The following is a 45,963-nucleotide window of genomic DNA, read 5'->3' as shown; positions in this document are numbered from 1 at the left end:
ACCAGGCGGAGTGCCGGGTGATCGTCGACGACCAAGATAGTTGCCACTCGCATTCTCCCCAAAAAAAGCCAACAAGGAACTCACCTGCGCCGGGACACACCGATAATCAAAAGGTGGAGCGCGGATTATGTGGCGAATTTACGCTACAGCCGGCCAGAAATTTCCGAGCAAGTTATCGGAAATTTCCTAAAGAAGGGCTCCCGCAACCTCGAATCGCGCCTTCACAGCCAGGGCTCAGGCTGGACGTTCACTGATAAAAATGAATCGTGAATTGCGTTTAAGGAGAGAAAATCCTGCGCTGGACGCAGGCAGACCGCGATGCCAAAAAGGATCTCGCCGACTACTTCCGCGCTGAGTCCATCGTCGAAGTATGTTCTGCTTTCCTTGGTCACTCCCCCTCTTCTCCACGAGCACCCCGGAGCCCGGTCCCGCTTTTGCGTGGTCGGCACGAAACCCGGGTCTTGCCCGGACCGCCGAATGCTCCGAATCAAGCTGCTGAAAATTCCGCAAAAGACACAATATCCCCACTATCCCCTTGACCGTCGCCCGAGGCCGACCGCCACGGCATATTCCGCAGCGGCACGCCTGAAAGCGACCAATGACATGGATCACTGACATGGCGGGACGCAAAATGCGGAAATTTCGCAAACCAGCACCGTGCCGTCGGCGATACAGTCTGCAGTCACAAAACAGTACTTTCGCCGGCGCCCCGCGCCGCCATTGACCACCGTCAGCCGCACTGCCATTGGCGTAACGCGGCCTGGGCGGGAGAACACGGAAGCAAGCCATGAGCGATATCACCCCAATTTGCGCAACCGGGGCGCCGGAGCCACCCGCGCAGCTGGAACGGCTCGCGCGGCGCAAGCCATCCCGTCCGACGTACTCATGGATATGAGCCCATGCTGGCCGACGTCTCGCTCTCCAAATCCCGCATCGTCATCGCCGACGATCATCCCGTCATGCTGGTGGGCCTGCGCGGCTTGCTCGCGCAGTTTGAAAGCGTCGAAATCGCCGGCATTGCCCGGAACTCCACCGAGATCCTCGCGTTGCTCAGCCGGCAGCCCTGCGAGATCCTGCTGACCGACTATGCGATGCCAGGCGGCGCCCATGGCGATGGCCTGCACATGATCGAGTTCGTGCGCCGCCGCTACCCGGAACTGGCGATCCTGGTATTCACCATGCTGCACAACCCCGAGCAGATCAGCGAGCTGGTCGGCTTCGACCACTTGTCCGTGGTCAGCAAGCTCGACGACGCATCCCATATCCCGAAGGCGCTGGCACACCTGCTCGCCGGCGTGCGCTACCTGTCGCCGGCGATACAGCGGCTGCTGGACAGCATCGGCCCGCCCGCTGACCTGCGAGCCCGGTTCGGGCCGCTCAGCCCGCGCGAGGTCGAGGTGATCCGGCTTTACCTGTCCGGCATGTCCGTCAGCCAGATCGCGGTCAGCCTCGGGCGCAGCATCAAGACCATCAGTACGCAAAAAATGTCGGCCATGCGCCGGCTCGGGCTACGTGGCGACCTGGAACTCTATAACTACGCCGCTTCCATCGGCCTGCTCGGGCAGCACCACGCGCGCCGCCTGAACGCCACAACCCGGGAATAACGGCGCGCAATGATGCAGGCGAGCGCCCTGCCCCGCCGATACCCCGCCTCCAAACGCGCGCGAACGCCTCGAAGCCCTGCCCGGTGGCGAACGCGACGCCCGGGCTAGTTCGCCGGGACGCGAAGCGCCGCGCCACCGTCGGCACCGTCGGCACCGTCGGCACCGCGGTTCCGGTCCAACCGGTCCTTCGGCTCCGCCGACGCGGCCGCCGCCGCATGCATCTCGAACCCCGGCTCGGGAGACGGCACCGTGATGGTGCTCAGCAAGGACAGCGGACACCACCAAAGCGCTTTCAACGGATTCACTGGACTTTCCCCTGAGTGCCGGTGACCATGGTCGGGCACGATACACCGCTTAACGGCAGGAAGTGGCGATCCGTTGAACTTGTCACAAACTATTCTTCAAGCCAAGCGCCGGTTGTGCCGCGCGGAAAGCGCGGAAAAAAAGGAGGGACATCAAATGAACCGTCTTCGATACTCGGTCGACCTGTCCTACGAAGTCCTGGATGCCGAGGCGGACTTCCTCTTCAACATCGAAGCCGCCCGTACCGCCCGCCAGACGGTCGTTTCCGAGCGCCTGACGCTACCGCCCGTGCTGCGCATGGATCACTACAACGACCCGATGCTATGCAACCGGCTGATCCGGCTGCGCGCGCCGAAGGGACATCTGGCCATTCACTATGAAGCCGTGGTCGATATCGACCATCGCCTCGACGAGCCATCGACCTTGTCGGAGGTCCCGGTCGCGCTACTGCCGTTCGAGGTGCTGCCTTACCTGGCGCCGAGCCGATACTGCGAATCCGACCGGCTGATGGAATTTGCCCTGCGGGAGTTCGGCGCCATTCCGTGGGGATACACCCGTATCGTCGCGATCCGGGAATGGGTGCGCAACCACGTGCGTTTCCTGTCAAAGTCCACCAACGAGCGCACCTCGGCCGTGGATACGATTGTCGAACGCACCGGTGTGTGCCGGGACTTTGCGCACCTGATGATTGCGATCTRCCGGGCCCTGAGCATTCCCGCGCGCATTTCCAGCAGCCTGGACTACGGCGCCGATCCCGCTCTCGGGCCGCCGGATTTCCATGCCTTTGTCGAAGTCTTCCTGTCGGGAAGATGGTACCTGGCCGATCCCTCCGGCACGTCCATTCCCACCGGCCTGCTGCGCATCGGCACGGGCCGGGACGCGGGAGAGATTCCTTTCGCGGCGATTTTCGGCAAGGTGGAATCCGAGCGGCCCTTCGTGCAGGTCCATGCGGTGACCGATGCGGCGCTCGGACTGGAGATGCCGCTTTTCACGGACTGGGGCATCTGTACCTGGTAGGACGGTTCTCCCCGGCCACGCCGCTTGCCGGGCCTGTCAGCGGAAATAGGCCTTGGTATATTCGTGCACATCGTCGCGGGCAAGCAGCTCGGCCGGCGCCATCCAGCAGTACGCGCTGTGCTGATCGGGCTGCCCTGGCGGCTTCCCGTCCGGCTCGCCACCCGGCAGGGTCCAGGCATAGGCAAGCACCACATAGTGCGTGGTAACGCCGGGTTCGCCGGCAAAGTTGTCCGCATAGTGATGTTCGAACACGCCGCGCGGGACTGCATCGCCACGCCTGGCCCCGGCGACGCCCAGTTCGTCCGCCACGATGCGGCGGAAGGCGGCGTCCAGGCCTTCGTCCTTGCGGATGCGCCCGCCCGGCACGAACCACACACCTTGCGCCGGCCGGTTACGGCGCCGGCCAAGCAGCACACGGCCGTGCGCATCGGTGACGAGCAGGTCGATCGAGACCAGCGGTGCATGGCGCACCACGAAGAAAAAATCCTTTCCGACGAGCATTGGGATCGGCTCCGAAATCGACAGGCAACATGCTGTTCCGCCGCGGAACAAGCCCGAAAGCTGTCGGCGCGACGCTGCCGGTGCAGAAAGACGCCTCGCCCACCGGGGGATAGGCGAGGCGCAAAGCGCGAACAGGTGGGTCAGACCTGCCCGCGACGTATGGAGCCTACCCGCGGCCGTGCGAATAGAACGTGGGCTAGCGCACCAGGCATTGCTGCGGCGATGTCACTGAGGATGGCAATGGCCTTGCCCGCACGGCCGGCAAGCTGGCTATCGGGGGCGGCGGCGCAAGCCGGCGGGCGCGGGCTCGTTGCCACGAAGCAACGCCAGACCCGCGTGCGCACGGCTTTGTGGCCGCTCCGGATGCATGGCCTGCGCAACGCTTATGGAAAAATCATAGGCAAAACAGACCCGGAGATGCGCCGCCACCGAACTAAAAATTTGCGTGCCGCTGCCGTTATTCCCTGAGCGGCGGGCTGCGCCACGCCGCATGTTGGCGCTGCCCGCGCCCGACAGCGCCATGGCGCCCACAGAAGTCCGAGTATCCCTATGCAAGACAATCTGCCACAGCTCGCCGCGCTATGCTGCACCTTTGCCGCCGTGCTCTGTACAGCACTCGCGATCCGGCGTGCCCGGAAACAGACCCGCGTCGATCACCGCATCTGCGACCTGGAACGGCTACTCCGCGAGCGCCTGCCAAAGCGGGACGACGCAGCGGCCGACACGCGCATCTTTGGCTAACGCCATGCATCTGCCGCGCTGCCCCGGAGGGGGCAAGGCACAAGCGAACGAGGACGAACCCGAGAACAGAGAGGAAAAATGGGGGCTATTCTCTATACGTTGTATCAACAAGAATACGTATGATCCGTCGCGTGACAAGTCGCAGTGCATAAGTTAATAGATCTGACAACTGGACCATGAGCGGTATTGCCGCCTGGAACGACTTGTTTGCCGATCTTCGCAGCGTGATCCAGCATGCCTACACAGGCCAGAGAGCCAACGGGGCAGGATCTACGAGGTGTGGATGTCGCGGGGTGTAAAAGGCCATTCTTCGGAATGGCTTTTTTTATTGCGCCAGGCGTCAGGCCGGCAGCCCTCGATGTCGGTAAAGCCGTGGAAAGGCGCCCGGCGCGCAGATTCGTCTCTTTGGACGACGCACGGGCGCACCGCGCTCGCGACACTGCTGCAGGTTCCCTGCCGGATCGCCGCAGGGAGGAACCCTGATCCTGGCTAAGGAAGCGTCGTGACCTACACAGCTTTTGACCTGACCGGAAAGGTTGCCCTCGTCACGGGCGGCAATAGTGGAATCGGACTCGGCATGGCCGATGCCATGGCGGCGGCCGGTGCCGATATCTCGATCTGGGGCACCAACGCCCGGAAAAATGCCGACGCGGCCGCGCGCCTGGCCGCGCACGGCCGCAGGGTGCACACGGCAGTTTGCGATGTGGGCGACGAGGCCGCGGTGCAAGCCGCCTTCGCCGAAACGGTCGCGACCCTGGGCCGCGTAGACGGCTGCTTTGCCAACGCGGGAATCGGCGCGCGCGGCGCCCGCTTCGAGACGCTCGGCACGGAAGACTGGCATCGCGTGCTGCGGGTCAACCTCGACGGGGCCTTCTTTACACTGCGCGCCGCCGCGCGGCACATGCTGGAACAAGGCGACGGCGGCGTGCTGGTTGGCACCGCGTCGGTGGCGGCCATCGAAGGGGCCGCGCGCAACCAGCACTATGCCGCCACCAAGGGCGGGTTGATATCGATGATGCGTGCGCTGGCCGTGGAGTACGCGCGCCACGGCATCCGCGCGCATTCCATCCTGCCGGGCTGGATCGCCACCGACATGACCGCCAGGGGGCAGGCGGATCCGGCGTTCCAGGAAATGGTAGGCAAGCGCGTGCCGATGCGCCGCTGGGGGGAGCCGGCCGACTTCGGCGGGATCGCCATCTATCTGATGAGCGCGGCATCCCGCTATCACACGGGCGATACGCTGGTCATCGATGGTGGCTATACCTTGTTCTGAGGGAAGAAGAGGTATCGGGGGACGCCGCTGCCGCACCCCCGATACGCATGGCGGCTAGAACCTTCCCGCGGCCTTCAGGATGCCAACCAGCCCTTCCGGCCATACGGTCTCGGTGGTCGAGGCCAACTCCGCCTGCGACCACCACTTGTGGTCCGCGATCACGCTCCTTTCATTGTCGGTCCAGTCGTCACGCGACAGCGCCTCGCCATTTGCCGCCACGACAAAATACCGCTCGACCGCCAGGACATGTTCTCCGTCAGGCAATTGCAGCGAGACCTCACGCGTGCTCACCGGCGCATCGACCGCGTCGACCCGGATCCCCGTCTCTTCGCGCAGTTCGCGAATCGCCGCCGCTTCGAAAGTCTCGCCGGCTTCCAGGCCTCCTCCGGGCGTAGCCCAATAGTCCTGGCCAGCCAGCGCCCCCTGCCGGTGGGTGAAACGAAACAGCAGCAGTCTTCGCGCCGGGCTGAGGACGAGAAGTCTTGCGGCAGGACGATGGCGCATTGCAGGCATCCGGTAACAGGTTCCGGCGGATTCTATGCGATTTTGCCAATCCGCCCCCATCCAGACGGCACGCCCGCTTCCTGCCGATACCTGCCAAGCCTTGCCGGCCTTAACTCGTGTCAACTCTGAAGCGCTCCCTCCAGGCAATCCTGCAAGCGCTCCGCATGGCCAGCGATCTTGTCGGCCTGATCGAGCCTGTTGATGATCCGCCGCGCATTCACGTAGTCCGTCTTGTCACCCGTGAGGTAGGCGGATAGCGTTTTCCCGGTGAATACACCTTCGCGCATCCCGATGGACATGATCCGATAGGCAGTCAGAGGATCCAGGACCCGCTCCGGGTCATCGACAAGCGAGGTGCCCAGTCCCAGACGCTTGCTCAGCTTTCCGTAGTTCCCGCGCCCGGTGATTTGCACGTAACCGCGGCCCTTGAACCGCAATCCGTCGCCGGCCTGCGTATTTCCAAGTGGTCCGGCCTTCGGCGGACGCTCGTACTGGAGAAAATACGAGTCCTTTCCGAACTCCGTGATGGGCTGCCAGCTATCCGCGCACTCGTGCTTCACGGTTGCCAGCATGTAGGCGACCCAGCGAACGTCCACGACGTCCGGATCGAGCTGCACGAAACCGAGGAGCCTGTCCAGGCCCGACAGCTTCGGCGCGGAGAGCGGCGCGAACGCCTGCTCATAGGCTGTGTAGAACGTCTGATGGTTGAACCACATACTTCGTCTATCATTTCCGCGGCGATTGCGCCAGGGGATTATAGGAGGTCGATGTATGCACGCCCCTCAGCCAAAAGAATGAACAACCCGGCAGCCGGGATATCGAACGCTGCCGCCATTTTTCCAGAACGAGGCGTCGGCCGGGGCCGTGGTTCAGCGCCGCGCAAGCGCGAGCGGGCGGCAAACGGCAGCCGGCACCTGACGTTCCGGTCCCGTAGCTGCGCCGCATGCAAATCCAGGTGCGCCAGCCGCGCGCTCCTACGCGGCCACGGACTGGTGCAAGCCGAATTTCACCCCTTGCGGATCGCGGCACATGCGGAACAGACCGAACCCGGGTTCACCGGGCCCGGCGTCATCGGCGTGACCGCCCAGGGCTTTCACCCTGGACACAGCGGCAAGCATGTCCGTCACCCGGAAAAAGACCAGCACCTGTGGCTCCGGATCATTGCCATGCAAGCCGACGCGGATCGACGGTGCCCGAAACCAGCCTTCACCGGCAAGCTCGGTGGGCTGGAAGGGCCAATCGAATAATTGGCGAAAAAAGTCCTGCGAGACGCGGGCATCCTGCCCGCCGATCTCAAGATAAGACACGCTGCCAGTCATATGGCACTCCTTGATCGCTGAAGTTGAATCCGGAGTATCTGGCCTGGCGGCGGATGCGGTCTGGAATAAAAATGACCTGCGTCCGCATGGACTATCTATGCATCCAGCAATGATGCGGGCTTCCCCGGCGCATCCGGGAACCCGGCCTGCGCATAAGCGGCTGGCGAGCATCCGGCAAACGCCTGGAATTCCCTGGTGAAATGACTCTGGTCGCTATAGCCGCATGCCGCGGCAACCTGGCTAAGCGCCATGCCCGGCGCCGAGGACATCAGGCCGTGGGCGCTGCCAAAACGAATGCACCGCGCCGCGGCCTTCGGACCCACGCCCAGGTGCCACTTGAAGCATGCCGCGAAGTGTCGTCCGCTCCATCCGATCCTGTCGCACAGTTGCCGGACCGGGACGCTCCCTTGCTCGCGCTCGAGTTCTTCCCATGCCCAGCGAAGCGCCGCGGGCACGGCCCTGCGGGGCGCCCCCAGGCGCCGCGCCAGGACCTGCTCGACGATCTCGAAACGCCGTTCCCATGCGGGCGCCCCATGCAGCGCCTCGGCCAGCAGGCCCGCCTCGCTGCCCCAGATGTCCGCGAGATCGACAACTCCGCCGGCAAGGACATCCGACGCGCCGTCAAACAGGCTGTAAGCCGCCCACGGCGGCAACTCGACTTCGACGCAGGACTGCGCGTCATCGTGCTCCACCGTGGTGGGCCCGGCTGGGTTGCCGACAACGAACGCCTGGTGGCGGCGCTGGTTCTTTCCCGCGCCAAGCAGGTAACCGGCGCCAAAGCCGATCACCACTTTGATGCGCGGACTGACCACTTCCACGCGCCGCACGGTTCGCCCCAGGTCTTCGCTGAAACCGGACAGCGTGCAGCCCCAGGAGCGCAAGCGCGCAAGGGGCGGGCCCGGCATGTACTGCCAGGACGACAAGGGCTGATCGCTCACAACCTCTCCCTCGGAATTCCAGCCGCGCATCGGACATCGCTCGCCGCGATGCGCGATGCGCGGGAAATAATGGTCCGGATAGCGCAGCCGGGCGAAAGCCGCAGTATGTTCCACTTTCCTCCCGCGCCCGCGCCGCCGTTCTAATCCACCTTGTTGAACAAGCTGCTCCCATGGTCATGCAGCAAGCCGATCAGGCGATCCGCCACCGGCGATAGCGGCACGTCCTTGCGATACGTCACACCAAAATTGCGCACCAGCGTGGCCGCCGCCAGGGGCACCTCTTGCAGTTGTCCGCCGCTTGCGCGCAAGGTGCGCCGCGAGACGAAGGTCAGCAATTCTGTGTCCGCCACCACGCGGGGAATCAGCGGGATCGAATTGGTCTCGATCTGCACCACGGGCCGGGGCAGGTCGCGCGACTCGAAGGCATGGTCCAGCCAGGTCCGGCTTGCCACCGCGCGGTTGGGCAGGGCCCATTGGCAAGCCGCGAGCGACTCCAGCGTGGCGCGCCGCGTCTTGAGGATCGGATGGCCCTTCGCTGCCGCGACGACCACGGTGTCCTTGAGCAGCGTCTCGCAGCGGAATTCCTCCTCCTCTTCCGGCACGAAGCCCAGCACAACGTCCAGACGCCCCTCGCGCAATTCGTCGCGTAGTTCGTAGTTGTTGCGGATCGTGAGCTGCAGCATCACGTCGGCGGCCTGCCGCAGCAGCATGCTGCAGATGCGGGGCAGCAGGTATTCCGCCCCAAGCGGGCCGCTGCCCAGCCGTACCGTGCCGGCTACCCCGCGCGCTATCGCGCTTACCTCGTCGCGCAACAGGTCGGCTTCCTGCAGCAGCAAGGTTGCGCGCGCCCGCAGCGCGATACCGGCCGCGCTGAGCTTCTGTCCCCTGCCATCGCGCTCGAACAACCCGGCGCCGAGCGACGCCTCCAGCCGGTCGATGGCCTTGGTGAGCGTCGGCTGGCTGCGGTGCACCAGTTCTGCCGCGCGCCGGAAGTTACCCGCGCTGGCYACGGCAAGGAAGTACTTGAGATCGCGGAGGTCCATGGAGTGCCTGGAGTCTGTGGGGTCTGTGGAGTGCGCTGCCGGGGGCAGCCTTGATTGATTACTAATATTTAACGAATTCCAAAAATTATAAGCTGGACGGAATCTGTCGTGAGGACAAGAATTCAGCACCGCATCGGCCGCACGCCGATTGTCCAATCGCCAGCTGACCATCTCCATGCCATATACCGTTTTCGTCACCGCTCCTCGCCTGGCCCCGGCCGGCGCCCGCCTGCTGCAAGCGGCCGGTTCGCGGATTCTCTATCTTGCCAATGCGGATGACGCTGGCGAGGTGGCGCGCATCCTCGCCACCGAACCGGTGGACGCCGTCATCTCCCGCACCGTCGCACTGAGCGGTGCGGCCATCGCGGCATGCCCCACGCTGAAGGTGATCTCCAAGCACGGCGTAGGCGTCAGCAACATCGATGTGGAAGCCGCAACCGCGCGCGGCATTCCCGTCTACGTCACGCCCGGTGCCAATGCCCCGTCGGTGGCCGAACTCACGCTCGGCCTGATGTTCGCGGCGGCGCGGCGCGTGGCGTGGATGGACCGGGAGATCCAGGCCGGCCGGTGGTCGCGCGCGCAGGACGGCATCGAGCTGCATGGCCGCACGCTGGGCCTGGTCGGCTTCGGGCAGGTCGCGCAACGGGTCGCCGGCGTATGCCTGGCGCTCGGCATGCCGGTGCTTGCCTTCGACCCGGCCCTGGCCGGGCACGCCAGCCCCGTGGAGGGCGTGGCCCTTGTCGGCACGCTCGATGCGCTCCTCGAAGCCAGCGACGTGCTGAGCCTGCACGTACCGCTGAACAGCCACACCCGCAACATGATCGGCGCGCCGCAGTTCGCGCGCATGCGGCACGGCGCCATCCTGCTCAATACGGCGCGCGGCGAAGTGGTCGACGAGCCGGCGCTGGTGCAGGCGCTGCAAAGCGGCCAGCTCTACGCAGCCGGACTGGACACCATGGCGGTCGAGCCCCTGCCCGCCGACAGCCCGTTGCGCGGCCTGGACAACATCGTCCTCACGCCCCATGTGGGCGGCTCCACGCCGGCCGCCCTGGCCGCGATGGCAAGCGGCGCCGCGCGCAATGTGCTCGGCTTCCTGCAGGGCACGCCGCCCGCGGCCACCGCCTGCGTCAATCCGCAGGTGCTGGACGGCGCCCCGGATGCCCTCAGCGCGTGACAGCGCGCCCCCAACCGACAGCAAGACACGAAGGAGACCTGGATGAGCAACGAAGCAAGCAGCACCGAAGCCGGCAACAAGGCATGGCCCGCGGGCTACCGCATCAACCCCTGCGCCGCCGGCCCCGCGCCGGATCTCGTCGCCGCCTTCCGCGAAATGCCGGTGGCGGCGATCGGCGATGCCATGAGCCGCAATATCGGCACCATCGGCCTGCGCCCCTATCACAGCCGGCCGGACACCGTCCTGTGCGGGCCGGCCGTCACCGTGCGCGTGCGCCCCGGCGACAACCTGATGATCCACAAGGCGCTGATGATGGTCCGCCCCGGCGATGTGCTGGTGATCGACGGCGGAGGCGACGTCACACAGGCGCTGGTCGGCGGCCTGATGCGCACCACTTGCCTGGCCAGACAGCTCGGCGGGCTGGTGATCGATGGCGCGGTGCGCGACGTACTCGAATGGGCGGAAGACGGCATGCCCATCTTCGCGCGCGGCAACACCCACCGCGGCCCGAGCAAGGACGGCCCCGGCGAGATCAACGTGCCGGTCTCGTGCGCGGGCATGGCCGTGCTGCCGGGCGACCTGATCGTGGGCGACGCGGACGGCGTGATCGCCGTGCCCGCCGCGGAGGCCGCCGAGATCCTGCAGCGCACCGGCGCCCACCTGCAGAAGGAAGCGCGGATTCGCGCCGACAACGCCGCCGGCACCTCGGACCCCGAACGGTTCGACGCGGCGCTGCGCGCCAAGGGACTGCCGGTCTGAATCCGGCGCGGCACCGCCCGCGCGGGTGCCAAGAAAAACAGGAGACAAAACATGCAACGACGCCATTTCCTCCAGGCCACCGCCGCCATGGCGCTGGCCACCGCCGGCATCGCCCGTGCGCAAGGCACGTGGCCACAGAAACCCATCCGGCTGGTGGTGCCGTTCCCGCCCGGCGGCGGCACCGACACCACCTCGCGGCTGGTCGCCGAGAAGCTGACCCTGACCGACCACTGGACGCTGGTGGTGGACAACAAACCCGGCGCGGGCGGCAATATCGGCCTGGACGCGGTGGCCAGATCGGCGCCGGACGGCTACACCATTGGCATGGGCCAGGCCGCCAACCTGGCGATCAACCCCGCGCTGTACCCGAAGATGCCGTTCGATCCCCTGAAGGATTTCACGCCGGTCGCCGGCGTGGCGGAACAGCCCGTGGTGCTGGTGGTGCGCCAAGACTCGCCGCTGCGCACGCTGGCCGACTTCGTCAAGGCGGCCAGGGCGCGCAACGGCGATATGGGCATCGCCCAGGCCGGCAACGGCACCGTGGGCCACCTGGCCGGCGAGATGCTGGCGCGGCGCGCCGGCGTGCGTGTGCTGCAGGTGCCGTACAAGGGCGCCGGCCCGGCCATGACCGACCTGCTCGGCGGCCAGGTGGACACTTACTTTGGCAACACCGTTTCCGTGATGCCGCAGTTGTCGGCCGGCAAGATCCGCGCGCTGGCTGTGACCTCGGCGAAGCGCCTGCCTTCCCTGCCCGCAGTGCCGACGGTGGCCGAACAAGGATTCGCAGGCTTCGAGGCCACCACGTGGCTGGGCCTGGTCGGCCCCGCCGGCTTGCCCGCCAATGTCACCGAGCGGCTGGGCGCGGCGACCATCAGGGTGCTGGCGCGCCCGGACGTGCAACAGAAGCTGGCGCAGGAAGGCAGCGTGCCGACGCCGCAGACCGCGGCGCAGTTCGCCGCGCACATTCGTGCCGAGCACGCCAAATGGGGCGCGCTGATCCGCGAAGCGCAGATCAGGCTGACCTGAGACGCCAGACGGAAAGCAAGCCCAACCTTCTTCAACCGGAGTTTCTGCAAAATGGAAAGCGTTGACTGCGCCGTCATCGGCGCTGGCGTGGTGGGACTCGCCATCGCCCGCACCCTGTCCGCCGCCGGCCGCGAAGTGGTCATCCTGGAGGCGGAGAACGCCTTCGGCACCCACACCAGCGCGCGCAATTCGGAAGTCATTCATGCGGGCATCTCGTATGCGCCGGGCTCGCTCAAGGGCAGGCTTTGCGTGGCCGGCAAGGCGGCGCTGTACGACTACTGCGCCGAGCGCGGGATCGGTTACCAGCGCATTGGCAAGCTGATCGTCGCGGTACAGGAAGCCGACCTTCCCGAACTGCACAACTACGTGGAGCTAGGCGCGGCCCAGGGTGTCACCGACCTGCGCATCATCGGCGCCGCCGAGGCGCGCGCCCTGGAGCCGGAAGTGGCTTGCGCGGGGGCCTTGCTGTCACCGTCGACCGGCATCGTCGACAGCCACGGCCTGATGCTGGCCTACCTGGGCGACGCAGAACGCCATGGCGCTGCGCTGGCACTGAGTAGTCCGGTGCTGGCAGGACAGCCAACCCCGGATGGCATCGTTCTGAAGGTGGGCGGCGCCGAACCAACGGAATTGCTGTGCGGCACCGTCATCAACGCGGCTGGCCTTGGCGCGCAGCGAGTGGCAACGGCCATCGCGGGCATGCCGGCCGACAAGATCCCGCCGCTCTATCACGCCATCGGCCACTACTTCACGCTGGGCCGCCCATCGCCCTTCCAGCGCCTGGTCTATCCCGCCGGCCGCGCAGGCGCGCTGCGCGCGCACGTAACGCTGGACCTGGGCGGGCAGTGCAAATTCGGCCCGGACCTGGACTGGCGCGACGGCGTGGACTACCGCTTCGACGCCTCGCGCGAAGCCGCGTTCTACCACGCCGTGCGCCGCTACTACCCCGGCCTGCGCGATGGCGACCTGCAACCCGGCTATACGGGCATCCGCCCCCGCCTGGCCGGCCCGGGGTCGTCAATGCACAACAGCGCCACCGACTTCATCGTGCAAGACGAGCGCGAGCATGGCATTCCGGGCCTGCTCAACCTGTTTGGCATCGAGTCGCCGGGGCTGAGCGCATCGCTGGCCATCGGTGGTTACGTCGGGCAACGGGTGGCCGCGCTGACGCCCTGATTGCCGGCCACGCTGGCAGGTTGCCATGGCGCCGCTGGGCGAGTAAACCTGACTGACTGCGGTCAGGCCGCCGGCGGCGCCGTCGAGCCGCGAACGATCAGCTCCGGGCACAGCACCACGCTGGCCGCCTCGGCGCCTGCGCCTTTGATGCGCGCCAGCAGCAAGGTGGCAGCCTTCGCCCCCATTTCGTGCACCGCGATGCGGATCGTGGTGAGCGGCGGCGTGAGTGCATCCACGAACGGCATATCGTTGTGGCCAACCACCGAGACCCGGCCAGGGCAGGCGATCCCCGCTTCGCGGAAATAGTCGTAGCATCCCAGCGCCACCAGGTCGTTGCCGGCGGCGATCGCAGTCAGGGCGGGAAACTGCGCGAGCAGCGCCTGGCATGCCTCGCGGCCCGCTTCGCGGCCGTAGTTCGCCGCTTCCACGATCATCCATTCGCTCTTGCGCAGCTTGTGCTTGCGCACCGCTTCGATAAAGCCCAGCTTGCGCTGGTGCCCGGTGGACAACGAGTCCGGACCGGCGATATGGCCGATACGGCGATGGCCCAGCGCAAGGAGGTGATCCACCGCCAGCCGCATCCCCACCATGTTGTCGCTGACCACGCAGGGCACCCTGCCGAGATCCTCCCCGCGATTGACCATGACTACGGGGATGTTCTGCTTGACGCAGTAATCCAGGACGGGATCCTCGCGCTCGGCGGTGGCGAGGATCAGGCCATCGACCTGGCGCCCGAGCATCTGGTCGATGACGAAGCGCTGCCGCGCCTTGTCGGCGCCGACATTGACCACGATGGGCACATAGCCTTGGGAGGCCAGCACGCCTTCGAGCCCGGCGAGGATGGGCGGAAATACCGGATTGGCAATATCCGGCAGCACCACGCCGATCAGTCCGGAGCGCTTGGTGCGCAAGCCGGCGGCGATGCGGTTCGGCCGGAAGCCAAGCTCATCCGCCATGCGCAGGATGCGCTCCGCCACCTCGTCCGCGACCAGGTGCCGGGTGGACGCATTCATCACCCGGGAGACAGTGGAGTAATGGACATCCGCCTTCGCCGCCAGGTCCTTGAGGGTAATGCGCTTACGCTGGTCCATGACGGCAGGCTGGGGGGTGCGGTGAATGAGAACATGCCATTTTATGCGAAGACGGCCGAACCGCCCTCCATCCCAGGCCGCCGTGGCCACGCGCGCTTGCGCGTRGCCACCTCAGCTTGCCGGCGCCCTACTGGCCAGCCTGCACGCCCGACTGCCTGACCACCGGCGCCAGCTTGRCGATCTCCGCCTTGATGTAGCGCTCGAACTCCTGCGGCGTGGACGTACGCGGCTCCGCCCCTTGCACCAGCAGGCGCTCGCGCACCGCCGGCGTGCCTAGCGCTTTCGCGATTTCGCCATTCAGCGCCGTGACGATTTCCTTCGGCGTACCGGCAGGCGCCAGCACGCCGAACCAGGACTCGAATGCATAGCCGGGCAGGCCCGACTCCGCCACGGTCGGGATGTCCGGCAGCGAGGTTGCCCGCCGGGGCGTGGTGACCGCCAGCGCCTTGAGCTTGCCCTGGCGCACGAACGGCATCGCCGAGACCGTGGGCGCGAACATCAGGTCGACGCGGCCCGCCATGACATCGGTCAGCGCCTCGCCCGTGCCCTTGTAAGGGATGTGCGCGATGTCCACACCAGCCTCCATCTTGAACAGCTCGCCGCTCAGGTGGGTCGAACTGCCGGAGCCGGCCGAGTCGAAGTTCATGGCGCCCGGCTTCGCCTTGGCGGCCGCCACCACGTCCTTGACCGAGCCCAGCTTGCTGGCGCCGTTGACCACCAGCACGTTGGGCACCGTCGCCACCAGCGTCACCGGGGCGAAGTCCTTGACGGTGTCGTAGGGCAGCCTGGGATACAGCGTGGCGTTGATGGCATGCCCGACCGACACCAGGATCAGGGTGTAGCCATCGGGCGCCGCCTTGGCGACCAGCGCGGCGCCAAGCGTGCCGCCGGCACCGGGCCGGTTCTCCACAATCATCTGGTAACCGCCGGATTCGCCCAGCCTGGTGCTGACGATGCGGGCGAGGATATCGGTGGCGCTGCCCGATGAGAATGGCACCACCAGCCGGATGGGTTTGGTGGGGTACCTGGCCGGCTGGGCATGTGCCTGCCCGGAAGCGCCCGGCAGGGCGAACGCACCCGCCACGCCGGCCGCGGCGGCGGCGCGTATCAAGCTCTTTCGAATCACGTTTGTCTCCTCCACCGCCTCTTGGCCGGCCGGATCGCAATCCGGCCGCGGTTGGGCGGTGCGATGGTCAGGTTCGAGGGTTAGAAGTAATGGCGCATGCCAAGCGCGAAAGTTTGCGGATCGGCCCCCGCGGACACCCCTAGACCGTTGATGGCGAAATCGTAGATGGCGTTTTTCTTGTTATTGATGCGGCTGTAGTAGGTAAAGAGCGCGGTGCGTTTGGACAGCGGATAGTCGTAGCCGATCGTGATCTGTGTTGCGCCGGTATCCGCGCCGCTGCTGATGGACCCCACCGTCTCGGTGGCGTTGCCAGCACCGTTGCTTGCCAAGGTGAAGCCCAGTCTTATGCTGCCCGGCCCGAGCTTTTGCACCACCGAGGTGTAGTAGCCGTTGCGCGTCAGGTCGCCCGTGGCGGTGCGGTAGTGCAGCCGTTCGTAGACCGCCGCGATCCTGGTGGTCGGGAACTGGTACGACACCCCGACCTTGATGGCGTCGTCGTTGCGGCCGGCAGTCTGGTAATGCTGGTGCAGTTCGTAGGCCAGCGCCACATTGAGCGGCCCGCGGTCATAGGTCGCGGCGAACGAATACAGCGCCGGGTTACGCGGCGTCGTGAGCTTTTCCTCGGGCACGCCCCAGCCCACCCCTCCGCGCAAGCCGTTCCATTCGGCGCTGCGGTACTGCACGATGTTCTGCTGCCGGCGGTCGAAGGAGCTGGTGTTCTGGATGTTGTTCGTGGTCGATGCCGCGCCGTTGCTGATCAGGGCCATATACCCGGCCGTGGTCGGGTAATAGGGATCGTATTCCATGGTGGCTTCGGTGTACGGCGTGGTCCAGTGCCCCATGAAGAAGGTCCCGTAGCTGCCGGTCAGGCCAATGCGCGAGTTCCGTCCCGCAATCTGCCCGGTCCCGTTGTCAAGCGACAGGTTGCTTTCGATCTGCCAGATTGCCTTTAGTGTTCCGCCGAGTCCTTCCTCTCCCCGCAGGCCGAAGACCGACCGGTTATTGGTCAGCCGTCCCACGCCGCCCAGCGAAGTACCGTCCATAGCGGTGCTGGCACGCGAATACTCGATGCTGGTATTCAGACGCCCATAGATCGTCACCGAGGATTGCGCGTACACCGGAGCGCATGCCACCGCAACCAGCGCCAGCCACCGGTGCCCGGCAGCGCCTGTGCCACAACCCTTGCCTGCATCCTCCCACCCACGCCTCCAGGCTTCTTCCATGTTCCCTCCCCTTGGTACGGGATCGCAACGCTCGATTCACCACGTCAATTTGAAGCATGTGCAAACGTTTGCATTCAAACTAAAAAATCTGCGGGATCATGGCGGACAGGGCATGGCCAGCAGCAGCATGGCAGGACGGTTGCCCGGATTCTCCACCTTGCGGGCTTCGCCCGGCGCAAGCCGCACCGAGTCGTATTGCGCCAGTCGCACAACCTCCGTCCCGCTGCTGATGGTCACCTCTCCCTCCAGCACCACGTAGTGTTTTTCCAGGGGCGAAGCATCCAGCCCGGTATGGCCGCCCGGCAGGATGACCGAGACGCCTAACCAGAGCGACTCGGACGGCCCTGCCTCGTGGCCCTGCAGGCGCAGGCAGCGCATGCCCTCATGCCGGGGCGGAAAATACGCCGGCGCCGTGGCGAAACGCGTCGTGTTCACGGCGTCAGCACCACGCGTTCCCGGGCGCCCTGCAACACGGCGCGATACGCGTCGGCAGCACTGGCCAGCGGAAAGGTGTAGTCGGCGCGCACCGGGAAGGGCTTGAGCTGCTCTTCCGCGAACATCGGGGCGAGCTGATCGAAGACCGCCGCGCATGCGATGCTGTCCATCGCCAGCGTATCGATGCCCACATAGGTATGCTGGCCGCGGTAGAAGGCAAAGATGTCGAACGGCACGGCGCGGTCGATGGTCGAGATGAAGATCTGCGCGGCGCCGGTCGCCATGGCCTTGTTGGCCTGCTCGAAGTATGGGCTGCCGACCGTGTTGTAGACGATATCGGCCCCGTGGCCGTCGGTTTCTTCCCGCACCAGCTCGGCGATGTTGTCGCGGCTGGCATCCATTATGCGCACCGTGCTGCTTGCGTGGCCACGATACGGGCCGGCCTCTCGCTCCACGGCGAATACATGAGCGCCCAGCGCGGTGGCAATCTGGATGGTGGCCTGGCCAACCTTGCCGTTGCCGCCGCAGACCAGCACCACGCTGCCCGCCTTCGGCAAGCCGGCGCGCCGCAGGCCTTCGTAGGCGGTCACGAACGGGACGCCGACCGCGCCGGCTTCCCGCAGCGTGACGTTGGCAGGCTTCTCGCGCACCGCGGCGGCGTCCAGCGTCAGGTAACGGCTATGCGTGCCGTCGCGGCGAATGCCAAGCTCGCCGCCGCTGCCCCAGACTTCCTTGCCCAGCAGGTGCGCGGGACCGTCCACCACCACGCCGGCGTAGTCGCGGCCAGGCACGCGCGGCCACACGGCGTGCGGCATCAGTCCCAGCGTGGCCTTGACGTCGCTCGGGTTGACGCCGGCACTGGCCACCTCGATGACGCACTGGCCGGCAGCGGCGGCTGGCTTGGGAATGCCGACGAATTCGAGCCGCAGCTCGTCGATGTTCGCGGCCTTGCGGGAAACGCGGATAGTGTTCATCTTGTCGTGCACCTGGTTACGTTTGTAGGTAGTTGTGTTGTCAATATGAAGGAGCGCCGCTGGCAGGATTGCCTTCGCGCTCATGCCGCCCGCAGGCCGAGCGTGGCCCGGGCCTCGCGCGGCGACGCGATTGCGCCGCCCAGCGACGCGATGATGTCCCGCGCCTTGGCGACCAGCGCGGCGTTGTCCGGCGCGAGCACGCCCTTCTCCAGGTAGATGTTGTCTTCCAGGCCGACCCGGACATGCCCTCCCGCCAGCCACGACTGCGCCACGATCGGAAACTCCGCGCGCCCGATGCCGAAGGCCGACCAGTGCGCGCCCGGCGGCAGCATGTTGCGGGCATAGAACAGGGTTTCCGGCGTGGCCGCGAAACCGTATTTCACGCCGAGCACGAAGGTCCAGAGGCCGGGACCGTCCAGCACGCCGTCCTTGATGAAGTCGCGCGCCATGTGGAGGTCGCCGGAGTCGAAGATCTCAAGCTCAGGCATGACCCCCGCGCTGCGGATGACGGCCGCCATCTTGCGTACGTTCTTCGGCGTGTTGATGACCACGTCGGGGCCGGAGTTCATGGTGTTGAGGTCCAGCGAACACACGTCGGGGCGCAACGCGGCAATATGCGCCACGCGCACCTCCGGACGAACCAGCGTGGTGCCGGCGGCGGCCCGGCGAGGCTCGTCGTCGTCCGGTACGAAGCGTCCGCCAGGGCCGGTGGTGAGGTTGATGATCAGCGCCTTGTTGCGCTTGCGGATCTCTTCGATGACCTCGGCGTAGTACTCGAGCGCCATCGATGGCCGGCCGGTCGCGGGATCGCGTACATGGATATGGGCGACGGCGGCGCCGGCCTCGGCTGCTTCCAGTGCCGCGGTGGCGATCTGCGCGGGCGTCACGGGTAAGCCGGGATGTTGCTCGGGGGTGACGATGTTGCCGGTGACGGCGCAGGTGATGATGGTATTTCTGCTGTGCATGGCGGACGGGTTGATGTCTCGAAAACGGGTTCTTTGCGCTTCGGTGCGGGCGAGCGCAGCCGAATCACCCAAGCTGGCGCCCGCCGTCGACCACGATGGTGGTGCCGGTGGCAAATCGCAGCGAAGTCGCGCAGGCAACAATGGCATCGGCCACATCGTCCGGCCTGCCGATGCGCTTGAGCGGCGTGGTCTTCGCCGCCCGCTCGTTGAAGGCGCTGTCGCGCCCCGGCACGAAATCCGTATCCACCACGCCGGGCGATACGTTGAGCACGCGGATCTCCGGCGCCAGCGCGCGGCCCAGCGAGACGGCCATCATGTCGAGCCCCGCCTTCACGGCGCAGTACGCGACATTGCTGCCCATGCCGGTGCGCCCGGCGATCGATCCCACGTTGACCACCAGCCCTTCCCCGGTGGCCTTCAGGTGCGGGGCCATCGCGCGGATCGCGGCGAACTGCCCGCGCCAGTTGACGGCGAACATCTGGTCGATGAGCGCGTCGTCCAGCATGTCCAGGTCACCGTGCGGGATCGCCCTGGTGAAGCCGGCGCTGTTGACCAGCATGTCGATGCGGCCGTACTTGCGCTGGACTTCATCGGCAAGGCGCGTGAGCGAGGCCGTGTCGCTGACCTCCGCCACGCCAGCATGGTGATTGCCCGCCGGCAGTCCGGCCACGGCGTGCGCGGCGGTCTCCGGCTTGCGGCTGACCAGCACGACACTGGCACCGAGGCTTGCCAGCTTGTGCGCCGTGGCCATGCCGATGCCGCCCGTACCGCCAAGGATGACGGCGACCTTGCCGGCAAGCTGCGGCATCACCGCTTGATCTGAAATTGCCATATTGAGTTTTTCTGTCGTAGGTAATCAGTCGATGGGAGGCGTCGGGAAGGTCTGCTCGCCGGGCTCCAGCACGAAGTTGAAGTCGAGCGTGTAGAACGGCGCGGAGAATCCGCCCCACGGGCTGGCGCCGTCGTCCACGCGGCGGAAGTGCCCGACCAGTTCGCGGTGCACGCCGAAGGTCACGTCCGATTCCAGGTGTTCGGAGTCATCCGCGAACACCTGCGTCACCAGCGTGCGATAGCCTGGCGCGGCCGCGATGAAATGAATATGCGCGGGGCGGTACGGATGGCGGTTCTGTTCGGCCAGCAGCTTGCCGACGGGACCATCGGTGGGCACGGGATAGCCTGCCGGGCGCACGGAACGGAAATGGAAACGGCCGTTCGCATCGGTGCGAAAGGCACCGCGCAGGTTCTTGTCGGGCTGCGACGGATCCTGGTTGTCGTAGAGACCGACCGGCGATGCCTGCCAGGCCTCCACCAGCGCGCCAGCCAGCGGCTCGCCCGCGGTGTTGCGCACCTGCCCCGTCACGAACAGCGGCAGGCCCGGCGTCTCGCCTAGCACCACGCAATCCCCGCAGTCGTAGGACGGCGCGCCGCCGCGATAGAACGGCCCGAGCAGCGCGCCCGGCGTGCGGCCGCCGGTGGTGCCGTTGTTCATCAGCGTGACCAGCGTCGACAACCCCAGCACATCCGCCGCCAGCACTACCTCATTGTTGGTGGCGTTGGTGGCGTGGCCAAGCGCTGCGAGGTAGCGCAGCCCGGACTCGAACTCCTCGTCACTCGGGCGTACCTCCCTCAGGAAGGCATGCAAATGATCGACCAGCGCGTCGACGACCTGGCGCAGGCGCGGGTCGGCGGTATCGTGCATGGCCCGCTTCACCAGCTGGCTGAGCGTGTGTTCATCGTCCACCACGGCAAGGCCCTGGCCATGCCTCGGGGCAAGTATCGTCTCCATATGCCTCTCTCTCGCTACTTTTGTTTTGCAAACGTTTGCATGACATCCGGATTATGGGCCAGCTTTTGAAAAAATCAAGGGAATTTGCAATGCGATCTGGCAGGCGGATCAAGGCACCACGCTGCCCTGAGCGGCGGGTGCGGCTCCTGTCCGGAGGGAGCGATGCAGGCATTGAGACTCTCGCACCCATGGTTCCGTTCTATGCTGTAGTACAGGCAAGCGCCCGCCACTTCACAAACATGATCCCGCCATGCAAACCACGCCGCAATCGCCGTCGCAAACCCAGGCAACCGCCGGCAACGTGCTCAAGGCCGCCTGGCTTAGCCTGGTGGCGGGCTATGTCGACGTGGTCGGCTTTATCGCGCTGTTCGGGCTGTTCACCGCGCACGTGACCGGCAACTTTGTCATGGTCGGCGTGGAGCTGGCGCACTCGACCACCGGCGTGGCGGCCAAGATGCTGGCGTTGCCCGTGTTCGCCCTGTCGGTGGCGGCTACCAAGATCGCGATCGATGCCATGCAGGCGCGCGGCAAGCCGCCGCTTCCGCCGCTGCTGGTCGCGCAAGGGGTGCTGCTGGCCTGTTTCATGCTGGCCGGCTGCCTGGCTTCGCCCGTCACCTCACCCGACATGCCATCCGCCATCGCGACCGGCATGCTGGGCGTGGCCGCGATGGCGGTCCAGAACGCGCAGTCGCGCATCGTGCTGACCGACCATGTGCCGACCACCATCATGACGGGCAACAGCACGCAGGTCATCATCGACCTGGTAGAACTGGCCCGCGGTCCGGCCGACAAGATCGCGCCCGCGAAGAACCGGCTGCGCAAGATGGTCCCCGCCATCGGCGCGTTCGCCGCCGGGGCCGTGTCCGGGGCCTATGCCTACGTGTTTGCATCCTTCTGGTGCCTGGCGGTACCCATCGTCATCCTGCTGGCGCTCGCGTACAGCTACCGGTCCACGCAGACGGCGCCGGCCGCCGGCACTGGGCCGAACCCGGCCACGGCCGAGAGGCAGTCCTAGCGTCCCTGCCTTGCGCACCCGCCTTCTAAGCTAAGACGAAACCATCAGTTCGCGGCGCAGCGCGCGCTTTCTATACTCGGCGGTCGGCCGCCACGCGGCCTCCCAACCTAGCGAGGAAGCAGAGAATGAAGCGATGGCAAGCCGCCGCGATGGCGGCGCTACTGATGGTAACGGGCGCCGGCGTTGGCCACGCGCAGGAAAAAAGCAGGATCAAGGTCGGCGTGTCGGTGGGCAATGCCGAGCAGACCTTCGAAGTGGTGCGGAAAGTGGCGGCGCGCGACGGGCTGGAAATCCAGTTGATCACCTTCAGCGACTACCTGCAGCCCAATGAGGCGCTGGCCGCGGGCGACCTGGATGCCAACGCCTTCCAGCACAAGCCTTTCCTGGACAGCCAGATCAAGGCGCGCGGCTACAAGATCGTGCCGGTGGGCCTGACCCTGACCGCCCCGCTCGGCATCTACTCCAGGAAGTTCGGGTCGCCCGACCAGTTGCCGCAAGGCGCCCGCATTGGCATCCAGAACGATCCCTCCAACGGCAACCGCGCGCTGCTGCTGTTGCAAAAGGCCGGGCTGATCAAGCTCAAGCCCGGCGTGGGCGAGAACGGCGTCAACGCCACCCCGCTGGACGTGGTGGAGAACCCGAAGAAGCTCAGGCTCATCGAGCTCGACGCGGCCCAGTTGCCGCGCGCCCTGGACGACCTCGCCGCCGCGTCGATCAACAACGACTACGCCTACCGTGCCGGCCTTTCGCTGCAGCGCGACACCATCGCCGTGGAAGACGCGCGCGGGCCTTACGCCAACCTGATCGCTACCCGCGTGGAGGACAAGGACAAACCGTGGGTGAAGAAACTGGTGAAGGCCTACCAGTCCGATGAAGTACGCAGGTTTATCGAGACCGAGTTCAAGGGATCGCTGATTCCGGCCTTCTGACCTGGCACGGCAATCGCTTCCATGCCCATCCGTTCCGGCATTGGCCGTCATATGTGCGCCAGATAACATGAGGAGCTTGCTCCTCCTGCGGCCATGGCACATGCTGGGTTCAATAAGACGGCTGCGTCGGACAGCCGCCCGACTCCCCTCTCCCGCCCAGCAATTTGAACGCCATCGGGCGTTCTCCCGGAGGTGCCATGGCCATTTCCAAGGGCTTTACCGTCATTATCGGGATGATGGAGATCCGCGCGATGCAGCGGACCGACGAGGGAGAGGTACCGGCGCAAAAGTCTTCCGCCGATTCGTACCACGTCTACCATCGAGGCTCGGGGCGCTTGCGGAGCAAGGATCGGGAATTCGATACCGCCTTCGAGCGCTGCATCGCGAGAGCGCTAAGGCGCTGCGCATGGATACCGTTGGACTCCGAGCCAGGCCCGTCGCCTGGCTTTTTTTATTGACGCTGCACCGGCGGCGTCCATCCCCCGTGCCTGGCGTGGCTCAGCCTGCCGCGATGTGTCCTATAGTTCTAAGCCAGTGTTATCCAGCAAGGTTCACGGCTAGGTACGAGGAGGCGCATCATGGCAACCTGGAAGCCCGACCCCAGCTTTTACCCATCGCCCCGCCTGGCAGCAAAGGCGCCGCCCGAGGCACTCGCCTATGTGGCGATGTTCGATCCCACGCGTACCCAGCCCGACGGCATTGCCGTGGTCGACGTCGATCCCGCATCCGGGACCTATGCCACCATCGTCGGGCAGTTGCCCATGCCGTATGCGGGCGACGAATTGCATCACTTCGGCTGGAACGCCTGCTCTTCCTGCCTCTGCCCGAATGCCCCGCACCCGCATATGGAACGGCGCTACCTCGTGGTGCCGGGCCTGCGTTCGTCGCGCATTTACATCATCGACACCCAGCCCGACCCGCGGCGGCCGGCCATCGCCAAGATCATCGAGCCCGCCGATCTGGCCGAACGCACCGGCTATACGCGCCCGCACACCGTGCACTGCGGCCCCGCCGGTATCTACGTGACGGCGCTGGGCAATGCCGAGGGCAAGGGGCCGGGCGGCATCCTGCTGCTGGACCAGCAGGGCTTCGAGCCGCTCGGGCGGTGGGAGGTGGAACGCGGCCCGCAGTATTTTGCCTATGACGGCTGGTGGCACCTCGGCTACGACACGCTGGTCACCAGCGAATGGGGCACGCCCGACATGATCGAGGACGGCCTGGTGCCCGAGATCCTGCTTGGCTCGCGCTACGGCCGCCGCCTGCATTTCTGGGATCTCACCAGACGCAAGCACTTGCAGGAGATCGACTTCGGCGAGGAGTACCAGCTCGTGTTCGAGCTGCGCCCCGCGCACGACCCCACCAAGGCGTACGGCTTCGTCAATTGCGTGATCAGCCTGAAGGACCTGTCTTCATCGATCTGGGTCTGGTACCGGGACAGCGGCAAGTGGGCAGTGCGCAAGGTGATCGATATTCCCGCCGAGCCGGCGGACCCGGATCTGCTGCCGCCCATCCTCAAGGGCTTCAAGGCGGTGCCGCCGCTGGTCAGCGACATCGACCTGTCGATGGACGACCGCTTCCTCTATGTCGCGTGCTGGGGCACCGGCGACCTGCTGCAGTACGACGTCTCCGACCCGTTCGCACCGAAGCAGAGGGGGCGTGTGCGCATTGGCGGTATCGTCTCGCGCGCCACGCATCCCGGCGCCGGCGGCGCCGCGCTCAACGGCGGCCCGCAGATGGTGGAAGTCAGCCGCGACGGGCGCCGCGTCTACTTCACCAACTCGCTCTACGGCGCGGTCGATCCGCAGTTCTACCCGGAGGGGATCGACGGCTGGATGGTCAAGCTGGACGCCGCGCCCGAAGGCGGCATCGCGTTCGACCCGCGCTTCTTCCTGCGCTGGCCGGCGGGCCATCGTCCGCACCAGGTCAGGCTGCAAGGCGGCGACTGCTCGTCGGATTCGTACTGCTACCCATAGCGGCCCCGCCATGCCCGCCACCTCGGGCGTGCCGCTGGGCACGCACTTCGCCACGCTGTGGCCACTCTGGTGGCCCTGGCTGGCCATCGCCGCGCTGGGTCTGTTCCACGGCATCAATCCCGCGATGGGCTGGCTGTTCGCGGTAGCGCTCGGGCTGCATCGCGGACGGCGCAAGGTAGTGCTGCTGGCACTGCTGCCGATCGCGCTTGGCCATGCGCTGGCGGTAGCCCTGGTACTGGCCGCCACGCTCACGCTCGGCAGCCTGCTCGATCCCCAATGGCTGGCGCGCGCCGGTGGCGCGGTGCTGATCGCCTGGGCCGGCTGGCACGCCCTGCGCGGCCACCGCCAGCATCCGCGCGTGGGCATGCAGGCCGGCATGGCCGGGCTGGCGCTGTGGTCATTCCTGATGGCCGGCACGCATGGGGCGGGCTTGATGCTGGTGCCGGCGCTGCTGCCGGTGTGCAGCGCCGTGGCCGGCGGGCCGGCCGCCAGTGGCCCGCTGATGCCGGCGCTGCTGGCGCTGGGATTGCATACGCTGACCATGCTCCTCGCTATCGGCACCGTAGCGTTGCTGGTCTACGACCGCGTCGGCATAGCCTTCCTGCGCACGGGATGGATCAACCTCGACCGCGTATGGACGCTGGCGCTGACGGGCTGCGGCGCAGTGCTGCTGTTGGGGTAGGCAGGCAGCCGGAGCAAAGAAGAGCGATGGCGCCAGATCACGACTCGATGCAGCCGTGTGGCGCGCCCCCAAGGACGGGCCACACCCCGGCGCGATGCGAAGCGAGCCGTCAAGGTGTACCAGGCCGCATGGGGCGCCTCGTCGGCGGGCAAAAAGAGCGGAAAAGAGGGTTCAACCTACTTGGATGTCGGCATGACAAACTCTGCGCCTTTGCTAATACTTTCGGGCCAGCGTTGCATGATGGACTTCTGCTTGGTGTAGAAACGAACCCCTTCCTCGCCGTAGGCGTGCATATCGCCAAACAGGCTCTTCTTCCACCCACCGAACCCGTGCCAGGCCATCGGCACTGGAATAGGCACGTTGATGCCCACCATCCCGACTTGAATGCGCCGAGAAAATTCGCGGGCCACATTGCCATCACGGGTAAAGCACGCAACGCCGTTGCCAAACTCATGGTCGTTGATGAGTTGCACTGCAGCAGCAAGATCGGTCACGCGAACGCACGACAACACCGGACCGAAGATCTCTTCCCGGTAGATGCTCATTTCGGGCGTGACATGATCGAAGAGGGTTCCTCCAAGCCAGAACCCCCCATCGCAGCCCATGCCGGCGGTCGAGTATTTGAACGTCCGGCCATCGGCCAGCAACTGCGCTCCCTCCTTGACTCCTTGCTCAATGTAGCCAGTGATGCGCGCATGCGCCGCGGGGGTCACGATGGGCCCCATTTCAGCTTCCAGGTTGGTACCGTCGAGCACCTTCAGTGCTTTGGTGCGCTCCACCAGCTTCGGCATGATCTTGTCAGCCACATCCCCCACGAGTACCGCCACCGAAATCGCCATGCAACGCTCGCCGGCTGAACCATAGCCCGCTCCGATCAGGGCATCCACCGCCTGATCGACATCGGCATCGGGCATCACCACCATATGGTTCTTGGCCCCGCCGAGCGCCTGTACCCGCTTGCCGTGGCGTGCGCCCGTCTCGTAGATGTAATTCGCGATCGGCGTAGAGCCGACGAAAGACACCGCCTTCACATCCGGGTGCACCAGTAGCGCATCCACGACCTCCTTGTCCCCCTGCACCACATTGAACACGCCGTCAGGCAGGCCGGCCTGCTTCAACAAATCTGCGATGAACAGACTCGGGCTGGGGTCGATGGGGCTGGGCTTGAGCACGAAGCAGTTGCCCGCCGCGATGGCTACTGGGAACATCCACATTGGCACCATGACCGGAAAGTTGAATGGCGTAACCCCGGCGACGACACCCAACGGTTGTCGAAACGTCCAGTTGTCGATGCCGGTGCTGACCTGATCGGTGAAATCTCCCTTGAGAAGCTGGGGGATGCCGCACGAGAACTCGACAATGTCGATACCACGCGCCACTTCACCCTGGGCATCGGTGAAGACCTTTCCATGCTCGGCCGTGATGAGTGCAGCAAGTGCATCTTTGTTTCGGCCCAGCAGTTCCAGAAACTTGAACAGCACCCGGGTGCGCCGAATTGGCGGGGTATCTGCCCAAGATGGAAATGCCATCCGGGCGGAAGCAACTGCAGCCTCCAAATCCTGCTGATTGCCAAGGCGCACGTGACGACTGACAGCGCCGGTCGCGGGATTGTAGATGGGTTGAGTCCGGGTGCCACCACCCGCAGTGAGCGCGCCTCCGATGTAATGGGTGATTTCGCTGTTGTTTCTGGTCTCTGTCATGATGAAGTTCTCGCTGGAGAAAGAATAAATCCTTGAATTGGGCAGGCCCTGCGCCTTGGCGCGTCCACACAAGGGAACAGGCGCGATCTCGGGCATCATGGTCGGCGCCTGACCCGTGGGCAGGAAGGAGGCACATCCTGGTGTGCCTCAGCAAGGTGGGCAGTCGCCGATGCCGGGTTTAGTGGGACACTGCCGAAATCCCCACCGCCGTCTCGGCGCGCACCTCTTGCGCCGGGAATCCTGCTCGGTCAAGTGAGGCCCGCCTGGTGCGATCCGTCAGGGACACGACAACGATCATCAGGAAAGCCAGCGGCATCGAGAACAGCGTGGGATAGTCATATGGGAAAAGCGGCGTGGCGAACCCGAAGATGCGCACCCACACCGCCGGCGACAGCACAACCAGGGTCAAGGCCACGCCCAGGCCAACGATGCCTCCGGCCAGCGCCCCCCGGGTGGTCAGGCCGCGCCAGTACATCGACATGAGCAATACGGGGAAGTTGGCGGATGCTGCGATACTGAAGGCCAAGGCCACCAGGAATGCAACGTTCTGATCGCGAAAGAGCAGGCCCAGGACGATGGCGACGACGCCGATGCCTATCGACGCCATACGGTTCACCCGCATCGCCTCGGATGGTGAAACATCATCGCAGCGCAGCACTTTGGCGTACAGGTCGTGTGCTATGGCGGACGCTCCCGCCAGCGTCAGGCCACTGACCACGGCGAGAATGGTGGCGAACGACACGGCGGCGAGCAGTCCGAACAGAAGATTGCCTCCTAGCGCCGTGGCCAGGTGCATGATCGGCATGTTTGAGCCGCCCAGCACCGGGCCACCGACCTTGCCATCGATATAGAACGACGGATAGTTCGGCAGGATCGCCATGGCGGTCAGGCCGAGGAAACAGATGATGACAAAGAACACCCCCATCAATCCCGTGGCCACGAATACCGACTTGCGGGCGGCACGCGCGTCCGGCACAGTGAAGAAGCGCATCATGATGTGGGGCAGCCCGGCGATCCCGAAGACCAGGGAGAGCGCCAGCGACAGGCCGGAGACCGGATTGCCCATCAGCTTCCAGGGACCCTTTATCGCCTCGCCGGCCTGGTGGTTATTCGCCGCAGTTGCGACAAGCGCGGAGAAGTCGAAGTCGAAGTAGTTCAGCGCCAGCGCCGTCAGGAGGACGCCGTTGCCGAGCATCAGGATGGCCTTGATGATCTGCACCCAGGTCGTGGCAACCATGCCCCCGACGACGACATAGACCATCATCAGGATGCCAACGCTGATAACGGCATAGGTGTAGTCGATTCCGAACAGCAACTGCACTAGTTGACCCGCGCCGACCATTTGGACAATGAGATAGAACAGCACCACGGTCAACGAACTGATGGCACTGAAGATCCGCGTGCTGCGTTCGTCGAGACGGAAGGAAACGATGTCGCTCAAGGTGTAGCGGCCCAGGTTTCTCAGGCGCTCGGCGACCAGGAACATGATGATGGGCCAGCCCATGAATGCGCACACCGCATAGATCAGCGAGTCGAACCCGTTGGAAAAGGCCAGGCTGGATATCCCCAGCAGCGTTGCGGCAGACATGTAGTCGCCCACAATGGCCAGCCCATTCTGCGTCCCGGTGATACCGCCACCGGCGGTGTAGAAGTCCGAAGTCGATCGTGTCTTGTGCGACGCCCAGTACGTTATGCCGAGCGTGACGGCGACGAAGCCGCCGAAAATCAGGATGGCTTCCGTGTTCATGTGCGCACCATTGAGATCAGGCGTTCGCACATCTTGTCGAACTGGGTGTTGGCGATATGGATGTAGGCGCCCGTCAGGAGCCACGACAACAGGATCAGACCGGTTGCGCACAGCAGACCGCTGGTCAACGTGCCCTTGCTGCTCAAAGGAACCGCCAAGAGTGCTGGCGCAAGCACGGCAGTCRGTATGAACCCCATGCAGAGCACAAGGCACACACCGGCGAACCAGAAGGCCACGCGCCGGCGCAGCGTCTTCAGCCGCTCATAGTCGGGGTGGCCGGGAAGTCGCCGGCAGATCTCTTCATTCGATAGCATTGTTTGTCTCCGTCCTTGTCGTCTTTTTTTTCCTGCATCCACACGCTGACGCCGATCAGCCATTCGGCCGAACCTTGTAGGCCTTCTTGTCCACGAACTCGCCCAGCCGCTCTTGCACGTCTCGCCCGGTTTGCACGACAGCGGCCATCAGCCCTTCGGCGAACAGCCCTTCGGTCGATGCCATGTCGGCGATACGGTTGATGGAACTGACGATCGCGTAGTTCGACAGCACCGCGTTGCTTGCGATCCTCCGCGCCAGCTCCAGGCCCAGGTCGTACGCCGATTTGGGGTTGGCCTCGGTATTGCAGACGTAGTGGGCCAGGCCCAGGCGCTCGCCTTCTTCTGCATCCAGCACACGCCCGGTCAGCATCATTTCCACCATCCGGGTGGCCGAGATGATCTTGGCGGTGCGTACCGTCGCCCCTCCGCCGGTGAAAATGCCGCGCGTCCCCTCTGGCAATGCAAAGAAGGTGCTCTTGTCGGCAACACGCACGTGCGCGGCGCTTGCCAGTTCCAGACCGCCGCCCACCACGGCCCCCTGCAAGCAAGCGATGACAGGGACGCCACCGTGCTGGATCTTGTCGAAAGCCCGATGCCATCCCTGGCACACGCGCATGAAGTCAACCGGGCTGCGCTCCTTATCGTGGTGTTCCTTGAGATCCAGACCGGCACAGAAATGATCTCCCTGCGCCGTCATGAGAATGGCGCGGATGTGGCTGGGGATGCTGGAGAAATAGGCGTCGATCTCGGCGATTGCGCGCTCGTCCAGTGCATTGCGCTTGCGCGCCTTGTTGAGCGTGATGATGCCGATGTTGCCCTGCTCGGACGTCAGCAAGAAGGGTTCAGTCATGGAACGACTCCTTTGGAATGGATGAAGGGGGAGGAGCACGACCGTCGTGCTATTGAGGTTTGGTCGGCAGCGGCAACGAGCGAAGCGCCGCTTTCTGTATCTTTCCTGTGGCCGTCATCGGCATGCGCTCGATGAACACGACCTTGTCGGGAATCGACCATTTCGCGACGCGCCCCTGATAGCGTGCGAGGATCTGCTCGGCAGACAGGCAACCTTCCGGTTTGGGGACGACAAACAGAACCGGGCGCTCGCCCCATTTCTCGCTTGACTCGGCGATGCAGGCCGCCAGTTCGATGCCGGGTTCCTCCATCGCAATGTTCTCTATCTCGATTGACGAGATCCACTCGCCCCCGGACTTGATGACATCCTTGCTGCGATCCGTGATGCGCATGTAGCCATCCGCATCGATGCTTCCGACATCGCCAGTGCGGAACCAGCCGTCCTCGGTGGCGGGCTCGGCTTTGCCGTAGTAGTGGGAGATGACCCAGTTGCCCTGGACCATGAGGTGCCCGGTGGACACCCCATCATGGGGCAACCGCTTACCTTCCTCATCGACAACCTTGAAGCGTGCGCCGAACAGCGGCCGCCCCTGCGATGCAAGCACCTGCAGCGTCTCGTCGCCGGGCAGCGACGCGTGCTTGGGTAGTAGCTGACAGACGGTTCCCAGCGGCGAGACCTCCGTCATGCCCCACGCGTGGCGCACTGTCACGTTACGTGCGCGAAAGGATGCAATCATGTGCGGCGGGCACGCGGCGCCACCGATGACGATGTGCTGGAGCGTGCTAAATGTCAGTGCCCGGCTTTCGACATGGTCCAGCACCCCTTTCCATACCGTCGGCACACCCGCCGATAGCGTCACGCCGGCACGCTCGCACAAGGCGTAGAGCCGCTCGCCCTGCATGTTCGATCCGGGTAGGACGATCTTGGCCCCGGACATCAGGGAGGAGTACGGCAATCCCCACGCATTGACGTGGAACATCGGAACCAGCGGCATGACCGCATCGCTGCAGGAGATCGCCAGCGCGTTTGGATGGCTGGATGCATAGGCATGCAGAACGGTCGATCGGTGAGAGTACTGCGTGCCCTTCGGCGCCCCGGTGGTGCCAGACGTGTAGCACAGCCCACATGCAGTGTCCTCGTCGAACTCCAGCCACTCGAAATTTCGAACGTCGTTTCCCAACCAGGCGCCGTAGTGCATCCCGGCATGGTCTTGATCGGCGTCCTCGTTGAGCAGAACCCAATGTGCCACCGACGGGCACCGCGGCTCCAGTTGCTCAACCAATTCTGCGAAGTGCCCGTCGTAGAACACCACGACATCCTGGGCGTCGTTGATGATGAACTCGATCTGCTCGCGACTCAGGCGTGGATTGACCGTATGGCAGATCGCTCCGATGCCGGCGGTGGCATAGTAGATCTCCAAGTGGCGATAGGTATTCCATGCCAATGTCGCCACGCGATGGCCCGGGAGCAATCCTCGATGCCCCATGCCGACAGCCAGATCCTTCACTCTGCGCCCAAACTCCCGGTATGTGTACGTATGCAGGCTACCGTCATCAAGCGCGGTCACGATCTCCTGATCCGCACTGCTTTCCAGGGCATGTGTGAGGATTGAATTGATGAGCAAGGGCATGCGCATCATGTTTCCCGGTTGCACCATGTTGTCGTCTCCTTTTCCTTTCACCGAAGAATAGGTGGCTTCGTTCCATCCCCCAATTGCCAATGGCGACGGCGAATATGCAAAAACTGCCAACATTCGACTAGCCAACGGAGCGGACTCAGGTAGACTGGGGGAAGGGCTGCGCCAAGGCGCGCATGCCCCGGTCGGTCCGGAAACCGGTATTGCTCAGTTCAACAGGAAGAGGCCGCCTCAGGAGGCGCAAGCGGATGCGTTCACCAGGAAGGGATCAAGCGGGCATTTTTGCGGCACTGCAATCCCCCTTTGCCTTCAAACACGCGGCGCTGGCGCGTGGGACCGGCGGCCCTTGCTGCTGCGCGAGGGTGCCATGGACAGCTTGAGCATCACAGCAAATGGAGGTCGGACGGACAAGGCGGCTGGATCCGTGTCAACGGCAACGGTCTCGCTCGAACTGGTGCAAGACTTACTGCTGAGCTTGCGAGCCTTGTGCTCAGAGCCGACTCTGGACGAGTGTTTGAAGCAGGCAGGTATTGTCAAGGAGTTCATCAGCCATCCCGCCTCCCGACTCACGCACGATCAACTCGTCAGGCTGTACCAGGAGAGCGCCGCCGCGACAGGTGACGAAATGATGGGGCTATGGAGCCGTCCCATACGGACCGGGTCCCTGAAGTACATCGTCCGTGCAGTAATGGATGCGCCAACGATCCGTGTGGCGCTGTACCGTTTCACGCAGGTCTGGAATTTGCTGTTGGACGACTACCGCCTGAATCTCGCGCAAGCTGGAGACAGCATGAGCCTGGAGTTGATTCCCCGCTCCACGAAGATTGGCGTGAACCGCTTCGGCCATGCCTTGATATTGAAACTCACGCACGGCATTGTTTCATGGCTCGTCGGTCGGGAGGTCCCCGTGCAGAGGGTGGTGTTTGTTTTCCAACGCCCCTCCTTTGCAGCCGACTATCCGATTCTCTTCCCGGCCCCCATTGATTTTGGGGGGCAGTTCTCACATATCACGTTCCGCGCGGAGCTTGGAAGAATTCGGGCGGAACGCAACACGGCCGACGTACGCGAATTCCTGAAACGAGCGCCCCGTGATTGGATCTTCACCTCCTATCACGAGCACGTCATGCGACTGAAGGTGCGCGAGCTACTGTATGCGGACCTGGGGCGAACACTGGACGACGTTTCGAGCAAGCTCCACATGTCCTCGCGGACGCTGATCCGCAGGTTGCAGGACGAGAACCTGTCCTTCCAGGGCATCAAGGACGATCTGCGCAGAGACCTGGCTATCCTGAATCTTGCGCGTAAGGAAAAGTAGGTCGCCCCCCGCAGGGGGGTGAAACCGCCTTTGACCTTAAGCCGTTGACGTTAAGCAGTTGCAGTTGCCGGGCAGGAACACAGCAATCAGCCACACATATAGAGCCCCCCCGCCCTGCGGGCGCCTACAAATCCCCCCCCTGACCGCTTTGCTCCCGCAACAACACCGTCATCCGCTGCGCAAGCGGCGAAAGATAAGCCCCAGCCCGCGAGATCACCCCCACGCGCCGGCGCAAATCCAGCTCTTCAAGCCCCAGGTTCAACGGCCGCAGGCCAATCTGCATCGCCTCCGAATCCCCGCCCGACAYGCTCAACATCTGCGTGCCCCTCACCAGCTGGAACAACGAAGCGCTGCCAAAATCAGTCTCGATCCGCAAGTTCGGCTCGGCAAGCCCCTGCTTGCGAAAGGCCGCGTCGACCTGCTGCCGCAGGGCGATATGCGGCGCGGGAAGCAACCATTCCTGGCCCACCAGATCCGCCAGCCTCACCTTGCGCCGGCGCAGCAGCGGGTGCGCGCCATCAGCCACGACGACAAGGCGGTCGTCGAACAATTCTTCCACCGCGAACTCGCTCGCGCGCTGCTTCTGCATCGGCGCGACGGCAAGGTCCAGTTCGCCCGCCAGCAGCAGATCCATCAGTTCCCGCGCCATGCGCCTGCGCAGGCGAAGCCTGGCGACCGGCCGCTCCTTCACAAGCTGGCGGCAGGCGCCCAGGAAGAGCGCGTTGGGTATGGAAGGCGAATAGCCCAGGCGCAGGATGCCCTGCTCGCCGGTCCGGATGCCTTGCATCTCCTTGAGCGCATCCTCATACTCCAGCCGGATTCTCCGGGCGCGTTCGATAAACTGCGCGCCGGCTTGCGTCGGGGTCATGCCGTGGACCGTGCGCTCGAACAGGGGCAGGCCGATCTGCCCTTCCACCCGCTGCACCGCCTTGGTCAGGGCTGGCTGGCTGATGCCCAGCGACTCCGCGGCGCGGCCGATGCCGCCGTGGGCATCCACAGCCAGCACGTACTCAAGATCCCTCGTCTCCATTCTGACATTCCTGTTGGTTATGTCTTTATAGCCAGTACGGCATTGTGGTGATGCCACGCATCTTACAGACTACGGCAAAGAATCACCACGGAGACACAAAATGGGTTTCGCTTTCTTCCTGCGCCGCGCCGCACGCTATTGGGGGGACCACGCCGCGGTCCTCTATCAGGACCGGGTCCTGACCTACCGCCAGCTGGACGAGCGCTCCAACCGCCTGGCCAACGCGCTGCTGGGCCTCGGCCTGGTCAAGGGCGACCGCGTGGCGATTCAGTCTCGCAACCGTACGGAACTGGTCGAGATCGAGTGCGCCCTGTATAAGGCCGGCCTCGTCAAGGCGGCGCTGAACCCGCGCTTCACCGCCGCGGAAGCCTCGGATGTCGCCGAGAACTGCACGCCCCGGGTCATGATCGCGGGGCCGGGCTATACCGGCTACTCCCCGGCAACCGCGGGCTTCGGGTCGGTGGAGACCTTCATCGCCATCGGCGGCCCCGCAGCAGGTTATGCCGACTACGAGTCGCTGCTGTCAGGCGCAAGCGATGCACCCGTCGATGCCGCGCCGCTCTCCGATGACCTCGCCGTATTGCATTTCTCCTCGGGCTCCACCGGCAAGATCAAGGCGGCCATGCAGAGCTACGGCAACCGCCTCGCGGCGCTGCGCAAGATGCTGCTCGGCATGGACAACCCCGCCCGGCCCGGCGATCGCCTGGCGTTGATCGGGCCGGTCACGCACGCCTCAGGCATGTTAATGCAGCCCTACCTGTACACCGGCGCGACCCTGGTCCTGTTCGACAAATTCGAGCCCGCGCATTTCCTGGCGGAAGTGGCCAGGCTGCGCATCACCCATGTGTTCATGGTGCCGGCCATGATCAACATGCTGCTGGCCGAGCCAACCCTGGCCAGCGCCGACCTGAGCAGCCTCAAGACGCTGGCCTACGGCGCCGCGCCGATGGCGCCGGCCCGTATCCGCGAGGCATGGGAGCGTATCGGCCCCATCCTCTCGCAAGGCTACGGGGCGAGCGAGTCCACCTCCGGCGTGACCCGCCTCTCCACAGCCGACCATGCCGAGGCAATGGCGCACCGGCCCGAACGGCTGGCGTCCTGCGGCCGGGCCCTCGGTGAGACGCAGGTGTGCGTGGTCGACGAGCAGGGACGTGAAGTGCGCGGTGACGAAATCGGCGAACTGGTGATCCGCGGCGAGGATGTGTTCCAGGGCTACTGGGGCGAGCCGGCGCTGACGCGCGAGGCGCTTGCCGACGGCTGGCTGCGCACGGGCGACCTGGCCCGAGTCGACGAGCAAGGCTACATCTACCTGGTCGACCGCAAGAAGGACATGATCATCTCCGGCGGCTTCAATGTGTACCCGACCGAGGTCGAGGCTACCCTGTACCTGCACCCCGACGTGATGGAAGCCTGCGTGATCAGCGTGCCTGACGACACATGGGGCGAAAGCGTCAAGGCTGTCGTCGCGCTCAGGCCCGGCCGGCAAGCCAGCGCCGACGACCTCATCGCGCACTGCCGCGCACGGATCGCGGACTACAAGTCGCCGCGATCCATCGACTTCGTTGCCGACCTGCCCAAGAACGCCAGCGGAAAACTTGCCCGGAAACTGGTACGCGAGCCGTACTGGCAAGGCGTGTCCCGCCGCGTGAATTAAGGAGAATCGCCATGTTCGACCATCTGACCAACCCCACGCTCATCGAGACCCGCGCCGCGATCCGCCGCTATATCGACGAGGAATTGCTGCCGCTGGAACGGGAGCTTGGCCTCGGCTCGGAAGACGTCTGGCCCAGGGATGTGCTGCGCGGCGTGTGGCGCCGTTCCAGCGAGCTGGGGCTCTATGCCGCCTGCCTGCCGGTCCAGTTGGGCGGCAAGGGCCTGAATATCGCCGAGCAGTGCGCGCTGAAAGCGGACCTGGCCGCCAGCGGCGCCGTGCTGGCGCCGCATGTGCTGGGGGACCTGGGCGGCCCGCCGCGCGTCGGCAATATGCTCAAGTACGCGACGCCCGAACAGCTCGCGCGCTACTTCCAGCCGGTGATCCGGGGCGAGAAGTCGACCTGCTTTGCCCTCACCGAGCCGCATTCCGGCTCGGACGCCCAGAGCATCTCGACCACCGCCGTGGCGGATGGCGACGAGCTGGTCGTCAATGGCCGCAAGCACTACATCAGCGGTGCGCCATTCGCCGATTTCGCCATCGTCATGTGCGTGACCGATGCCACAGCCTCGCCGCCGGCCATCACGGCCGTGCTGATCGACCTGGACCTGCCCGGCGTCAAGGTCAGTACCGAATACGTGCCGATGTCGGGCCAGCATATCGATGCGGATATCGAGTTCACCAATGTACGGGTGCCGCGCGCCAATATCTTTGGCGGAGAAGGCAACGGCTTCAAGCTCGGCATGTCGCGGATCAACGTCAACCGGCTGCTGCACTGCCCTACCATGCTGGGGCTGGCCACCACGGCCTATCAAGCCTCGCTCGAATACGCCGGCAAGCGGCGCCAGTTCGGCGGACCCATTGCGCGCTTCCAGGCAATCCAGCACATGCTGGCGGACATGGCCGCCGCGCTGTGGGCTTGCGAGAGCATGATCGCGCAGACGGCGGCGCTGGCCGATAGCGGTGCCGACCTGCGCATGAAGGCCGCGGCGTGCAAGCTCTATATCTCCGAGCGCTGCTTCGAGGTAGCCGACAAAGCCGTGCAGATCCACGGCAATGTCGGTGTCACCCGAGGGCATCCGGTCGAGCAGGCCTTCCGCAAGCTGCGCATGTTCCGGATCTTCACTGGCACCAGCGAGATCCAGCGCAATACCATCGCCCGGGCAATTCTCGAGCCCATGCAGGCGCAAGCTTGAGCGGGCAGGCACAAGCAAACGTTGACGAGCCGGCGCGGCAAGACTGCGCGGCCCCAAAAAGGAGACAACCCATGAACCGCCGAACCTGGCTTGCCGCGGCAAGCGCGGCCGCCTTGAGCAGCGTGCTGGCCCCGGCGCGCGCCGCCGCCTATCCCAACCGTCCCATCCGCCTGATCGTCCCGTTCCTGGCAGGCAGCGCCCCCGACAATATCGCGCGGACGCTGGCGGCCGAACTGGGGCGGCAACTGGGTCAGCCGCTGGTGGTCGAGAACATGCCCGGCGCCGGCGGCATCATCGGCGCCGGCGCCCTGAAGCGCGCCGCGGCGGACGGATACACGCTCGGCATTCTCGCGAATACGCATGTCATCAATGTGCATATGTATCGCAACATGCCATACGATCCCGCGCACGATTTCACGTCCATCGCGGCGATCTCCGGCGGGCCGACCGCGCTCGTGGTCCCCGCGGATGCGCCCTACAAGACCGYGGGCGACCTGATCGCCGCGATGAAACGCGCCCCCGGCAAGCTCAACTACGGATCGGGCGGCAAAGGCAGCATCGCGCATCTGGCCGTCGAAACGTTGCTGCACCAGACCGGCACCGAAGCCGTCCATATCCCGTACAAGGGTGCGACAGAGATCATTACCTCCATGCTCAGCGGCCAGACCCAGTTCGGCATGCCCGTGCTGAGCACCGCGACCCAATACCTGCGCAACGGGCAGGTCCGGGCGCTGGCGGTGTCGTCATCCGCGCGCTCGGCTTATTTCCCTGAGGTACCGACGTTTGCCGAGGCCATGCCGCCCGGCTTCGTCCTCGATAACTGGACCGGCCTGTTTGCCCCCGCGCGCCTTCCCGCCGAACTCACCCAGCGGCTCTTTGCCGCCGTCAGCGAGTTGCAGGCCAGCGGGCGCCTCGATGCGCAGATCAAGGCCAACGCGGGCGAGCTGCGCCGCAGCGCCTCCCCGGCCCAGTTCAACGCAGCGGTAGCCGCCGACAGCGCCCGCTACGGCACGCTGATCCGCTCGATCGGCATGAACGGCGACGTAAGCTRAATCCACCTCACCCGGAAAGCACCATGAAACCAGAGTGGTCCTGCCTCAAGGACGTCAAGATCATCGATGTCAGCCAGTTGCTGCCGGGCCCGCACGCCACCAGCCTGCTCCTGCAACTCGGCGCGGATGTCATCAAGGTGGAGCAGCCCGGCATTGGCGACACCTCCCGGCAACTCGGCCCCGCGGTGTTTGCCCAGTTCAATCGCGGCAAGCAATCCATCGCGCTCGACCTGAAATCCGCGGAAGGGCGTAGCGCATTCCTCGGCCTGGTGCGGGATGCGGACGCCGTTGTCGAAGGCTTCCGGCCCGGCGTGATGCAGCGTCTCGGCCTGGGCTATGACATGCTCGCGGAAGTGAATCCCGCCATCGTGCTGTGCTCCATCTCCGGCTTCGGCCAGACCGGCCCCTATGCCGACCATGCCGGCCACGACCTGAACTATCTCGCCCTGGCGGGCTACTGGTCCGTCCCGGTCCAGGTGGCGGACAAGGTCTCGCGCCCGCGTGCCCGCGTCTCCGACTACGCGGCCTCGGGCTACGCCGCGCTCTCGCTGGCGGTGGCCATCATGAGCGCGCGCCAGAATGGCCACGGCCAGCATCTCGATGTCTCGATCCATGATGCCATCCTGTCCTGGACCGCGCATGGCGCATGGGCCGCGCGCGGCTACGAGGATCGCCCCCAGGAATCGCCCACCGTGATGCCGGACAACGATATCTTCGAGACACGCGATGGCCGGCACCTTGCCATGGGCATCCTCGAAAACAAGTTCTGGCTGAACCTGTGCGATGCCCTTGGCGCCGCGTTCCCGGCGCTGCTCGATGCCCGGTTCAGTTCCCGCGCGGGCCGACAGCAGCACAAGCCAGAGGTGAACGGCCTGCTCACGGGCATCTTCCTGACACGAACGCTCGCGGAGTGGGCCGACGCCTTCRCTGCGGTGGACCTTCCCTTCTCTCCTTCGCTAAGCGCGCAGGAGCTGTTTGCCGACCCGCATGTGCAGGCACGCGGCATGATCCGTGCATTGCCGGGGGAGCAAGCCATCACGCTCGGCTTCCCCGTCAAATTCTCCCTTGGCTTGCCGGCAAGCGACGACCACGTTCCGGCACTGGGCGAGCACGGCGCGCAATAAGCCAGGCGGCGTCAAGGTTGCGCCCGCCAGAGCGAGGGCGCAACCGGCTCCTCCCGCCGCCACGCCGCGCGGAAGGCCTGCGGACTGGCAAAGCCGCAACGCTCGGCAACGATCTCCACGGCCCAGTCGCTGTCCTTCAACAGCCGGCGCGCCAGATCGAGCCGTAGCTGCTGCTGGTATTGCTTGAGGGTAACGCCGCACTCCTGCTGGAACAGCCTGGCCAGATGCCGATAGCTCAGTGCGAAGCGTTCGGCCAGCTCACGATATGGCAACGCGCTGGCCGGCTGCCCGGTCAGGAAGTCCTGCACGGCATGGATGACCGGATGATGGTGATCGCGGTAGCGCAGCGGCACCTCAAGCGCCGGGTCCTGGCCCAGCCGGCGGAACGGGACCACGTTCTCCCGCGCGACGCGGATAGCGGCGGCCGTGCCGAACCGATGCCGGATCAGGTGCAGCGCGAGGTCGATGCCCGCCGCGACACCCGCCGAGGTGATCAGCGCGCCATCGTCGACCACCAGCCGGTTGGACAGCACGCGGGCCAGCGGATGGCGCTGCTGCAGCCGCGCCAGGTGATCATGGTGCGTGGTGCAGTTGCGGCCGTCGAGCAGGCCGGCCTCCCCGAGCAGGAAGGCGCCGGTGCAGACGCTGGCAAGCGTGATCTCGCCGAGCCGGGGCTTCGCCACGGTTTGCAGCCAACGGACGATCTGCTGCTGTTCCGGCGTGGACAGCGCGCTAACCGCCAGCTTGAAACCCACCACGATGACGACATCGCCGGCCACCAGCCGGGCTGGCAAAGGCCGCACCGCGCTGAGCGCCAGACCCTGGAAACTTGTCAGTTCCTTCAGCGGCCCCACGCAGACCAGTTCGACTGGCGAAATGCCAAGCGCCGCCACCGAGCCGAGGACCTGCATCGGTCCGCCGAGATCGAGGATGTGTACATTCGGTGGCAGTACAAGATAGATACGCTTCATGGCACATTTTTTTCCATATTTGTCCATTTTTCGAATAGCAGCCGATCTTGCTTGTGGTTAGTATGGCAGCGAATTTACCGCTTCGGCTATCACGGCTAACGCGGCTACCGATACGGAGGAAGGGAACATGCTGGAACTCAGGCCAACCTGCGAACACTGCAACAAGGCGCTCCCGCCAGCTTCGCTGGAAGCACGCATCTGTAGCTATGAGTGCACATTCTGTGCCGGATGCGTGGACGAAGTCCTGGGCAATGTCTGCCCAAATTGTGGAGGCGGCTTCGCGCCAAGGCCAGTCAGGCCATCGAAGAACTGGAAGAACGACAACTTCCTCGGCAAGGATCCCGCCAGCGCCAAGATCAAGCACAGGCCGGTGGATCCTTCCGCTCATGCGCGGTTTTCCGCGGGCATCGCGACGATCCCTCCCGAACAGCGATAGCGCGGCGGCACAGTCGCTGTAAACTCTGCCTCGTCGGACCATGAACGAGAGCAAGCGATGAGCAGCGAACTACAAGTTGAAGATATCCAGCCCGGCGACGGCAAAGCGGTCGTCAAGGGCGCCCTGATCACCACCCGGTACACCGGCTACCTGGAGGACGGCACCAAATTCGACTCCTCCCACGATCGCGGCAAGCCTTTCCAGTGCGTCATCGGGACAGGGCGCGTCATCAAAGGCTGGGATATCGGGCTGATGGGCATGAAAGTCGGCGGCAAGCGCAAGCTGCATGTGCCGGCCCATCTCGCCTATGGCGAGAGACAGGTCGGGGCTCACATCAAGCCGAACTCGAACCTGATCTTCGAGATCGAGCTGCTCGAAGTGTTGACGCGGGATGACTGAGGCCTCGTCTCCGCCTGAGCGCCCGCCGGCCACGCAAGCGCTGCATTGATACTGCGTCAGCGGCACGCGCTCTTTCCGGTGCCAGGAGGCGCTATATAATGCTGCGCCTCCCCTATTCCGAACAAGCGCCATGAAAACAGCCGCATTGTTGACTCTGGCACTAGCCATCCAAACATCGGCGCACGCTGCGGGGGACGTACAGGCCGGAAAGGCGTTGTTCACCACGCGATGCGCCTCTTGCCACAGCGTCGGGCCATCCGCGCGCGGTGCGTTTGGTCCCCAGCTCAATGCCATCTTTGGCAGGACCGCCGGAGGAACCAACGACTACACATACTCTCCGGCAATGAAGAAATCAGGGATCGTATGGTCTGAAAAGACGCTGAGCGATTTTCTCAGGTCGCCGGGCAAGGTTGTACCCGGTACCAAGATGCGTTTTTGGGGACTCGGCAACGAGCGGCAGATCGAGGACCTGCTGGCGTACCTGCATTCGTACCCGTAACGATCGAAAGCGACCAGCAAGGACTAGATTGCATTTCGCCAAGGGGGATTTCCGTGGAATACATCGACGTCATCTGGAGGCACGAGCTTTCCTCGGAGCCGGTTCGCCTTGTGTCGGAGCTCAATGGCAAGCGCTTCGAGACCCGGAAACTGGAGTTCTTCCCGGATGGAAGCGTAGGCTTCGCAAGCGTCGGGGCAACAACCGGAAGAACCCACCTTGGGCTCGTCCCCGTACCGCTTCTCGACGAGATCAACGCGGATCCGGAGTTTGACGGGGTGGCGATGACGCCCGAGGCGTTTGAAATCCTCTGGCTGCAACACGCGTGCCCGGCGCGGCATTGACGCAGTTTGTCCGGAATTCAACCTGAGTGCGACGATAGCCGCGAGAGCCATCGTCGCGCGCAACCTGCCCGACGAACACGAGCAGGTTTTACCGTACGCCCCATCCAGCGGCGACGAGTACGGCGCTTGAAGCGTCGGGCCAGGTGCCTGGGCCGGATTCGCTAATCCGCGCGCTGTGACGCCCACTCGCTGAAGCCAGGTCCACTGTAAATGGTTTTTCGCTTCGCCCACTCCACCTCGGCGGCAGTGGCGTAAGTGACCCCTGGCTCCCACCAAAGCGCGGCTTCCTGCTGGAAGGACGGCCGCTGTTCCATGCGAGCGATCAGCGAAACGAGTTTGGGGCGATCCGGAGCGCGCCAGGACAACCGCAACGGGCGAGTTTCAATGAACTGGCAAATGCAGGCGAGCAGGATATCCTGGGCGGATACCACGCCAGGGACAAAGCCGTCCGCAGTGCCGATGAGCTGAGACTCGAACCAATCGAGAAGATGCTGGTTGCGAATGGCGCACCGGGCCGCATGGCTGTTTTCTTCGTGGCGAATGCCGGACCATTGCAGCTGCGACACCGTCGTCGTCGACACGCCTAAGGTTTGCAGCGTGGCGAGAACGAGCTTGTCATGCCATTCTTCCCCGGAGCGCACATAACGGGCGGCCAGGGGCCGCATGCCTTCGGGCACCGCCGCAACCGGATAGGCCGACATGAGGTAATCCAGAATCACGGCCGAGTCCCATAGCGTCAGCTTGCCGTCGATCAGGGCAGGCACCTGAAGGGTTGGCGTGATCCTCGCGCGTTCCTCGACGCTGGGCGTCGTGAAGGTTTCCTCGCGCTCAAAATCCAGCCCCTTCTCGACGAGCACGATGCGCACGGCGCGGGCGAACGGCGATCCCGTGGTGAAGAACAGCTTGCGCATTTCAGCCTCCCAGCATGACGGCTCGCCTCGCGAGCCAGGGTCGCGAAGGCGGTTTGCCGGCAACCCCGGGCGATCCGGCGATCGCCCGGGGCTTCAGTATGCGACGATATACTTGCCTTTCCCCTGGCGCCAGCGCTCCCCACGGTTCAGATATGGAACACATCATTTTTCGCACCGCATTGCCGGCCGACCTTCCCGCCATCGTCGGATTGCTGGCGGACGATGCGCTTGGCAGCCAGCGGGAGACTGTCGGTTCGCCCCTGGACGAACGATACGTTGCCGGCTTTAAAGCCGTGGAAGCCGACCCGAATCAGCGTCTCGTGGTCGCCATGGATGGAGATGCGGTAGTCGGCACACTGCAGATATCGTTCATACCGGGCATTGCCCGGAGAGGGGCATGGCGGGGGCAGATCGAAGCAGTCCGGATCGCCGCACCCTACCGTAGCGCGCGGATTGGCCAACAGATGCTCGAATGGGCAATCTCGGCGTGCAGGGCTCGCGGCTGCGCGCTGGTCCAGCTGACTACGGACAAGGGCCGTCCGGACGCGCACCGGTTCTATGAAAGGCTCGGCTTTGTGGCCAGCCATGAGGGCTATAAACTGATCTTGTAGGTTCCCCGCGGCGCCAGCGCATATGGATTGCACCAAAGCTTCGTTGCCCGGGCCGCGCCGGTTGGCTACTGTCATTGGATACGGAACTGCCGCGCCATGCAGGCAACGTGGAGGAACGCCAATGAAAGACCTGATCGACTGGATCACCGCCATTGCCACCGTCGTGCTTGTCTACGCGGCACTGCGGCACCCGCTCTACCCGCCCCGCTTCGGCGCGGCGGACGATACGCCCGGAACCAGCCGCACCGGCCGCCATGCGGATCCGGGCAACGCGGACAGCGCGCGGGCCCACGCCACGCAGCGCTGACCCGGCAGGCGCCGCGCTTTCAGCGAGCGCATGGAGGAAAGGCTATTCAGCGCGCCTTTCCCGGTACACAGTCATCCACCATCCCCGCTATCCGGCTGGCACTCAGCCAGGGATGCCATTCATCCGCGCTGCGGATCTCGACATCCGAGCCTTCCTGGGCCCGACGCAAGCTGATCAGGTGAAAAAACCGGTAATCGGAATCCTGGGCGCGCCCGACCCGGATATCGACCCGCCCCGGCTCCGGGTATGCGACCACGCTGGCGTCATCCCCCAGCCTGCCTTTCAGGCACAGCACCAGGTCGCTGACACTGGCATTGGAATGCACGCGCCTTGGTTCCGACGCCTGTATGGAACTCGCGTTAACGCCACCGGCACAACCCGAAAGCATTAGCGCTTGCGCCGTCAGCGCGGCGGCCAGCAATACCAAACCTTTAGACATTCCCTCTCCTTGGGCAGATTGGGGAGTCATGTTACATCAGGTGCTTTTTGAAGCCGCTTTGCGTGCGCGTTTTCCGGCGTCATGCCTGGCCTTTGCGCCACATCTACCCACTGCGCCCTGACGAGCCGCGCCGGGTGCTCGGGCGAAATCCGGATGGCCGCATCCGTTGCGCCAGGAAGGCCATTACGGATTGCAGACTCATGGGTCAATTGCGTTGCGGGCGATCGATATCAGGGATGGAATCGGGAAAAGCAGTACCGATCCGTTCGACGACGCGATCGAAATAGCATTCGCAAATGCCTGCCAGATTCCTCCTGGAATCGGCGTCAATCAGCAAGGCGTTGACCAGGCTGCAGAACTCCAACAGCGTATGCCAGTCGCGGCCATTGCGAGCCAGCCGCGAAGCTTCGATGGCAAACACCGCGCCCACTGTGCCGTCGCGCAACTGCCCAAGCAAGCGCTCAAAGCCGCGCCGGCGCATGCCCGATCCCGAGCAACCCAGATCGCGTCACCAATGACATCAACCTCTTCCCAGCCCAGTGCCCGGGCCCCGCCCCGATCCACCAATCCATATTGCCGACGCTGGCTTTCCAGGTTGTACTGCGCTTGCCCGGGCGTAGACTGGCGGATATAGACGTTGCCTATAAACCTTGTTGACGCTTATCTTGGGTGGATTGGTGTGTGGCCCGTATGCGCCACCGCACGGGGTATAAGCCGTGAGTGCCTCTGTTCCAGCAAAACCACAACAGCCGCAGTCGGAAGCGATGATGCGGCGGGCGCCTGCCCTATTGCGCGTAGCCAGCGCGGGCGCGCTTCATTCAACGCGCCGCCCCTGTTTGCAAGAATTTACATTCTTTGCCTTCAAAATAGGATTTTCTGATTTTGTTCCACAGACGTCTCTGCTATAAGCGAAGGCTAGTCGATGGAGTTCGTCTTTATGGATACATCAGAAAAGCAATTTCCGTTCTTAGAAAAAAGCACCATTCGTCCGCTGTGGAATCTTGGCAGCAAGACCTGCACAGTCTTAGACGCAGAAGAATTCGCACTTTCGACGGATCGAACCGCGTCGCCGCTGCGAAATCAACCACCGCCGCCCCCTCCGCCAAAAAAGCCGCCAAAGCCCAGGCGCCCGCCGAAAAGCTTGATCGAAGGCTTTCTAGACTTTCACGAATGACTGAATACGCCACCACCACCGAAACCAGCCCCCGCACCCGCTGCGCCAGCGGTAAAAAAGCCACGCGTTAAACTGTTTGACTTGCAAGATATACCGGGCGCTATGGAGCGCATCGAATGGCCCATGTCGGCTAAGGTCATGCGCAAGTGGTTGGCCGGTGATTTGAACTATGCCAACACCGACAAGGGGGCAATTAGAGGCATCAATCAAGACTGCAAGCCGTTCCCATCGAGTATGGTTGATACAACCATGTTTAAGTTGGCTTGGATATTGAAATATCCACGCRCCAAGGAAAAATTCGATTAACTTATAAACGAAAAGCCATTTAATTTAGATGCGCATAACATTTTAAAATTGATGTGCTCCCGCCGTGATCCTTCACCATACCATGTGGATACATGGAATAAATCCAGAGAAGACATACAGCAGTGGCATCAAGAGTATCAGTATCAGAAAAACTCCGTTGATAGCGATAATATATCAAAATTCCTGATGTGGCCTAAAGGCGTAGCGCACCCAAATGGGCTTTGGATGGACGATCTCTATGGTTCCCTTGGTGCCTTTTCGTTTTATGCCGCACTTGGTGGATTTTTTTATCATCGCATAGCACACACGCGCACCCGCCTGACGGTCACCGAAGTGTACATTTATATGCGCGACGTATTTACCTTTCACGACAGAAC

General features: G+C 64.5%; 51 protein-coding genes and 1 pseudogene. 26 read left to right on the top strand and 26 right to left on the bottom strand.

All coding sequences use genetic code 11. From position 1 onward, the window contains the following. Positions 1-221: 221 nt before the first annotated feature. Entirely contained in the window at positions 222-392 is a 171-nt protein-coding gene (locus AC1DKD_RS13575) for a hypothetical protein (RefSeq protein ID WP_441625266.1), read from the bottom strand. A gap of 507 nt (positions 393-899) precedes the next feature. Here AC1DKD_RS13575 and AC1DKD_RS13570 point away from each other — a divergent pair. Continuing rightward, a complete protein-coding gene (locus AC1DKD_RS13570; RefSeq protein WP_441625264.1) occupies positions 900-1,604 on the top strand; it encodes a response regulator in 705 nt (234 codons plus the stop codon). Positions 1,605-1,708: 104 nt separating this feature from the next. Here the strand turns inward: AC1DKD_RS13570 and AC1DKD_RS13565 are convergent, their stop codons facing one another. Beyond that, positions 1,709-1,909 carry a hypothetical protein gene (locus AC1DKD_RS13565; protein ID WP_441625262.1) on the bottom strand — a complete coding sequence of 67 codons (201 nt, stop codon included), beginning with the start codon at positions 1,907-1,909 and terminating at the stop codon, positions 1,709-1,711. Between the two features lie 154 nt (positions 1,910-2,063). Between AC1DKD_RS13565 and AC1DKD_RS13560 the strand changes: the two genes are divergently transcribed. Continuing rightward, on the top strand, positions 2,064-2,924 hold the full coding sequence (locus tag AC1DKD_RS13560; protein WP_477143369.1) for a transglutaminase-like domain-containing protein: 861 nt from the start codon (positions 2,064-2,066) through the stop codon (positions 2,922-2,924). A gap of 36 nt (positions 2,925-2,960) precedes the next feature. Here AC1DKD_RS13560 and AC1DKD_RS13555 read toward each other — a convergent pair whose 3' ends face one another. Further along, on the bottom strand, positions 2,961-3,425 hold the full coding sequence (locus AC1DKD_RS13555; RefSeq protein ID WP_441625258.1) for a GDP-mannose mannosyl hydrolase: 465 nt from the start codon (positions 3,423-3,425) through the stop codon (positions 2,961-2,963). Positions 3,426-3,974: 549 nt separating this feature from the next. Here AC1DKD_RS13555 and AC1DKD_RS13550 point away from each other — a divergent pair. Continuing rightward, positions 3,975-4,166 (top strand): hypothetical protein, encoded by a 192-nt coding sequence (locus tag AC1DKD_RS13550; RefSeq protein WP_441625256.1) that lies wholly within the window; start codon positions 3,975-3,977, stop codon positions 4,164-4,166. Between the two features lie 502 nt (positions 4,167-4,668). After that, positions 4,669-5,439 carry an SDR family NAD(P)-dependent oxidoreductase gene (locus tag AC1DKD_RS13545; protein WP_441625254.1) on the top strand — a complete coding sequence of 257 codons (771 nt, stop codon included), beginning with the start codon at positions 4,669-4,671 and terminating at the stop codon, positions 5,437-5,439. Positions 5,440-5,493: 54 nt separating this feature from the next. Here the strand turns inward: AC1DKD_RS13545 and AC1DKD_RS13540 are convergent, their stop codons facing one another. The 5 genes from AC1DKD_RS13540 to AC1DKD_RS13520 all read right to left on the bottom strand — a co-directional run bounded on the left by AC1DKD_RS13540 (position 5,494) and on the right by AC1DKD_RS13520 (position 9,243). Beyond that, complete coding sequence (locus AC1DKD_RS13540; protein WP_441625252.1) at positions 5,494-5,943, bottom strand: NUDIX hydrolase; 450 nt, start codon at positions 5,941-5,943, stop codon at positions 5,494-5,496. A 119-nt stretch (positions 5,944-6,062) separates the two neighbouring features. Continuing rightward, entirely contained in the window at positions 6,063-6,659 is a 597-nt protein-coding gene (locus AC1DKD_RS13535) for a hypothetical protein (protein ID WP_441625250.1), read from the bottom strand. Between the two features lie 258 nt (positions 6,660-6,917). Beyond that, complete coding sequence (locus AC1DKD_RS13530) at positions 6,918-7,262, bottom strand: VOC family protein (protein WP_441625248.1); 345 nt, start codon at positions 7,260-7,262, stop codon at positions 6,918-6,920. 95 nt (positions 7,263-7,357) lie between these two features. Beyond that, positions 7,358-8,314, bottom strand: coding sequence for an AraC family transcriptional regulator (locus AC1DKD_RS13525; protein WP_441625246.1), 957 nt, complete (start codon positions 8,312-8,314; stop codon positions 7,358-7,360). Positions 8,315-8,340: 26 nt separating this feature from the next. Continuing rightward, entirely contained in the window at positions 8,341-9,243 is a 903-nt protein-coding gene (locus tag AC1DKD_RS13520) for a LysR family transcriptional regulator (RefSeq protein ID WP_441625244.1), read from the bottom strand. Between the two features lie 175 nt (positions 9,244-9,418). On the opposite strand from AC1DKD_RS13520, the gene AC1DKD_RS13515 reads away from it, so the two are divergent. Genes AC1DKD_RS13515 through AC1DKD_RS13500 form a run of 4 tightly spaced genes read left to right on the top strand, consistent with a single transcriptional unit; the run spans position 9,419 to position 13,378 of the window. Continuing rightward, positions 9,419-10,417, top strand: coding sequence for a hydroxyacid dehydrogenase (locus tag AC1DKD_RS13515; protein ID WP_441625242.1), 999 nt, complete (start codon positions 9,419-9,421; stop codon positions 10,415-10,417). Between the two features lie 42 nt (positions 10,418-10,459). After that, positions 10,460-11,176 carry an RraA family protein gene (locus tag AC1DKD_RS13510; protein ID WP_441625240.1) on the top strand — a complete coding sequence of 239 codons (717 nt, stop codon included), beginning with the start codon at positions 10,460-10,462 and terminating at the stop codon, positions 11,174-11,176. A gap of 51 nt (positions 11,177-11,227) precedes the next feature. After that, positions 11,228-12,202: a Bug family tripartite tricarboxylate transporter substrate binding protein gene (locus AC1DKD_RS13505; RefSeq protein WP_441625238.1), complete on the top strand. Its 975-nt coding sequence runs from the start codon at positions 11,228-11,230 to the stop codon at positions 12,200-12,202. Between the two features lie 51 nt (positions 12,203-12,253). Then, positions 12,254-13,378, top strand: a complete 1,125-nt coding sequence (locus AC1DKD_RS13500; protein ID WP_441625236.1) for an NAD(P)/FAD-dependent oxidoreductase — start codon at positions 12,254-12,256, stop codon at positions 13,376-13,378. A gap of 62 nt (positions 13,379-13,440) precedes the next feature. On the opposite strand, the gene AC1DKD_RS13495 is transcribed toward AC1DKD_RS13500, so the two are convergent. The 8 genes from AC1DKD_RS13495 to AC1DKD_RS13460 form a co-directional block, all read right to left on the bottom strand. Continuing rightward, the gene (locus AC1DKD_RS13495) at positions 13,441-14,469 is read right to left on the bottom strand and encodes a LacI family DNA-binding transcriptional regulator (protein ID WP_441625234.1); all 1,029 of its coding nucleotides are present in this window, start codon (positions 14,467-14,469) and stop codon (positions 13,441-13,443) included. Between the two features lie 127 nt (positions 14,470-14,596). Then, positions 14,597-15,580, bottom strand: coding sequence for a tripartite tricarboxylate transporter substrate binding protein (locus AC1DKD_RS13490; protein ID WP_477143371.1), 984 nt, complete (start codon positions 15,578-15,580; stop codon positions 14,597-14,599). A 95-nt stretch (positions 15,581-15,675) separates the two neighbouring features. Continuing rightward, positions 15,676-16,818, bottom strand: coding sequence for a porin (locus tag AC1DKD_RS13485; RefSeq protein WP_441625232.1), 1,143 nt, complete (start codon positions 16,816-16,818; stop codon positions 15,676-15,678). A 96-nt stretch (positions 16,819-16,914) separates the two neighbouring features. Next, complete coding sequence (locus AC1DKD_RS13480) at positions 16,915-17,253, bottom strand: cupin domain-containing protein (RefSeq protein ID WP_441625230.1); 339 nt, start codon at positions 17,251-17,253, stop codon at positions 16,915-16,917. Then, the gene (locus tag AC1DKD_RS13475; protein ID WP_441625228.1) at positions 17,250-18,227 is read right to left on the bottom strand and encodes a quinone oxidoreductase family protein; all 978 of its coding nucleotides are present in this window, start codon (positions 18,225-18,227) and stop codon (positions 17,250-17,252) included. The genes AC1DKD_RS13480 and AC1DKD_RS13475 overlap by 4 nt, the downstream gene beginning before the upstream one ends. Positions 18,228-18,307: 80 nt before the next feature. Beyond that, entirely contained in the window at positions 18,308-19,192 is an 885-nt protein-coding gene (locus AC1DKD_RS13470) for a beta-keto acid cleavage family enzyme (protein ID WP_441625226.1), read from the bottom strand. Between the two features lie 64 nt (positions 19,193-19,256). Continuing rightward, positions 19,257-20,024, bottom strand: a complete 768-nt coding sequence (locus AC1DKD_RS13465; protein ID WP_441625224.1) for an SDR family NAD(P)-dependent oxidoreductase — start codon at positions 20,022-20,024, stop codon at positions 19,257-19,259. A 24-nt stretch (positions 20,025-20,048) separates the two neighbouring features. After that, positions 20,049-20,978, bottom strand: coding sequence for a dioxygenase family protein (locus AC1DKD_RS13460; protein ID WP_441625222.1), 930 nt, complete (start codon positions 20,976-20,978; stop codon positions 20,049-20,051). 250 nt (positions 20,979-21,228) lie between these two features. Here AC1DKD_RS13460 and AC1DKD_RS13455 point away from each other — a divergent pair, with 250 nt between their 5' ends. The 5 genes from AC1DKD_RS13455 to AC1DKD_RS13435 all read left to right on the top strand — a co-directional run bounded on the left by AC1DKD_RS13455 (position 21,229) and on the right by AC1DKD_RS13435 (position 25,577). After that, a complete protein-coding gene (locus AC1DKD_RS13455) occupies positions 21,229-21,993 on the top strand; it encodes a YoaK family protein (protein ID WP_441625220.1) in 765 nt (254 codons plus the stop codon). Positions 21,994-22,118: 125 nt separating this feature from the next. Further along, the gene (locus AC1DKD_RS13450) at positions 22,119-22,922 is read left to right on the top strand and encodes a MetQ/NlpA family ABC transporter substrate-binding protein (RefSeq protein WP_441625218.1); all 804 of its coding nucleotides are present in this window, start codon (positions 22,119-22,121) and stop codon (positions 22,920-22,922) included. A gap of 197 nt (positions 22,923-23,119) precedes the next feature. After that, a complete protein-coding gene (locus AC1DKD_RS13445) occupies positions 23,120-23,380 on the top strand; it encodes a hypothetical protein (protein WP_276291170.1) in 261 nt (86 codons plus the stop codon). A 120-nt stretch (positions 23,381-23,500) separates the two neighbouring features. Further along, positions 23,501-24,895, top strand: coding sequence for a selenium-binding protein SBP56-related protein (locus tag AC1DKD_RS13440; RefSeq protein WP_441625215.1), 1,395 nt, complete (start codon positions 23,501-23,503; stop codon positions 24,893-24,895). 10 nt (positions 24,896-24,905) lie between these two features. After that, positions 24,906-25,577, top strand: coding sequence for a hypothetical protein (locus tag AC1DKD_RS13435; protein ID WP_441625213.1), 672 nt, complete (start codon positions 24,906-24,908; stop codon positions 25,575-25,577). Between the two features lie 176 nt (positions 25,578-25,753). Here the strand turns inward: AC1DKD_RS13435 and AC1DKD_RS13430 are convergent, their stop codons facing one another. The 5 genes from AC1DKD_RS13430 to AC1DKD_RS13410 all read right to left on the bottom strand — a co-directional run bounded on the left by AC1DKD_RS13430 (position 25,754) and on the right by AC1DKD_RS13410 (position 31,845). Beyond that, positions 25,754-27,277, bottom strand: coding sequence for a CoA-acylating methylmalonate-semialdehyde dehydrogenase (locus AC1DKD_RS13430; protein WP_441625310.1), 1,524 nt, complete (start codon positions 27,275-27,277; stop codon positions 25,754-25,756). Between the two features lie 178 nt (positions 27,278-27,455). Beyond that, positions 27,456-29,024, bottom strand: a complete 1,569-nt coding sequence (locus AC1DKD_RS13425) for a sodium:solute symporter family transporter (protein ID WP_441625211.1) — start codon at positions 29,022-29,024, stop codon at positions 27,456-27,458. Continuing rightward, positions 29,021-29,338, bottom strand: coding sequence for a DUF485 domain-containing protein (locus AC1DKD_RS13420; RefSeq protein WP_477143368.1), 318 nt, complete (start codon positions 29,336-29,338; stop codon positions 29,021-29,023). Before AC1DKD_RS13420 ends, AC1DKD_RS13425 begins: the two co-directional genes overlap by 4 nt. A gap of 55 nt (positions 29,339-29,393) precedes the next feature. Continuing rightward, positions 29,394-30,188, bottom strand: a complete 795-nt coding sequence (locus AC1DKD_RS13415; protein WP_441625207.1) for a crotonase/enoyl-CoA hydratase family protein — start codon at positions 30,186-30,188, stop codon at positions 29,394-29,396. Positions 30,189-30,237: 49 nt separating this feature from the next. Beyond that, positions 30,238-31,845: a long-chain-fatty-acid--CoA ligase gene (locus tag AC1DKD_RS13410; protein WP_441625308.1), complete on the bottom strand. Its 1,608-nt coding sequence runs from the start codon at positions 31,843-31,845 to the stop codon at positions 30,238-30,240. A 34-nt stretch (positions 31,846-31,879) separates the two neighbouring features. Here AC1DKD_RS13410 and AC1DKD_RS13405 point away from each other — a divergent pair, with 34 nt between their 5' ends. After that, positions 31,880-33,139: an AraC family transcriptional regulator ligand-binding domain-containing protein gene (locus AC1DKD_RS13405; RefSeq protein WP_477143367.1), complete on the top strand. Its 1,260-nt coding sequence runs from the start codon at positions 31,880-31,882 to the stop codon at positions 33,137-33,139. Positions 33,140-33,263: 124 nt separating this feature from the next. Here AC1DKD_RS13405 and AC1DKD_RS13400 read toward each other — a convergent pair whose 3' ends face one another. After that, on the bottom strand, positions 33,264-34,169 hold the full coding sequence (locus AC1DKD_RS13400) for a LysR family transcriptional regulator (protein WP_477143366.1): 906 nt from the start codon (positions 34,167-34,169) through the stop codon (positions 33,264-33,266). A 100-nt stretch (positions 34,170-34,269) separates the two neighbouring features. Between AC1DKD_RS13400 and AC1DKD_RS13395 the strand changes: the two genes are divergently transcribed. From AC1DKD_RS13395 to AC1DKD_RS13380, 4 genes are all read left to right on the top strand, one after another. Beyond that, positions 34,270-35,823: an AMP-binding protein gene (locus AC1DKD_RS13395; protein ID WP_441625201.1), complete on the top strand. Its 1,554-nt coding sequence runs from the start codon at positions 34,270-34,272 to the stop codon at positions 35,821-35,823. A gap of 11 nt (positions 35,824-35,834) precedes the next feature. Next, positions 35,835-37,016 carry an acyl-CoA dehydrogenase family protein gene (locus AC1DKD_RS13390; protein ID WP_441625199.1) on the top strand — a complete coding sequence of 394 codons (1,182 nt, stop codon included), beginning with the start codon at positions 35,835-35,837 and terminating at the stop codon, positions 37,014-37,016. 71 nt (positions 37,017-37,087) lie between these two features. Continuing rightward, positions 37,088-38,068: a tripartite tricarboxylate transporter substrate-binding protein gene (locus AC1DKD_RS13385; protein WP_477143370.1), complete on the top strand. Its 981-nt coding sequence runs from the start codon at positions 37,088-37,090 to the stop codon at positions 38,066-38,068. 23 nt (positions 38,069-38,091) lie between these two features. Next, positions 38,092-39,192 carry a CaiB/BaiF CoA transferase family protein gene (locus tag AC1DKD_RS13380; RefSeq protein WP_477143365.1) on the top strand — a complete coding sequence of 367 codons (1,101 nt, stop codon included), beginning with the start codon at positions 38,092-38,094 and terminating at the stop codon, positions 39,190-39,192. An 11-nt stretch (positions 39,193-39,203) separates the two neighbouring features. Here the strand turns inward: AC1DKD_RS13380 and AC1DKD_RS13375 are convergent, their stop codons facing one another. After that, positions 39,204-40,163 carry a GlxA family transcriptional regulator gene (locus AC1DKD_RS13375; RefSeq protein WP_441625193.1) on the bottom strand — a complete coding sequence of 320 codons (960 nt, stop codon included), beginning with the start codon at positions 40,161-40,163 and terminating at the stop codon, positions 39,204-39,206. A 127-nt stretch (positions 40,164-40,290) separates the two neighbouring features. Here AC1DKD_RS13375 and AC1DKD_RS13370 point away from each other — a divergent pair, with 127 nt between their 5' ends. From AC1DKD_RS13370 to AC1DKD_RS13355, 4 genes are all read left to right on the top strand, one after another. Then, positions 40,291-40,599 (top strand): DUF1272 domain-containing protein, encoded by a 309-nt coding sequence (locus AC1DKD_RS13370; protein ID WP_441625191.1) that lies wholly within the window; start codon positions 40,291-40,293, stop codon positions 40,597-40,599. A gap of 57 nt (positions 40,600-40,656) precedes the next feature. After that, positions 40,657-40,998 carry an FKBP-type peptidyl-prolyl cis-trans isomerase gene (locus AC1DKD_RS13365; RefSeq protein ID WP_441625189.1) on the top strand — a complete coding sequence of 114 codons (342 nt, stop codon included), beginning with the start codon at positions 40,657-40,659 and terminating at the stop codon, positions 40,996-40,998. A 130-nt stretch (positions 40,999-41,128) separates the two neighbouring features. After that, a complete protein-coding gene (locus tag AC1DKD_RS13360; protein ID WP_441625187.1) occupies positions 41,129-41,497 on the top strand; it encodes a c-type cytochrome in 369 nt (122 codons plus the stop codon). A gap of 53 nt (positions 41,498-41,550) precedes the next feature. Next, entirely contained in the window at positions 41,551-41,838 is a 288-nt protein-coding gene (locus tag AC1DKD_RS13355) for a DUF6881 domain-containing protein (protein ID WP_441625185.1), read from the top strand. 161 nt (positions 41,839-41,999) lie between these two features. Here AC1DKD_RS13355 and AC1DKD_RS13350 read toward each other — a convergent pair whose 3' ends face one another. Continuing rightward, positions 42,000-42,749, bottom strand: coding sequence for a glutathione S-transferase family protein (locus AC1DKD_RS13350; RefSeq protein ID WP_441625183.1), 750 nt, complete (start codon positions 42,747-42,749; stop codon positions 42,000-42,002). Between the two features lie 152 nt (positions 42,750-42,901). Here AC1DKD_RS13350 and AC1DKD_RS13345 point away from each other — a divergent pair, with 152 nt between their 5' ends. Both AC1DKD_RS13345 and AC1DKD_RS13340 read left to right on the top strand, forming a co-directional pair. Continuing rightward, entirely contained in the window at positions 42,902-43,360 is a 459-nt protein-coding gene (locus tag AC1DKD_RS13345) for a GNAT family N-acetyltransferase (RefSeq protein ID WP_441625181.1), read from the top strand. Positions 43,361-43,481: 121 nt separating this feature from the next. Beyond that, on the top strand, positions 43,482-43,667 hold the full coding sequence (locus tag AC1DKD_RS13340) for a hypothetical protein (RefSeq protein WP_441625179.1): 186 nt from the start codon (positions 43,482-43,484) through the stop codon (positions 43,665-43,667). A gap of 46 nt (positions 43,668-43,713) precedes the next feature. Here AC1DKD_RS13340 and AC1DKD_RS13335 read toward each other — a convergent pair whose 3' ends face one another. Together AC1DKD_RS13335 and AC1DKD_RS13330 are read right to left on the bottom strand one after the other, a co-directional pair. After that, positions 43,714-44,136 (bottom strand): hypothetical protein, encoded by a 423-nt coding sequence (locus tag AC1DKD_RS13335; protein ID WP_441625177.1) that lies wholly within the window; start codon positions 44,134-44,136, stop codon positions 43,714-43,716. Positions 44,137-44,311: 175 nt separating this feature from the next. Next, positions 44,312-44,587 (bottom strand): recombinase family protein, encoded by a 276-nt coding sequence (locus AC1DKD_RS13330; protein ID WP_441625175.1) that lies wholly within the window; start codon positions 44,585-44,587, stop codon positions 44,312-44,314. 441 nt (positions 44,588-45,028) lie between these two features. On the opposite strand from AC1DKD_RS13330, the gene AC1DKD_RS13325 reads away from it, so the two are divergent. Both AC1DKD_RS13325 and AC1DKD_RS13320 read left to right on the top strand, forming a co-directional pair. Further along, positions 45,029-45,280, top strand: coding sequence for a hypothetical protein (locus tag AC1DKD_RS13325; protein WP_441625173.1), 252 nt, complete (start codon positions 45,029-45,031; stop codon positions 45,278-45,280). A gap of 102 nt (positions 45,281-45,382) precedes the next feature. Further along, positions 45,383-45,963, top strand: a pseudogene (locus AC1DKD_RS13320) (DUF6402 family protein); the annotation flags it as partial.

It is taken from the genome of Cupriavidus sp. 05T313, from assembly GCF_056396665.1.
This window is presented reverse-complemented; position numbering and strand designations above follow the sequence as displayed.

Excerpts from the sequence above, each read along its gene's own strand:
- AC1DKD_RS13570 (WP_441625264.1), top strand. The coding sequence starts at position 900 with ATGCTGGCCGACGTCTCGCTCTCCAAATCCCGCATCGTCATCGCCGAC.
- AC1DKD_RS13555 (WP_441625258.1), bottom strand. The coding sequence starts at position 3,425 with ATGCTCGTCGGAAAGGATTTTTTCTTCGTGGTGCGCCATGCACCGCTG.
- AC1DKD_RS13550 (WP_441625256.1), top strand. The coding sequence starts at position 3,975 with ATGCAAGACAATCTGCCACAGCTCGCCGCGCTATGCTGCACCTTTGCC.
- AC1DKD_RS13540 (WP_441625252.1), bottom strand. The coding sequence starts at position 5,943 with ATGCGCCATCGTCCTGCCGCAAGACTTCTCGTCCTCAGCCCGGCGCGA.
- AC1DKD_RS13535 (WP_441625250.1), bottom strand. The coding sequence starts at position 6,659 with ATGTGGTTCAACCATCAGACGTTCTACACAGCCTATGAGCAGGCGTTC.
- AC1DKD_RS13530 (WP_441625248.1), bottom strand. The coding sequence starts at position 7,262 with ATGACTGGCAGCGTGTCTTATCTTGAGATCGGCGGGCAGGATGCCCGC.
- AC1DKD_RS13515 (WP_441625242.1), top strand. The coding sequence starts at position 9,419 with ATGCCATATACCGTTTTCGTCACCGCTCCTCGCCTGGCCCCGGCCGGC.
- AC1DKD_RS13510 (WP_441625240.1), top strand. The coding sequence starts at position 10,460 with ATGAGCAACGAAGCAAGCAGCACCGAAGCCGGCAACAAGGCATGGCCC.
- AC1DKD_RS13505 (WP_441625238.1), top strand. The coding sequence starts at position 11,228 with ATGCAACGACGCCATTTCCTCCAGGCCACCGCCGCCATGGCGCTGGCC.
- AC1DKD_RS13500 (WP_441625236.1), top strand. The coding sequence starts at position 12,254 with ATGGAAAGCGTTGACTGCGCCGTCATCGGCGCTGGCGTGGTGGGACTC.
- AC1DKD_RS13495 (WP_441625234.1), bottom strand. The coding sequence starts at position 14,469 with ATGGACCAGCGTAAGCGCATTACCCTCAAGGACCTGGCGGCGAAGGCG.
- AC1DKD_RS13485 (WP_441625232.1), bottom strand. The coding sequence starts at position 16,818 with ATGGAAGAAGCCTGGAGGCGTGGGTGGGAGGATGCAGGCAAGGGTTGT.
- AC1DKD_RS13475 (WP_441625228.1), bottom strand. The coding sequence starts at position 18,227 with ATGAACACTATCCGCGTTTCCCGCAAGGCCGCGAACATCGACGAGCTG.
- AC1DKD_RS13470 (WP_441625226.1), bottom strand. The coding sequence starts at position 19,192 with ATGCACAGCAGAAATACCATCATCACCTGCGCCGTCACCGGCAACATC.
- AC1DKD_RS13465 (WP_441625224.1), bottom strand. The coding sequence starts at position 20,024 with ATGGCAATTTCAGATCAAGCGGTGATGCCGCAGCTTGCCGGCAAGGTC.
- AC1DKD_RS13460 (WP_441625222.1), bottom strand. The coding sequence starts at position 20,978 with ATGGAGACGATACTTGCCCCGAGGCATGGCCAGGGCCTTGCCGTGGTG.
- AC1DKD_RS13455 (WP_441625220.1), top strand. The coding sequence starts at position 21,229 with ATGCAAACCACGCCGCAATCGCCGTCGCAAACCCAGGCAACCGCCGGC.
- AC1DKD_RS13450 (WP_441625218.1), top strand. The coding sequence starts at position 22,119 with ATGAAGCGATGGCAAGCCGCCGCGATGGCGGCGCTACTGATGGTAACG.
- AC1DKD_RS13445 (WP_276291170.1), top strand. The coding sequence starts at position 23,120 with ATGGCCATTTCCAAGGGCTTTACCGTCATTATCGGGATGATGGAGATC.
- AC1DKD_RS13440 (WP_441625215.1), top strand. The coding sequence starts at position 23,501 with ATGGCAACCTGGAAGCCCGACCCCAGCTTTTACCCATCGCCCCGCCTG.
- AC1DKD_RS13435 (WP_441625213.1), top strand. The coding sequence starts at position 24,906 with ATGCCCGCCACCTCGGGCGTGCCGCTGGGCACGCACTTCGCCACGCTG.
- AC1DKD_RS13430 (WP_441625310.1), bottom strand. The coding sequence starts at position 27,277 with ATGACAGAGACCAGAAACAACAGCGAAATCACCCATTACATCGGAGGC.
- AC1DKD_RS13425 (WP_441625211.1), bottom strand. The coding sequence starts at position 29,024 with ATGAACACGGAAGCCATCCTGATTTTCGGCGGCTTCGTCGCCGTCACG.
- AC1DKD_RS13415 (WP_441625207.1), bottom strand. The coding sequence starts at position 30,188 with ATGACTGAACCCTTCTTGCTGACGTCCGAGCAGGGCAACATCGGCATC.
- AC1DKD_RS13410 (WP_441625308.1), bottom strand. The coding sequence starts at position 31,845 with ATGGTGCAACCGGGAAACATGATGCGCATGCCCTTGCTCATCAATTCA.
- AC1DKD_RS13395 (WP_441625201.1), top strand. The coding sequence starts at position 34,270 with ATGGGTTTCGCTTTCTTCCTGCGCCGCGCCGCACGCTATTGGGGGGAC.
- AC1DKD_RS13390 (WP_441625199.1), top strand. The coding sequence starts at position 35,835 with ATGTTCGACCATCTGACCAACCCCACGCTCATCGAGACCCGCGCCGCG.
- AC1DKD_RS13375 (WP_441625193.1), bottom strand. The coding sequence starts at position 40,163 with ATGAAGCGTATCTATCTTGTACTGCCACCGAATGTACACATCCTCGAT.
- AC1DKD_RS13370 (WP_441625191.1), top strand. The coding sequence starts at position 40,291 with ATGCTGGAACTCAGGCCAACCTGCGAACACTGCAACAAGGCGCTCCCG.
- AC1DKD_RS13365 (WP_441625189.1), top strand. The coding sequence starts at position 40,657 with ATGAGCAGCGAACTACAAGTTGAAGATATCCAGCCCGGCGACGGCAAA.
- AC1DKD_RS13360 (WP_441625187.1), top strand. The coding sequence starts at position 41,129 with ATGAAAACAGCCGCATTGTTGACTCTGGCACTAGCCATCCAAACATCG.
- AC1DKD_RS13350 (WP_441625183.1), bottom strand. The coding sequence starts at position 42,749 with ATGCGCAAGCTGTTCTTCACCACGGGATCGCCGTTCGCCCGCGCCGTG.
- AC1DKD_RS13345 (WP_441625181.1), top strand. The coding sequence starts at position 42,902 with ATGGAACACATCATTTTTCGCACCGCATTGCCGGCCGACCTTCCCGCC.
- AC1DKD_RS13340 (WP_441625179.1), top strand. The coding sequence starts at position 43,482 with ATGAAAGACCTGATCGACTGGATCACCGCCATTGCCACCGTCGTGCTT.
- AC1DKD_RS13335 (WP_441625177.1), bottom strand. The coding sequence starts at position 44,136 with ATGACTCCCCAATCTGCCCAAGGAGAGGGAATGTCTAAAGGTTTGGTA.
- AC1DKD_RS13330 (WP_441625175.1), bottom strand. The coding sequence starts at position 44,587 with ATGCGCCGGCGCGGCTTTGAGCGCTTGCTTGGGCAGTTGCGCGACGGC.
- AC1DKD_RS13325 (WP_441625173.1), top strand. The coding sequence starts at position 45,029 with ATGGAGTTCGTCTTTATGGATACATCAGAAAAGCAATTTCCGTTCTTA.